The 55622-nt window shown below is 57.7% G+C and carries 41 protein-coding genes, 2 tRNA genes and 1 pseudogene; 32 read left to right on the top strand and 12 right to left on the bottom strand.

What is annotated here, in order from left to right:
* Positions 1-23: 23 nt before the first annotated feature.
* On the bottom strand, positions 24-1448 hold the full coding sequence (locus B2X55_RS09005; RefSeq protein ID WP_286821836.1) for an aldehyde dehydrogenase family protein: 1425 nt from the start codon (positions 1446-1448) through the stop codon (positions 24-26).
* A 31-nt stretch (positions 1449-1479) separates the two neighbouring features.
* Positions 1480-2283 (bottom strand): DeoR/GlpR family DNA-binding transcription regulator, encoded by an 804-nt coding sequence (locus B2X55_RS09000; RefSeq protein WP_286821835.1) that lies wholly within the window; start codon positions 2281-2283, stop codon positions 1480-1482.
* Positions 2284-2679: 396 nt separating this feature from the next.
* Here B2X55_RS09000 and B2X55_RS08995 point away from each other — a divergent pair, with 396 nt between their 5' ends.
* The 10 genes from B2X55_RS08995 to B2X55_RS08950 all read left to right on the top strand — a co-directional run bounded on the left by B2X55_RS08995 (position 2680) and on the right by B2X55_RS08950 (position 14437).
* Complete coding sequence (locus B2X55_RS08995; protein WP_036375828.1) at positions 2680-3849, top strand: iron-containing alcohol dehydrogenase; 1170 nt, start codon at positions 2680-2682, stop codon at positions 3847-3849.
* A gap of 39 nt (positions 3850-3888) precedes the next feature.
* A complete protein-coding gene (locus B2X55_RS08990) occupies positions 3889-4731 on the top strand; it encodes a class II fructose-bisphosphate aldolase (protein WP_036375830.1) in 843 nt (280 codons plus the stop codon).
* A gap of 13 nt (positions 4732-4744) precedes the next feature.
* Entirely contained in the window at positions 4745-5779 is a 1035-nt protein-coding gene (iolC, locus tag B2X55_RS08985) for a 5-dehydro-2-deoxygluconokinase (protein WP_036375833.1), read from the top strand.
* Positions 5776-6573 carry a 5-deoxy-glucuronate isomerase gene (locus B2X55_RS08980; protein WP_036375835.1) on the top strand — a complete coding sequence of 266 codons (798 nt, stop codon included), beginning with the start codon at positions 5776-5778 and terminating at the stop codon, positions 6571-6573. Before iolC ends, B2X55_RS08980 begins: the two co-directional genes overlap by 4 nt.
* Before the next feature lie 48 nt (positions 6574-6621).
* On the top strand, positions 6622-8571 hold the full coding sequence (iolD, locus tag B2X55_RS08975; RefSeq protein WP_036375837.1) for a 3D-(3,5/4)-trihydroxycyclohexane-1,2-dione acylhydrolase (decyclizing): 1950 nt from the start codon (positions 6622-6624) through the stop codon (positions 8569-8571).
* A 94-nt stretch (positions 8572-8665) separates the two neighbouring features.
* Positions 8666-9553 carry a myo-inosose-2 dehydratase gene (iolE, locus tag B2X55_RS08970; RefSeq protein WP_005841104.1) on the top strand — a complete coding sequence of 296 codons (888 nt, stop codon included), beginning with the start codon at positions 8666-8668 and terminating at the stop codon, positions 9551-9553.
* 128 nt (positions 9554-9681) lie between these two features.
* Positions 9682-11097 carry a GntP family permease gene (locus tag B2X55_RS08965; RefSeq protein WP_286821832.1) on the top strand — a complete coding sequence of 472 codons (1416 nt, stop codon included), beginning with the start codon at positions 9682-9684 and terminating at the stop codon, positions 11095-11097.
* 44 nt (positions 11098-11141) lie between these two features.
* On the top strand, positions 11142-12032 hold the full coding sequence (locus B2X55_RS08960) for a DMT family transporter (RefSeq protein ID WP_226868311.1): 891 nt from the start codon (positions 11142-11144) through the stop codon (positions 12030-12032).
* Positions 12033-12345: 313 nt separating this feature from the next.
* Complete coding sequence (locus B2X55_RS08955; protein ID WP_286821831.1) at positions 12346-13737, top strand: MFS transporter; 1392 nt, start codon at positions 12346-12348, stop codon at positions 13735-13737.
* An 88-nt stretch (positions 13738-13825) separates the two neighbouring features.
* Positions 13826-14437 (top strand): AAA family ATPase, encoded by a 612-nt coding sequence (locus tag B2X55_RS08950; protein ID WP_270527964.1) that lies wholly within the window; start codon positions 13826-13828, stop codon positions 14435-14437.
* Positions 14438-14493: 56 nt separating this feature from the next.
* Here the strand turns inward: B2X55_RS08950 and arsB are convergent, their stop codons facing one another.
* Positions 14494-15540: an ACR3 family arsenite efflux transporter gene (gene arsB / locus B2X55_RS08945; protein ID WP_286821830.1), complete on the bottom strand. Its 1047-nt coding sequence runs from the start codon at positions 15538-15540 to the stop codon at positions 14494-14496.
* 64 nt (positions 15541-15604) lie between these two features.
* On the bottom strand, positions 15605-15919 hold the full coding sequence (locus B2X55_RS08940) for an ArsR/SmtB family transcription factor (protein ID WP_055161128.1): 315 nt from the start codon (positions 15917-15919) through the stop codon (positions 15605-15607).
* A 191-nt stretch (positions 15920-16110) separates the two neighbouring features.
* Here B2X55_RS08940 and B2X55_RS08935 point away from each other — a divergent pair, with 191 nt between their 5' ends.
* Complete coding sequence (locus B2X55_RS08935) at positions 16111-16959, top strand: DMT family transporter (RefSeq protein WP_286821827.1); 849 nt, start codon at positions 16111-16113, stop codon at positions 16957-16959.
* A 28-nt stretch (positions 16960-16987) separates the two neighbouring features.
* On the opposite strand, the gene B2X55_RS08930 is transcribed toward B2X55_RS08935, so the two are convergent.
* The gene (locus B2X55_RS08930; RefSeq protein WP_286821826.1) at positions 16988-17848 is read right to left on the bottom strand and encodes a helix-turn-helix transcriptional regulator; all 861 of its coding nucleotides are present in this window, start codon (positions 17846-17848) and stop codon (positions 16988-16990) included.
* 311 nt (positions 17849-18159) lie between these two features.
* Between B2X55_RS08930 and B2X55_RS08925 the strand changes: the two genes are divergently transcribed.
* From B2X55_RS08925 to B2X55_RS08915, 3 genes are all read left to right on the top strand, one after another.
* Positions 18160-18999, top strand: a complete 840-nt coding sequence (locus tag B2X55_RS08925) for a sugar phosphate isomerase/epimerase family protein (protein ID WP_286821825.1) — start codon at positions 18160-18162, stop codon at positions 18997-18999.
* 260 nt (positions 19000-19259) lie between these two features.
* Complete coding sequence (locus tag B2X55_RS08920) at positions 19260-20279, top strand: Gfo/Idh/MocA family protein (protein WP_286821824.1); 1020 nt, start codon at positions 19260-19262, stop codon at positions 20277-20279.
* A gap of 163 nt (positions 20280-20442) precedes the next feature.
* Positions 20443-21834 carry an MFS transporter gene (locus B2X55_RS08915; protein WP_286821823.1) on the top strand — a complete coding sequence of 464 codons (1392 nt, stop codon included), beginning with the start codon at positions 20443-20445 and terminating at the stop codon, positions 21832-21834.
* A 156-nt stretch (positions 21835-21990) separates the two neighbouring features.
* On the opposite strand, the gene B2X55_RS08910 is transcribed toward B2X55_RS08915, so the two are convergent.
* The 3 genes from B2X55_RS08910 to B2X55_RS08900 all read right to left on the bottom strand — a co-directional run bounded on the left by B2X55_RS08910 (position 21991) and on the right by B2X55_RS08900 (position 25646).
* Positions 21991-22830, bottom strand: a complete 840-nt coding sequence (locus B2X55_RS08910) for a helix-turn-helix transcriptional regulator (protein ID WP_036378838.1) — start codon at positions 22828-22830, stop codon at positions 21991-21993.
* Between the two features lie 281 nt (positions 22831-23111).
* Positions 23112-24137 (bottom strand): inositol 2-dehydrogenase, encoded by a 1026-nt coding sequence (gene iolG, locus B2X55_RS08905; RefSeq protein WP_226868500.1) that lies wholly within the window; start codon positions 24135-24137, stop codon positions 23112-23114.
* Between the two features lie 330 nt (positions 24138-24467).
* Complete coding sequence (locus tag B2X55_RS08900) at positions 24468-25646, bottom strand: iron-containing alcohol dehydrogenase (RefSeq protein WP_286821822.1); 1179 nt, start codon at positions 25644-25646, stop codon at positions 24468-24470.
* Between the two features lie 286 nt (positions 25647-25932).
* Between B2X55_RS08900 and B2X55_RS08895 the strand changes: the two genes are divergently transcribed.
* A complete protein-coding gene (locus tag B2X55_RS08895) occupies positions 25933-26865 on the top strand; it encodes a LysR family transcriptional regulator (RefSeq protein ID WP_055162573.1) in 933 nt (310 codons plus the stop codon).
* Positions 26866-26925: 60 nt separating this feature from the next.
* Here B2X55_RS08895 and B2X55_RS08890 read toward each other — a convergent pair whose 3' ends face one another.
* From B2X55_RS08890 to B2X55_RS08880, 3 genes are all read right to left on the bottom strand, one after another.
* Entirely contained in the window at positions 26926-27387 is a 462-nt protein-coding gene (locus B2X55_RS08890; RefSeq protein ID WP_270527955.1) for an RpiB/LacA/LacB family sugar-phosphate isomerase, read from the bottom strand.
* Between the two features lie 127 nt (positions 27388-27514).
* Positions 27515-27590: transfer RNA gene (locus B2X55_RS08885), tRNA-Thr, on the bottom strand.
* A gap of 6 nt (positions 27591-27596) precedes the next feature.
* A tRNA-Thr gene (locus tag B2X55_RS08880) sits at positions 27597-27672 on the bottom strand.
* A 204-nt stretch (positions 27673-27876) separates the two neighbouring features.
* On the opposite strand from B2X55_RS08880, the gene B2X55_RS08875 reads away from it, so the two are divergent.
* The 7 genes from B2X55_RS08875 (at position 27877) to pfkA (ending at position 37279) form a co-directional block, all read left to right on the top strand.
* Positions 27877-28908 carry a hypothetical protein gene (locus B2X55_RS08875; RefSeq protein WP_286821821.1) on the top strand — a complete coding sequence of 344 codons (1032 nt, stop codon included), beginning with the start codon at positions 27877-27879 and terminating at the stop codon, positions 28906-28908.
* Between the two features lie 93 nt (positions 28909-29001).
* Positions 29002-29367 carry a metal-sensing transcriptional repressor gene (locus B2X55_RS08870; RefSeq protein ID WP_278742975.1) on the top strand — a complete coding sequence of 122 codons (366 nt, stop codon included), beginning with the start codon at positions 29002-29004 and terminating at the stop codon, positions 29365-29367.
* Positions 29368-29409: 42 nt separating this feature from the next.
* Positions 29410-32019 (top strand): heavy metal translocating P-type ATPase, encoded by a 2610-nt coding sequence (locus tag B2X55_RS08865; RefSeq protein ID WP_286821819.1) that lies wholly within the window; start codon positions 29410-29412, stop codon positions 32017-32019.
* Positions 32020-32119: 100 nt separating this feature from the next.
* Complete coding sequence (locus tag B2X55_RS08860; RefSeq protein ID WP_286821818.1) at positions 32120-34909, top strand: sigma-54-dependent transcriptional regulator; 2790 nt, start codon at positions 32120-32122, stop codon at positions 34907-34909.
* A gap of 262 nt (positions 34910-35171) precedes the next feature.
* Positions 35172-35615: a PTS sugar transporter subunit IIA gene (locus B2X55_RS08855; RefSeq protein WP_036378373.1), complete on the top strand. Its 444-nt coding sequence runs from the start codon at positions 35172-35174 to the stop codon at positions 35613-35615.
* Positions 35612-36088: a mannose/fructose/sorbose PTS transporter subunit IIB gene (locus B2X55_RS08850; RefSeq protein ID WP_055162588.1), complete on the top strand. Its 477-nt coding sequence runs from the start codon at positions 35612-35614 to the stop codon at positions 36086-36088. Before B2X55_RS08855 ends, B2X55_RS08850 begins: the two co-directional genes overlap by 4 nt.
* Before the next feature lie 225 nt (positions 36089-36313).
* Positions 36314-37279 carry a 6-phosphofructokinase gene (gene pfkA, locus B2X55_RS08845; protein WP_036378375.1) on the top strand — a complete coding sequence of 322 codons (966 nt, stop codon included), beginning with the start codon at positions 36314-36316 and terminating at the stop codon, positions 37277-37279.
* A 587-nt stretch (positions 37280-37866) separates the two neighbouring features.
* Here the strand turns inward: pfkA and B2X55_RS08840 are convergent.
* Positions 37867-39123: a diaminopimelate decarboxylase family protein gene (locus B2X55_RS08840; protein ID WP_278823787.1), complete on the bottom strand. Its 1257-nt coding sequence runs from the start codon at positions 39121-39123 to the stop codon at positions 37867-37869.
* A gap of 335 nt (positions 39124-39458) precedes the next feature.
* Between B2X55_RS08840 and B2X55_RS10900 the strand changes: the two are divergent.
* From B2X55_RS10900 to B2X55_RS08790, 10 genes and pseudogenes are all read left to right on the top strand, one after another.
* Positions 39459-39546: pseudogene (locus B2X55_RS10900) on the top strand (DUF1232 domain-containing protein); the annotation flags it as partial.
* Between the two features lie 210 nt (positions 39547-39756).
* Positions 39757-42240 (top strand): DNA topoisomerase 3, encoded by a 2484-nt coding sequence (locus tag B2X55_RS08830; protein ID WP_286821816.1) that lies wholly within the window; start codon positions 39757-39759, stop codon positions 42238-42240.
* A gap of 44 nt (positions 42241-42284) precedes the next feature.
* Complete coding sequence (locus B2X55_RS08825; RefSeq protein ID WP_286821815.1) at positions 42285-43481, top strand: DEAD/DEAH box helicase; 1197 nt, start codon at positions 42285-42287, stop codon at positions 43479-43481.
* 98 nt (positions 43482-43579) lie between these two features.
* A complete protein-coding gene (locus tag B2X55_RS08820; RefSeq protein WP_286821813.1) occupies positions 43580-44917 on the top strand; it encodes a hemolysin family protein in 1338 nt (445 codons plus the stop codon).
* Positions 44918-45009: 92 nt separating this feature from the next.
* On the top strand, positions 45010-46929 hold the full coding sequence (locus tag B2X55_RS08815; protein ID WP_286821812.1) for an ABC-F family ATP-binding cassette domain-containing protein: 1920 nt from the start codon (positions 45010-45012) through the stop codon (positions 46927-46929).
* A 50-nt stretch (positions 46930-46979) separates the two neighbouring features.
* On the top strand, positions 46980-48275 hold the full coding sequence (locus B2X55_RS08810) for a hexokinase family protein (RefSeq protein WP_286821811.1): 1296 nt from the start codon (positions 46980-46982) through the stop codon (positions 48273-48275).
* Positions 48276-48409: 134 nt separating this feature from the next.
* Complete coding sequence (gene rpoN / locus B2X55_RS08805) at positions 48410-49792, top strand: RNA polymerase factor sigma-54 (RefSeq protein ID WP_286821810.1); 1383 nt, start codon at positions 48410-48412, stop codon at positions 49790-49792.
* A gap of 427 nt (positions 49793-50219) precedes the next feature.
* Positions 50220-51491: an NAD(P)/FAD-dependent oxidoreductase gene (locus tag B2X55_RS08800; protein WP_286821808.1), complete on the top strand. Its 1272-nt coding sequence runs from the start codon at positions 50220-50222 to the stop codon at positions 51489-51491.
* A 288-nt stretch (positions 51492-51779) separates the two neighbouring features.
* The gene (locus tag B2X55_RS08795) at positions 51780-53513 is read left to right on the top strand and encodes a ShlB/FhaC/HecB family hemolysin secretion/activation protein (RefSeq protein ID WP_286821807.1); all 1734 of its coding nucleotides are present in this window, start codon (positions 51780-51782) and stop codon (positions 53511-53513) included.
* Positions 53514-53754: 241 nt separating this feature from the next.
* Positions 53755-55622: hypothetical protein (locus B2X55_RS08790; RefSeq protein ID WP_286821805.1), on the top strand; the 1868-nt coding region annotated here is incomplete at its 3' end.

Below are 55622 nucleotides of genomic sequence, written 5' to 3'. Positions count from 1 at the left end.
GCCGGCTTTTTGGTTTATGCAGCTTAATCGAAATTCATGATGATGGTCTTTTCTTCTGTGAGCTCGCGGATGGCGTATTCCGGACCTTCTTTGCCCATGCCGCTGTCTTTTACGCCGCCGTAGGGCATGTTATCCATGCGGAAGCTGGACCCGTCGTTGATGACGACGCCACCTGCTTCGATATGCTCGGCTGCGTAGTGGGCGATGGCGAGCGAGCTTGTGAAGACGCCAGCCTGCAGGCCGTAGCGGGAGTTGTTGACGCCGGCGATGGCTTCTTCAATCGTGTCATAGGGGATGATCGAGAAGATTGGTGCGAATGCTTCATTCTTGACGACATCCATGTCGGGTGTTACATCGGTAAGGATGGTCGGCTCGTAGAAAGCACCGCGGCGGTGGCCGCCGGTCAGTACCTTGGCGCCGGCTGCTGCGGCATCCTTGACCCAGCCCTCGATGCGGACGGCTTCTTTCTCCGCAATCATCGGGCCGAGGCAGGTCGATTCGTCGCTGAGCTTGCCACCCTTGAAGTTCTTGGCAAAGGCGACGGCGTAGTCGCAGAATTCCTGGTAGATGCTGCGCGAGACGTAGACGCGCTGACAGGAGATGCAGACCTGGCCGGCATTGAGGAAGGCGTACTTGGCGCAGAGCTCGGCGACCTTCTTGACGTCCTTGACATCCTCGTGCACGACGTTGGCGGAGTTCGAGCCGAGCTCGAGAGCCACGCGGCGGAAGCCGGCGGCCTCCTGCAGGGATTTGCCGACGGGGACGCTGCCGGTGAAGGAGAACATGCGGATGCGTGCATCCTTTGTCAGGTATTTGCCGACGAGCGCACCGGGGCCGGTCAGCAGGTTGAGGCAGCCTGCCGGCAGCCCTGCTTCACGGAAGACGTCACAGAGGAGCGCGGCGGTCAGAGGCGTGGCCGATGCAGGCTTGTAGATGACGGTGTTGCCGGCCGCGAGCGCCGGTCCGATCTTGTGGGCAGCGAGATTTACCGGGAAGTTAAACGGCGTGATGGCGCAGACGACGCCGAGCGGCTGGCGGATGGTGAATGCGAGCTTGTGCTGGCAGCCCGGCGCGCCGGCGAGCGGGATCGTCTCGCCCTTGAGGCGCTTGGCTTCTTCTGCGGAGAGGATCAGCGTCTGGTAGGCGCGGCCAATCTCGCCGCGGGCATCGCGCAGGGGCTTGCCCGCTTCAGCCGACAGTGCTGCGGCGAATTCCTCGGTGCGCTCGCGCATGAGGTTGGCGGCCTTGAGGATGATCTCGTAGCGCTCGTAGGCAGAGAGCTTGACCTCGCGGAAGGCCTTCTCGGCTGCGTCGACGGCCGCACGGCATTCTGCCTCGCCAGCGACGGCAATTTCGGCAATGGTTTCGTTCGTCTCTTTATTGTAGACAGGGACGGTCTTCTCGGTCATGACTTCCTGACCGCCGATGTACAAGGGCTGTTCTTTCATGGGAATACCTCCTAAACGCTTTTGCTGTGGATCAACGCATCGTTGCGATCTTCTCGAATTCCTCTTCGCGTATCGTGTCCGGCGTGATGAGCTGGATGTGGTTGGCCGTGCAGTACGAGATGTACTTTTCAGGCGGCATCTTGTTGGTCACGATGTACTGCATCTCCTTGAGCGTACAGTAGCTCATCAGAGAAGAGACGTCGAATTTTGAATCATCGACGAGCAGAAAGTGCTCGCAGTCCTTCTCGACGAGGCAGCGCTTGATCTCGCATTCGAGCGGCGAGGCGTTCGTCGCGCCGTGCTCGAGCGAGATGCCCGTGCTCGCGAGGAAGACCTTCGATATATTATAGCGGCGCAAGACCTGGATGACCTGCGGTCCGACGAACGCCTTGGACGGGGTGAAGAGCGAACCGCCCGTCGCGAGGACATTGAGGTTGCTGTAGTTGGATGCAGCATTGATGACGTGGACACTCGCCGTGACGATGGTCAGGCGGTGCTTCTCCGTCAGGTACGGGATCATGTGCATCGTGGTCGTGCCGGAGTCGATGTAGATGACATCGCCGTCGTGGACGAAGTCTGCTGCCATGCGGGCAATCTGCTTTTTGGCATCGGCATTGCGGCTCTCGCGCGAGGCGAAAGGTTCCGGGCTGCCGGACGGCTCGGCCAGCACGATGCCGCCGTAGACCTTCTTGATGAGGCCCTGCTGTTCGAGCTCTGCGATATCGCGGCGTATGGTGTTCTTAGAGACCTGGAACGTATCACAGAGATCGTTGATAGATATGTTGTGCACACTCTTCAACAATTCATGGATGCGGTTGATTCGATCGATTTTCATGAGAGATCACCTGCTTCTGCGCCTGAGGCACATGGGGTGTCGAATCATTACACAACATACGCCAACAGACATTCAAGAAATAACCAATTTATGAGTAGGTTCGTTTACTTTCATTATAAGCGAATTGTCGGTAAGAAACAAGAGAAAACAGAAAAAAGTACCATTTTTCATGGACTGGACGGTGCGGGAACGGCAAGTCTTAAGCAACACTTATCATATAGAGCAATCATGATTACTCATGATTATCAGAAAAAATAAAATTCCGCAAAATCTTGCCAAAAAGCTCAAAACAGTATTGACAACGTGATGTAAAAGTATTAAATTATAGCCATAAGGTAATCAAAAGGTTATCAACAACAGCGTTGATACTATCATCAGAATAGGAGAGTGGACAACATGGGTTATACGTTTATGGTTCCGGCAAAGATCATCTCGGGCACGAATGTCATTGAAGAACTCGGCCAGCACATCCAGGGCAAGGGCACGAAGGCCCTGATCGTCACGGATCAGTTCATGGTGAAGTTCGGCAATGCGGCGAAAGTCGAGAATGCACTCGCCAAGGCGAATATCCCGTACGTCACCTTCGCTGGTGCCAATTCGGAGCCGACGGACAAGATCGTCGATGCCGGCCTGAAGGTATACCGTGAAGAAGGCTGCGACTTCCTCGTTGCTCTCGGCGGCGGCAGCCCCATGGATACGGCAAAGGCAATCATGTTCATGTCGACGCAGCCGGAAGGCAAGAAGATCAACGAGTTCATGCATGTCAACATCGACATGCCGGTCCCGTATCTCGTCGCTATCCCGACGACGGCTGGCACGGGCTCTGAGGTCACGAAGAACACGATCATCGCTGATACGGAGAACAACGTCAAGATGCTGCTCGGCGGCCCGTCCATCATCCCGGCTCTCGCTGTTGTCGATCCGACCTTCACGATGACGGCTCCGCCATCTGTCACGGCTGCAACGGGTATCGATGCGCTCTGCCATTCCATTGAGGCTTACACGAGCCGCAAGGCACAGCCGCTGACCGATACGTTCGCACTCTCGGCCATCAAGAAGATCCACAAGAACCTGCCAATCTGCTACAAGGATGGCAAGAACGTCGAAGCCCGCCTGCAGATGAGCATCGCGGCAACGGAAGCCGGCATCGCCTTCAACAATGCCTCCGTCACGATCGTCCATGGCATGAGCCGCCCGATCGGCGCTCTGTTCCACATCGCACACGGCGTCTCGAATGCCATCCTGCTGCCGGCCTGCATGAAGTTCGCCATCGAGGAGAACACGGCACGCTTTGCCACGATTGCACGCGTCATGGGTGTTGCGGATGACGCTACGCCGGACCACGATGCAGCTGAGGCATTCGTCGCAGAGGTCACGCGCTTCTGCAAGGAAGTCGGCATCCCGTCGGCAGAGTCCCTGCTCGAGCAGCGCGGCTTCAAGAAGGAAGACTTCCTCGCACAGCTCGACAAGATGGCTTCCGATGCGCTCGAGAGCGGCAGCCCGCAGAACACGATGCGCATCCCGACGAAGGAACAGCTCATCGAGATCTACAAGGAACTCTTCTGATTTCGCAAGAACCCGCATGATAGAATAGGAGGGGTGGTCATGCCACTCGTACATTTGACAGACCTCATAAGCAAGCCAGACAACACATACGCAATTGGCGCGTTCAATGTCTCGGATATGGAGATGGCCATGGGTGCCATCAAGGCGGCAGAAGAGCTCCATGCTCCGCTGATCCTGCAGATTGCAGAAGGCCGCCTGCGCTACTCGCCGCTCGACCTGCTTGGCCCCGTGATGATCGCGGCCGCCAAGAAGTGCTCGATGCCGACGGCCGTTCATCTCGACCACGGCAGCACGATGGAGACGATCAAGCTTGCGCTCGACCTCGGCTTCACGTCCGTCATGTTCGACGGTTCGAAATATCCGCTTGATGAGAACATCGCCCGCACGCAGGAAGTCGTCAAGCTTGCGAGGAGCTACGGCGCTGACGTCGAAGGTGAGATCGGCCGCGTCGGCGGCGCGGAGGGCGACTACAAGAGCGTGGATGTCCTCGTCACGAGCGTCGAGGAAGCCAAGCGCTTTGCCGAGGAATCCGGCATCGATGCGATGGCCGTCGCAATCGGAACGGCACATGGCAACTACAAGGAGAAGCCGCAGCTCCGCATCGACCGCCTCAAGGAAATCCATGCGGCCGTCAAGACGCCGCTCGTCCTGCACGGCGGCACGGGCCTGACGGAAGAGGATTTCCGGACTTGCCTTGCCAACGGCATCCAGAAGATCAACATCGCCACGGCGTCGTACGACGCTTCGGCAGCGAAGATAAAGGAAGTCGCTGCAGCGAACCCGCAGGCAAAGTACTTCGACTTCAGCGATGCCATCGTACAGGGCACCTACGAAAACGTCAAGAAACACATGCACATCTTCGGTCTCGAACAGAAGGCATGAGGAGGATAAAGAAATGGCACTCATTAGCTTTGATGAAAATAAAAAACGCGATGTCGTCCTGATCGGCCGCGTCACGCTGGACTTCAATCCGAATGAACTGAACCGCACGCTGGACAAGGTCAAGACCTTCTCCATGTACCTCGGCGGTTCGCCGGGCAACATGGCTGTCGGCATCAACAAACTGGGCAAGAACGTCGGCTTCATCGGCTGTGTATCTGACGACCAGTTCGGCGACTTTGTCCTCAATTACTTCAATGAGCGCGGCATCGACACGTCTCAGATGACGCGTGCCAAGAACGGCGAGCGCATGGGCCTGACGTTCACGGAGATCAAGAGCCCGACGGAGTCGAGCATCCTGATGTACCGCGACCAGGTTGCAGACCTCGAGATTGCGCCGGAAGATGTCGATGAGCAGTACATCGCCGACAGCAAGATCTTGATCGTCTCCGGCACGGCCCTTTCGAAGAGCCCGTCGCGCGAGGCATGCCTGCTGGCCGTCCAGTACGCCAAGAAACACGGCACGCGCGTCATCTTCGATATCGACTACCGTCCGTACAGCTGGCGCAGCAAGAAGGACATCCAGATTTACTACTCGCTGCTCGCGAGCATGGCGGATGTCATCATCGGTTCCCGCGATGAGGTCAACCTCACGGAAGGCCTCGACGAGGAGGCGACGGAGCCGGCAGATCACGTCATCGCTGAGAAGTACATCGAGCAGGGTGCCAAGATTGTCATCATCAAGCACGGCAAGAAGGGCTCGATCGCTTACACGGCCGACAAGAAGGCCTACAAGGTCGAGTCGTACCACATCAAACTCCTGAAGTCGTTCGGCGGCGGCGATGCGTATGGCAGCGCCTTTGTCTACGGCCTGCTCGCAGGCTGGACGGTGCCGCAGGCTCTGCAGCACGGCACGGCACATGCCGCTATGGTCGTCGCAAGCCACAGCTGCTCAGATGCCATGCAGACGGTCGAGCAGATTGACGCTTTCATGCAGGAACATAAAGACGAGAAAGTCATCACGGAATTGGATTGGGAGGCAGCATTATGAGATTCGGTCGCTTAGGTCAGCTCAAGCACGGCTACAATGCAATGACGACGCGCGAGAGCGATATGCTCATGGATATCGGTTACCAGGAGATGGATGAGAACGAGATCGTCGAGTTCGAAGATCCCCTTCAGGAGACGGCATTCGTCATCACGACGGGCGATGTGGAGATCTGCTGGAATGGCAAGAAAGAGCTCATGCATCGTGAGTCGCTGCTCGACGAGAACCCGTACTGCCTGCACGTGCCGCACGGCGTCAAGGTCGTCGTCAAGGCCCTGAAGAAATCGGAGCTTCTGATCCAGAAGACGCTCAACGACCGCGACTTTGAGCCGGTCTTCTACCGTCCGAAAGATGTCCAGGCTGACGTTTTCGGCGGCGGCGTATGGCAGGGCACGGCAGAGCGCACGGTCCGCACGATCTTCGATTACGACAATGCGCCGTACTCCAACATGGTCAACGGCGAAGTCATCATGACGCCGGGCTGCTGGACGGGCTACACGCCGCACAATCATCCGCAGCCGGAAGTCTACACCTACAAAGTCGACCGTCCGCAGGGCTTTGGCTGTGCGTTCATCGGTGACAACGTCTTCAAGATCGAGGACAACACCTGGTCGGAGATCTCGGGCGGCTACATGCATCCGCAGTGCGCAGCTCCTGGCTACGCCATCTGGTACAGCTGGATGATTCGTCATCTCGACGGCGATCCGTGGAAGAAGACGCGCAATGACCTGCCGGAGCACACCTGGCTGCTCGAGCCGGATGCCGATTCGAAGATCTGGCAGCCGCACAAGAAGTGATAGCGTATCCGCGACGTGGTGAAACGTGGCATAGTGGAGGGGATTCCAATGGCTAAGACAATCAGACTCACGGTAGCACAGGCTCTCGTGAAGTTCCTCAATAATCAGTATGTAGAATTTGACGGCAAGGAAGTGCCGATGTTCGAAGGCATCTTCGGCATCTTCGGCCACGGCAATGTCATCGGCATCGGCCAGGCGCTCGAAGAGGATCCGGGCCATCTGATCATGCGCATGGGCCGCAATGAGCAGGGCATGGCACACGCAGCGATGGGCTTTGCAAAGCAGAAGCGCCGCAAGCAGATGTACGCCTGCACGTCTTCTGTCGGCCCGGGTGCTGCCAACATGGTCACGGCAGCTGCTACGGCTACGGCAAACTGCATCCCAGTCCTGTTCCTGCCGGGCGACACGTACGCTGACCGCCAGCCGGATCCGGTACTCCAGCAGATGGAGCAGACGGTAAGCCTGACGACGACGACGAACGACGCTTTCCGCGCCGTCTGCAAATACTGGGACCGCGTCACGCGTCCTGAGATCCTCATGACGGCCTGCATCAATGCGATGCGCGTCCTGACGGATCCGGCTGAGACGGGTGCTGTCTGCATCGCTCTGCCGCAGGATGTCGAAGGCGAGGCCTGGGATTACCCGGATTACTTCTTCCAGAAGCGCGTTCATCACATCGACCGCGTAAAACCGACGGAGCGCGCCATTGAAGAGGCTGTCAAGGCCATCGCGAAGGCTGAGCGCCCGCTGATGATCTTCGGCGGCGGCGTCAAGTACTCCGAGGCAGAGGCTGTCTTCCAGAAATTCGCTGAGAAGTACGGCATCCCGTTCGGCGAGACGCAGGCCGGCAAGGGCACGATCACGTGGGAGCACGAGCTCAACATGGGCGGTGTTGGTGAGACGGGCGGCCTCGCAGCCAACACGCTCGCCAAAGATGCAGATGTCGTCATCGGCGTCGGCACGCGCTACACGGACTTCACGACGTCCTCCAAGTGGATCTTCCAGAACCCGAACGTCCAGTACGTCAACATCAACGTCTCCCGTTTCCACGCCTACAAGCTCGACGGCATCCAGGTCGTCGGCGATGCCGGTGCGGCACTCGAGATGCTCGACGAGGCCCTCGGCAAGACGGGCTATCATGTATCGGATGCCTATGCTGCGGACATCAAAGCCGCAAAGGCAGCCTACACGAAGGAAGTCGAGCGTGTCTTCCACATCCAGTTCGGCGACAACTTCGTGCCGGAAGTCGACGATGATTTCGATTACAAGGCTGCAGAGAAAGCCTATAAAGAGGCAGTCGGCGAGACGCTGCCGCAGACGCGCGTCCTCGGTCTGCTCGAAGAGCACATGGATCCGAACGGCATCATCGTCGGTGCATCGGGCTCCCTGCCGGGCGACCTGCAGCGCGTATGGCGTCCGAAGACGGTTGGCAGCTACCATGTCGAGTACGGCTTCTCCTGCATGGGCTATGAAGTCAACGCAGCACTCGGCGTCAAGCTCGCTGAGCCGCAGCGCGAAGTCTATGCGCTCGTTGGCGACTACGCTTACATGATGCTCCATTCGGAACTGCCGACGTCCATCGCTGAGGGCAAGAAGATCAACGTCATCCTGTTCGACAACATGCAGGGCGGCTGCATCAACAACCTCGAGATCGGCCATGGCCAGGGCAGCTACGGCACGGAGTTCCGCTTCCGCAACGAGAAGACGGGCCAGCTCGACGGTGCCTATGTACCGGTTGACTTCGCCATGAACGCCGCTTCCTACGGCTGCAAGAGCTACACGGCTCATACCGAGGAAGAGCTCATCGCGGCCATCGAAGATGCTAAGAAGCAGAAAGTCTCGACGCTCATCGACTGCAAGGTCATGCCGAAGACGATGGTTCATGGTTACGGTGACTGGTGGCGTGTCGGCGTCGCGCAGGTCTCCAAGAGCAAGAAGATCCACGACTGCTACGAGAATCTCATGAAGCCGCATTACGATGCAGCTCGCAAGTATTGATCCGTTTTCTTGTCTATCTTGTGTATGAAGGGTACCTGCCGCATCTGCGGCGGGGAGGCCCTGTTGTATAAATTGAATTTTGGGGGTTTATCAAATGGCTAATATCAAACTTGGTATCGCTCCGATTGCTTGGACGAACGACGACATGCCGGATCTCGGCAAAGAGAACACGTTTGAACAGTGTGTCAGCGAGATGGCTCTGGCTGGCTTCACGGGTTGCGAGATCGGCAACAAGTACCCGAAAGATCCGGCCGTCCTCAAGAAGGCTCTTGATCTGCGCGGACTCCAGATCGCCAGCGCATGGTTCAGCTCCTACCTCCTCACGCAGCCGTACGAGCAGGTCGAGAAAGACTTCATCAAGCACTGTGAATTCCTCAAAGCCATGGGCGCGAAGTTCTGCAACGTCGCAGAGCAGGGCACGAGCGTTCAGGGCAAGCTCGACAAGGCTGTCTTCCGCGACAAGCCGCACAACACGGAAGAGCAGTGGAAGACGCTCGCTGAGGGCCTCAACAAGCTCGGTGCTGTCGCCAAGAAGATTGGCCTGACGATGACGTACCATCATCACATGGGCACCTGTGTCCAGACGACGGAAGAGATTGACCGCCTCATGGAGATGACGGATCCAGACCTCGTCTTCCTGCTCTACGATACGGGCCATCTCGTCTGCTCCGGTGAGGACCCGATCTACATCCTCAAGAAGTACCTGCCGCGCATCCGTCACGTACATCTCAAGGACATCCGCATGGACATCCGCAACAAAGTCAAGGAAGAGAACATGAGCTTCCTCGCAGGCGTCCGCGCAGGCATGTTCACGGTCCCGGGCGATGGCGACTTCGACTTCGGTCCGGTCTTCGACATCATCAATGACAGCGACTACGATGGCTGGTTCATCGTCGAAGCTGAGCAGGATCCGGCCAAAGCCAACCCGCTCGAGTACGCGATCAAAGCTCGCAAGTACATCAAGGAAAAAGCACATATCTGATTGCCATAAGGCATCGGATTCCCAGAAAGGCTGCTCTCCTGTCCACTATGGGCAGGGGAGCCTTTTTTTCTGCCGGTTCACCGTTTCTCTTGGAATCATTCAGGATCATCTAGAAAGGAATTATCCCCATGGGCATCAGCATGATTGTCTTCAGCCTGATACTTTTGATGTTCTTCGCGTATCGTGGCTATTCCATCATCTTCATCGCACCGATTTTCGCCGTCGTCGCCGCCATCGGCAGCGGCCACGCCTCCATGCCGGTCTACAGTGAGATCTATATGACGAAAGCCGCGGAGTACATCAAGACGTATTACCCCGTTTTCCTGCTCGGCGCCGTCTTCGCCAAGATCATGGAGCAGGGCGGGCTCGCGGCGGCCGTGGCCGACAAGATCGTCTCGGCGCTGGGCCGCGACAAGGCCATTCTGGCCGTACTGCTCGGATGCGGCGTCCTGACGTACGGCGGTCTCTCTGTCTTCGTCGTCGCCTTTGTCATGTACCCATTTGCTGCCATCCTCTTCAAGCAGGCTGATATCCCGAAGCGTCTGTTGCCGGGGCTGCTCTGGATGGGTATCTTCACCTACAGCATGGTGGCCATCCCGGGCACACCGCAGATCCAGAACATCATCCCGACGTCGTTCTTTGGCACTTCGACCTGGTCGGCTCCGGTGCTCGGCCTCATCGGTGCCGTGCTCTACTTCGGACTGGCCTGGGGCTGGATCAGCTATCGCCACAAGAAACTCAAGGCAAAGGGTGAGGGATACGGTTACCATGTGCTCAATGAGCCGGAGGAGTCGCGGGAGGCTCTGCCGGACTGGCGCCTGTCCTCACTGCCGCTGCTTCTCGTCATCGTGCTGAATCTCCTGATCAGCAATCCGTTCCACTGGGATTGGGCGTACCACTGGGATCCGGAAAGCCTCGACAGTTTCATCCCACTGCACCTCTCCCTGCTCGCGGGCGGCGTCGACAAGGTACAGGCCATCTGGTCCATCAATGCGGCTCTTATCGTGAGCTCCATCGTCGCGGCCATCATCGGCCGCAGACGGCTGAGACTCAAGGGCGGTCTCTCAAAGCCTATCAACACGGGAGCCATCGGCTCGACGACGGCCATCCTCAACGTAGCTTCAGGCTACGCCTACGGCTGTGTCATCGCAGCCTTGCCAGCCTTCACGATCATCAAGGAAGCATTGCTCGGCCTGCACCTCGGCGACGGCCCGCTGATGTCTGCCATCGTGACGACGGGCATCATGACGGGCGTCACGGGCTCTTCCTCGGGCGGCATGACGATTGCCCTCGGCATGCTCGGACAGGAGTGGCTAGCCTGGGCGCAGCAGATCGGCATGAGTGCAGATGTCCTGCACCGCATCATCTGCATGGCCTCTGAGTGCATCGACACCGTGCCGCAGTCGGGCGCACTCGTCACACTGCTCGCCGTCTGCGGCCTGACGCATCGCGAGTCGTATTACGACGTTGTGATCCTGACGCTCCTGAAGACGCTTGTCGTCTTCGCCTGCCTGGGCGTCTACCTGATGACAGGTATTGAATGACGAGCAGCAGAGATCGAGACGCTAGAAAAAGGAGGATGTCTCATATGGACGAAGCGACAAAACGAAAGACGTATTTCCTGTTGGCGGCGACGACGATCATCTGGGGCATCCAGCCGCTCTGCATCAAGTGGCTCGTGACGACCTGGTCGCCTGTGACGATCACGGCCATGCGCTACTACCTGATTGGCACGACGCTCCTGGCACTCTCCGTCTACCGCGGCGAGCGCCTGCTGCCGCCGCGCAGCTGCCTCCTCGGTCTCTTCTTCATGGGGGTCACGGGCATTGGGCTCAATAATGTCATGCAGTTCACGGGCCTCGCTATCTCGACGGTGACGAACTGCACGCTGATCGCGGCGGCCAGCCCCGCCATCACGGCATTCATGGCGGTCATCTTCGTGCGCGAGCGGCTGAGCCTGCTGGCCTGGGGAGGCATCGTCCTGTCCTTCCTCGGCGCGCTGCTCGTCATCAGCCACGGCTCGCTCAACGTGATCCAGACGATGTCGTTCAATGCAGGCGATATCCTCTTCCTGCTTGCGCAGGTGGCCTGGACGACGTATTCTCTGATTGCCCTGAAGATCATGCGCCGTATGTCTGCGCTCCAGACGACGGGCTGGGCCGGGCTTTTCGGCGCCTTCATCGTGACGGGCTACGGCTTGGTGACGGGGCAGTTCGCGCCCGTCATGCTGACGCCCACGCTCTGGATTGCGTTCTTCTACACGGTCATCTTCGGCGGCGTCATGGCGATGCTCTTCTGGAACATCGGCGTGCACAATGCCGGTGCCAGCGTCACCTCCATCTTCCAGAACATCACGCCAGTCGTCGGCATGATCGGCGGTGTCCTCTGCTTCGGCGAGGTCATCGGCATCATGGAACTGCTCGGCGCAGCGGCCATCTTTGGCGGCGTCTACCTGACGACACATGGCGGCCTTCGGTGAGTCGGCCCTCAGAGAGATTACTAGAAAAGCGGTCAGATGCATGGCGTTTGACCGCTTTTCTTATTGTTTTAGAGGCAAAAAACAATATTTTATAGCAAGATAATTCGCCTTCATAAAGATAGCCCCAAGAAAGCATTGAAAATGCTAAGAAATATAACAAAAGAAAATCATAACATACTCAAGAAAGACAAGAAAGTATAGATGAAATAGTTCGAAAAATATTAATATAGTATATAGATAGAGATGAAGAGCGACTTCATCCACGAGATATCAAATGTATCATCATTCAATATTCAATTGGGAGGGGTTTTCAATGAGTAATCCAGGAGCAGCTCCGGCTGAATCCGGTGCGCATCTGCCTTGGCTGACGCGTATAGCGTACGGTCTCGGTGATACGGCACAGAACGTCGTCTGGGGTGCAATGGGCATCCTGACATTCTTCTACACCGACTACGCGGGCATCGACCCGGCCATGGTCGGTCTGGTCATGTTGATTTCCCGTTGCTTCGATGGTTTCTCCGATGTCATCATGGGCTTCATCGTAGAGCGCACGAATTCCAAATGGGGCAAATCAAGACCGTGGATTCTCTGGATGAGCGTGCCATTCGCTATTTCCATCGTCCTCATCTATACGGTACCACATGGTTCCTCGGCTATGCAGTTTGCATACCTGTTCGTGACCTACAACCTCTGCACGACGGTCTGCTACACGGCACTCAACCTGCCGTACGGCTCGCTGTCCGCGATGATGACGCGCTCCTCGAAAGAGCGTGACATGCTTTCCATCACGCGTATGTGCCTGTCTCCTTGGGGCCGTATCCTTTCCGTCTCGGCTACGCTGCCGCTCGTCAAGATCTTTGGCGACAATCAGATGGCCTGGGTCGAAGTCATGAGCGTATGGGCTGTCGTTGCCCTGCTGCTGCTGCTCTTCTGCTTCTCGAAATGTAAAGAGACGGTCGTCATCGAGGCGCGCAAGAAGGTCGCTAAGGTACCAGTCGGCAAAGCACTCAAGTGCCTGGCCGTCAACAAATACTTCTGGGCTGGCATGATCATCTGGATGATGCAGAACGTCATCTTCACGATCACCGGTACCATCCTGCCGTATTACTGCAAGTACATCTTCATGGATGATTCGCTGTACAGCGGACTGTACCTCTTGGAGACGCTCATCACGATCTTTGTCATGGCCGTCTTCAGCCCGAAACTCCTCAAGCGTTTCGGCAAGCGCAACATGAGCCTTTACGGTGTCATCATCTGCTTCGTCGGTCATGCGATCTTCCTGCTGAACCCGACGGACTTCAACTGGGTCGTCTTCAGCTGCGTCATCCGTGGCATCGGTTTTGCTCCGGTCCAGTCCGTCATCTTCGGCTTCCTCGGCGATGCTGTTGAGTATGGCCAGTGGAAGACCCACATCCGCCAGGAAGGCCTGATCTTCTCCGGCGGTTCCGTCGGCACGAAGGTTGGCTCCGGCCTCACGAGTGCAGCCTTGACGGGCCTGCTCTCCTACGTTGGCTATGTTGCATCTTCTTCGGGTGCAGTCGCTCAGTCTCAGGACGTCATCAACATGATCGTCTCCATCTACGAGTGGGGCCCGATCTTCGTCTGGGCTGTCCTGCTTCTCGTCCTGTTCTTCTACAAGCTCGATAAGGTCTATCCGCAGATCATGCGTGACCTCATCGCTCGTGAAGCAAAAGGCGAGCTCTGATATCTGCTATATGTACAGCCGGCTTGTTCTATGGATGAGCCGGCTTTATGTTTAGAATTTCTTTGTATTTTGGAAGGAGAGGGAATTTATGGAAAAGAACACGCTTGTCACGATCACGCGTCAGTACGGCAGCGGCGGCCGTGAGGTCGCAGACCTCGTGGCGAAGAAGATGGGGGTGCGCCGCTATGACCGCAAAGTCGTGGCCATGGCTGCCGAGAAGCTCGGCGATGAGGCGAACTTCCACGATCTCATTGAGCGCTCGTACAATGCGCCGGACAACTGCCTTGGCAACCTCGGCGACTACGCCTATGAGCGCGTGCCGCAGCACAACCGCATGTACATCGAGCAGGCCAAGGTCATCCTCGAGGTCGCGAAAGAGGACGGCAGCGCTGTATTCCTCGGCCGCTGCGCGGACTACATCCTCAAGGATCAACCCAATACATATTCCTTCTTCATCTACGCGGATGATGATTACCGCCTGGCCCGCGCCAAGACGCACTATGCCGGCCATACGATCAAGGAGCTCGATGCCGAGGATAAGCACCGCGAGCAGTACTATGCTTATTACACGGGTCGCACCTGGGGCGATCCGCAGAACTACGACCTCATGATCAACACGAGCAAGATTTCGCTCGAGGCCGCAGCTGACCTGATCATTTCGTACATCGAACTGCGTCAGAAAAAAGCGGCTGAGGCCTGAGACATCGTTTCACAAAAAATAAACCATCCATACGGATGGTTTATTTTTTGCTGTGTTCAGTTGCGGAAATGCTGCCTGCTCGCATTGGCAATGCGCACGAGCGTCAGCATAACGGGGACTTCCGTCAGCACGCCGACGGTCGTCGCGAGAGCTGCGGGGCTCGTCACGCCGAATAGGGCGATGGCCACGGCAACGGCGAGCTCGAAGAAATTCGAGGCGCCGATGAACCCGGCCGGGGCGGCGATGGCAAAGGGCAGGCGCAGCAGATAGCAAACGCCGTAGGTAAGGAAGAAAATCAGGAAGGTCTGCAGGATGAGCGGCACGGCAATCAGCACGATGTGCAGGGGATTCTCGAGGATGACCTGTGCCTGGGAACTGAAGATGATGACGAGCGTCAAGAGCAGGCCCCAGGTCGTCACGCCGTCGAATTTGTGGACGAAGATCTGGTCAAAGTAGGCCTGCCCCTTGCGGCGGATGACGGAGAGGCGCGTGAGGATGCCGCCAATCAGCGGGATGACGACAAAGAGGACGATGCTCAGGAACAGCACATCATACGGAACGGTGACATGAGAGACGCCGAGCAGGAACTTGACGATTGGCACAAAGGCCACGAGGATGATCAAGTCATTTGTGGCGACCTGGATGACGGTGTAGGCAGGGTTGCCGCGCGTCAGCGTGCTCCAGACAAAGACCATGGCTGTGCAGGGAGCAGCGCCCAGAAGCACCGCTCCGGCCAGGTAAGACGTGGCAAGGTTTTCTGGCAGCATGGCGCGGAAGATGACGAAGAAGAAGAGATAAGCGAGGGCGTACATCGTGAACGGCTTGATGAGCCAGTTGGCGATCCAGGTCACGAAGAGTCCTTTGGGCGCCCTGCTGACGGCCTTGACGCTCTTGAAGTCGACCTTCATCATCATCGGGTAGATCATGAGCCAGATCAGGATGGCGATCGGGATCGAGATGCCGTCAACCTGGAGTGTCGAGAGAAAGGCGGGCACAGACGGCAGGAAATGGCCGATGGCGACGCCGACGATCATGCAGAGCAGGACCCAGACGGTCAGGTAGCGCTGGAAGAAATTGATGCCGCCCGCTTGTTCATGTTGCATAGAAAACACCTCTTGGATAGATAGATAGAAATTTGTAAATCTATAAAAGAAAAAAATACTGCCGTCACTCGCGGCAGCGGCAGTCAGTGGCCAGGTCATCTGTCGGCGTTGTGTGGCCGAGTGCCTGGAGGCAGGCGCCGATTCTGTCGAGCGTCTCGGCCTGGCGTGTGTAGTAGATCCACTTTCCCGCCTTGCGGCTCGTGACGAGTCCTGCGTCGCAGAGGATTTTCATGTGGTGTGAGAGTGTTGGCTGTGAAAGTGCCAGATTTCCGAGCAGCACGCAGGCGCATTGCTCCCCGCTGCCCAGAAGCTCGAGGATATGCAGCCGGTTGGCATCTGCCAGGGCCTTGAGAATCTTGACGGTTTCCATGGAATCCATCGAAAGCACCTCCTGTAGTCATATCGATGTACATCAATGTAATAAGCTCAGTATAGAGCAGGGACAGGGGGTTGTCAAGGCGTCTGACAGGATGCGCTATGATTCTGTGAATCTTATTTTTCTTTTGACTCGATGTGGTAGTATAAAAGATATATGTGAATGGCGTTGCGCATTTGTAGGAGGCGATTTTCTTGATCAAGGCATTATGCTTGATTTATCTGATCTGGGGCATGAATTGGGTCGTCATGAAGACGGCGAATTCGTTCTTCCCGCCCATTACCTTTGTGGCGTACCGATTTTTGTTCGGTGCGGCCGTCCTGTTGTCGGTCTGGCTCTGGCTGCGCTTGCCGCTGCCGAAGAAGAAGTACTGGCCGTGGATTTTTCTCACAGGCATTCTGCAGATGGGACTCAACAACATCGCGGCGCAGACGAGCATGGTGACGCTCGGCGCAGGCATGGTCTCCGTGCTCAATTACAGCATGCCGGTCTTTGCCGCCGTCATGGCGCACTTCCTGCTTGGAGAGAAATTGACATGGCGCAACGGGCTCGGCATTGTTCTGGCCCTTGCCGGCATGGCCGTCCTCATGGATGTGCATGCGGGCGGCGATGTCACGGCCATCTTCATCGGCCTTCTGAGCGCCGTCTTCTGGGGCCTCGCGAGCATCTTCGTCAAGTTCAAGCTGTCGGATGTCAACGCGATTTCCCTGACGACGTGGCAGATGGTCTGTGCATCCTTGACGCTGCTCGTCTACACGACAGCCGTGCCGCAGGGACCGGTCATCTGGAATAAAGAATCCATCCTCTGCCTGCTCTACAACGGCGTGCTCGCTTCCGCTCTGGCATTCTTTCTCTGGAGCTGGATCCTGCAGCACATCGAGGTCAGCAAGGCATCCGTCGCGGTGCTGGCTGTGCCGATCGTCGGCGTCATCGGCGGCATTATCTGCCTCGGCGAACCCATGACGCTGCATATCCTTTTGGGCATGCTCATGATCATGGCCGGCATCTACACCGTTGTCACGCACGAGAGACAGCAAGCATGAAACAGCCCGCTCATATGAGCGGGCTGTTTCACGTTTCTGGCAGAGGGTTCTGGACCCAGTCGCGTCGATACTGGCCAGGCGTCATGCCGACGAGGCGCTTGAAGACGCTCTGGAAGTAATTGGAGTTGTTGTAGCCACAGGAGAGGGCGATGTCCGTGATGCTGCGCCTTGTGGTGATCAGGAGGTTCTGGGCTTCGCCGATGCGCCGGCGGATGATGTATTGCATCGGCGAGTAGCCAATGTGCTCGCGGAAGGCATGTGCGAGATAGTAGGAATTGAAGTTCATGTCCGAGGCGATGGACTTCAGGGTGATCTCCTCGCGGTAATGGGCATCGATATAAGCTTTGACGGTAAGGCCGAGCGAATCTTCCTGTGGGAGTGGCTCCTGCCCGTGGCGTGTCAGTTCTTCGTCGAGTTTGCAGAGTATGACGCAGGTCAACTGGTCGAGTATAGGCACGTCATCGCCTGCTGTGGCCAGATGCGTCAGCGAGCGGAAGAGCGCCTGGACATCCTCGAACTGTGCGCCGAGAGAGAGCTGCGGCGCGTAAAGGTGACCGACCATCTCATTTTTTTGTCGCCCCGGCAGCTGGAAGGCAGAGACTGCAAGGCATGAGGTGGTCAGGTCTCCGTCGATCGTGGTTTCATCGTGCAGGATGCCGGGATCGAAGAATAACACATCGCCCTTCGTCGCGAGATAATGTCCTGTATCGATATTGAAGCTGCCGTGACCGCCTGTCACGAGGATAATCTCGGCGCGGTCTTCGTGTGCGTGCATCGTGCGCGGTAGCTTGCCGTGAGATGCATCGATCTCACAGACGCTCAGGAGCTGGGCCTGCCTTGCGATTGGTTCGCTTTTCCTGGATTTTCGCGGAATGAAATACTGGAGCAAGAGATCACCTCATCGATTAATAAGAATGCAAGGAACGCAAGATAATAGAGTACTTTTGATGGGATTCCCCCTCGGTGCGTCGAGAAGTCCCCGTAGTTTGTCATCTGTGTAGGCGTCACGCTCTTCTGAAAACGACAACAATACGGAGGAAGAATAAGCTGAATCTGGATATAATGATAGACAAAGATACCAATCAACCTCGATGCACCCGAGACTGCACCTCTATTATACCATAAGAAGTGCAAAGAAGCGCAAGATGCTTATCTAGGATGCGGACAGATGAAGATGAACAAGAGAAGGGGAGTATTGACATGAAACTCAGCATGAATGAAGCAACGGCACTCAAATGCAAGGGCACGACGCTCGAACAGGACTTGGCACTCTGCGAGAAGTACGGCTATGACATGATCGAGATCCGTACGATGGACTGTCTCAAGAACTATCTCGCGGTGCACTCCATCGATGAATTGGCCGAGTACTTCGCCACGCATCCTGTCAAGCCGTGGGCGTTCAACACACTCGAGTACTTCAACAACCTGCCGGACGATGACTACAAGGAGACGCTGCGCAAGCTCCGCGAGATGTGCGAGTGGGGCAAGAAGATCGGCTGCAAGACGGTCATCACGGTACCGACGGTCGGCCTCAAGAAGGTCACGCGCCAGGCCATCCGCAAGTCGACACTGGAGTGCCTCAAGGAGATGGGTGAGATCTGCGGCGAAGCGGACATGCGCCTCTCTGTCGAATTCCTCGGCCATCCAGAGGCATCCATCAATGATTTTGGCGAAGCGTATGACATTATCCAGGAACTTGACATGGAGAACGTCGGCTTGACGCTCGACTGCTTCCACTTCCACGGCATGCATTCGAGCCTTGCGGACCTCGCACAGGCAGATGGCAAGAAGATCTTCATCGTCCACCTCAACGACACGGAGGATTTCCAGTACGGCGCCCTGCGCGATGACGACCGCGTCTGGCCGGGTGATGGCTGCATCGACCTCGACGGCATCCTGCAGACGCTCAAGAAGATCGGCTGGGCACAGGACGTCCTGTCGCTTGAGCTCTTCCGCCCAGAGTACTACGCTATGCCAGCAGATGATGTTTATCGCATTGGCAAACAGAAGAGTGAAACGGTGATTGCACGCAATTTTTAAGAAAAGAGGTCTTCTTGAGAATCCCCGCAGCGCCTGTCGTTATCGGACAGAGCGTCATTGTATATAGAGATAAGATGTCGTTAACTGAAGGAAAATTCAATAAGCTTAAGAGAGATTAGAGCAAAAAATGAACATTTTTTAGCAGTTGATGATAATAACATTAGAATTTAACCATGATATCATAAAGAGAGATTAAAGAGAAACGCGCGCGAATCATAAGAAATAATTATTATGTGACGTTTTTATGAGGAGAGATTATCATGGAAAAGGTTAAAGTCGGTATCGCTGGTCTTGGCCGTCTCGGCAAAGTTCATGCCAATAATATTGCCTACAAGATCCCGAATGCGGAGCTTACGGCGGCCTGCTCCATCATGCCAGCAGAGCTGGAGTACGCGCAGAAAGAACTCGGTGTGAAGGACGTCTACACGGATTTTGACGAGATGCTCGCGAAAGCCGATATCGATGCCGTGGCCATCGTCACGACGAGCGGCCTGCACTGCAGCCAGATTGCCAAGGCCCTCGATGCCGGCAAGCACGTCTTCTCGGAGAAGCCGCTCGGCGTCAATGTCGAAGAGTGCAAGCAGGCAGAGGTCGCCGTGGAGCGCCATCCGGAGCTCTCGTTCTTCCTCGGCTTCATGCGCCGCTTCGATCCTTCGTACGCGTATGCAATGGAGAAGATCAAGTCTGGCCTCATCGGTGAGCCGTACATGGTCAAGGCGACGGGCATCGATCCGGAGGCTCTGGTACAGGGAGCCATCCGCTTTGCACCGACGTCTGGTGGCATCTTCATCGACATGGCCATCCATGACATCGACCTCATGCGCTGGTTCCTCGGCGAGGATCCTGTCGAGGTCTACGCATCGGGGGCGACGTTCAAGCATCCGGAATTCAAGGCTGCCGGTGATGATGAGACGGGCGTGGCCATGTACAAGTGCAAGAGCGGTAAGATCGGCTTTGTCCATGTCGGGCGTACAGCACCGTACGGCTACCATGTCGAGACGGAGATTGTCGGCACGGAAGGCACGCTGCGCATCAGCCCTGTCCCGGAGAAGAACCTCTGCATGATCTACGACAAGGACGGCGCAGTCAAGGAGTGCGTCAGCGGTTTCCCGGAGCGCTTTGCTGAGGCATATCTTCTCGAGATGCAGGAATTCATCGACTGCGTTCAGACGGGCCGCAAGCCAGAAGTCAAAGTTTGCGATGGCACGAAATCAACACAGATTGCCTTTGCCACGACGCAGTCGTATAAGGAAGGCAAGCCCGTTGCCATTGCATATTGATTGATTTTGGTCATTCAGATTGAATAAAGAAGGTTCCCAGCCGCGGCGCTTGGTGCTGCAGCTGGCGAATCTGCTTATCTACATGCGACAAAAAGTCGAAATATTAATATCTTGTGGAAAAATCCGCATATGATTTACGATTACAGATTCAGGAGGGGTATTAATGGGTAATCCGGCAAATGCTGCCGCGGAAAATAGCGGCAAATTGTCCTGGCTCACACGTATCGCCTATGGCCTTGGCGATACGGCACAGAACATCGTCTGGGGTGCGATGAGCATCCTGACGTTCTTCTACACCGATTACGCGGGCATTGACCCGGCCATGGTCGGTCTCGTTTTCCTGCTTTCCCGCTGCTTCGACGGTTTTTCGGATATCATCATGGGATTCATTGTCGAGCGCACGAATTCCAAATGGGGCAAGTCGAGACCTTGGATTCTCTGGACGAGTGTGCCGTTTGCGTTATCGATTGTCCTCATATATACCGTACCGCAAGGTTCCTCAGCACTCCAGTTTGCGTATCTGTTCGTCACCTACAACTTCTGCACAACCATCTGCTATACGGCACTCAACCTGCCGTACGGCTCGCTTTCGGCCATGATGACGCGCATTTCGAAAGAGCGTGATATGCTTTCCATCACGCGTATGACGCTCTCGCCGCTCGGCAAGATCCTCGCGGTCTCGGCTACGCTGCCGCTCGTCAAGATGTTTGGCGACAATCAGATGGCCTGGGTCGAGGTCATGAGCATGTGGGCTGTACTCGGACTCCTGCTCCTGCTGTTCTGTTTCTCCCGGTGCAAAGAGACGGTTGTCATTGAAGCGCGCAAGAAAGTCGCAAAGATCCCCGTCGGCAAATCCCTCAAATGCCTGGCGCTCAACAAGTACTTCTGGATGGCGATGACCATTTGGATGATGCAGAACGTCATCTTCTATATCACGGGCACGGTCTTGCCGTACTACTGCAAGTACATCTTTATGGATAGCTCGCTCTACTCGATCTTGTATCTCTTAGAGACTGGCCTGACGATCGGCTTCACGATTGTCTTCTGCCCGGCACTGCTGCGCAAGTTCGGCAAGCGCAATATGAGCCTCATCGGCATCAGCGTTTGCTTTGTCGGCCATCTGATCTATCTCCTCAATCCGCTTGACTTCAACTGGGTCGTCTTCAGCTGCGTCATCCGCGGCATCGGCTTTGCCCCGCTGAACTCCGTCATCTTCGGCTTCCTCGGCGATGTCGTCGAGTACGGACAGTGGAAGTTCCACATCCGCCAGGAAGGCCTGATCTTCTCCGGTGGTTCTGTTGGCACGAAGGTCGGTTCCGGCCTCACGAGTGCAGTCCTCACGGGCCTGCTCTCCTACGCCGGCTATGTCTCCTCGACGACGGCTGCAGCTGTCCAGCCGGACAGCGCCATCCAGATGATTGTTGACCTCTACGAATTCGGTCCGATCTTTGTCTGGGTTGTCCTGCTGCTGATCCTCTGGGCCTACAAGCTCGATAAGCAGTATCCGCAGATCATGCGCGACCTCGTCGCACGTGAAGCGAAGGGCGAACTCTGATTAAGATAAATCCCGGATGCATGTGTGAATGGCACGCGCGTCCAACCCATCCCAATGTTGCCCCGCAGGCATCCCAGCCTGCGGGGACTTTTTTGCCCTGGAGGGATGAAGGTGCAAAAGGCCCGGCAGAGTGCGATGACTCTGTCGGGCCTTTGGTCAGACTGTCCATTTGCGGCGGTATTCGCCCGGTGTCATGCCGAGCGCGCCCTTGAAGACGTTCTGGAAGTAATTGGAGTTGTTGTAGCCGACCTGAGCGGCAATCTGGGTGATTGTCATGTCTGTGTTGATCAAGAGGTTTTGAGCCTCGCCGATGCGGCGCAGGATGACGTACTTCATCGGTGAGAGGCCAATCTCTGCCTTGAAGAGGTGAGAGAGGTAATAGGCATTCGTATGTGTGGCAGCGGCGATGTCACCGAGGCGGATGTTCTCTTTGTAGTTCTTGTCGATGAAGGCGCGGGCTTTTGCCGCGAGCGTCGGCGTCTGCTGGCGCTGTTTTACACCTTCTTCGCGCAGGAGCGCTGTGAGCTTGGCGGCAAGTGCCATGGTGAGATAGTTGGCAATCTCAGCGTGTGCTTTTGCCTCCTGCTCGATGGCTGCGAAGAGGTTCAGGATCTCGGAGAAGTGCTGCTTCGTTGGCTGAATGGGGCAGTATCCGTCCGGCAGCAGATGATCGACGGGCAGTCCCTCGATGCGGAGCCCGTTGATCGCGATGCAGTAGGTTGCCAGGTTGCTGCCACTGCCACCGAATTCGTCGTGGACGGTATGGCTGTTGTAAAAGATCAGGTCGCCCTTCTGCGCCGTGTAGCGCTGTCCGTCAATCATGTAGATGCCCGCACCCTGCGTGATGAGCACGACTTCACAGAGATAATCATGCTCGTGCATGCTTCGCGGCATATGCGAGGCATCTGCTCCGACGTGACAGACGTATTCGAGACGCGGCGTGGAGTTCTTGCAGAAGGTAGAACGATAGCGGTGATTGGGAAAATACTGAAGCAACAAACTCCCCTCCTGACAGAGTGCATATATCAAATAGATCGTAACATAATCATTCTGCATCATGTATCTGGTTCTATTTTAGCAGAGTGCACATATATGTGCAAATATTTTATCATGAATTTATCAAGAATAAATCAATATATAACATATACTTATAACAAAAAGGACCCCGGGGAAGGGGCCCTTTGATTTGGTATGGAACCATGCGGCAGGGGGTGCCGCACGGAGAGGAACGAAGGAATAAATGATTGGGTTCAGGATCGGTAGAAGATGATGTTGAATCAGAGACCGTACTGGGCGCGGATCTCTGCAATCTTGACCGGGCGATGCTCTTCGACCGACTTCTTGGCAGCGAGGCCAATGAGGACCGGCTGCAGGCCGTCGTTTGCATTGACCGGGGTCGGCGTGTCATTGACGATCGCTTCGACGAACTGATTAACTTCGTTTGCATAAGCCATCATGTAGCGCTCGAGGAAGAAGAACATCGGCTTCTCGGCGATGACGCCGTCCTTGCAGCTGTAGACTGCATTGGAATCCGAATCGTTGGAGATGGCGACGCAGCCCTTTGTGCCGAAGACTTCAGCGCGCTGGTCATAGCCATAGCAAGCGGCACGGCAGTTGTCGATGACAGCCGTAGCGCCATTGTCGAGCTTCAGCGTGATGATGGCCGTATCGATGTCGCCAGCCTTGCCGATTTCCGGATCGACGGTGACAGAGCCCTCTGCATATACTTCCTCGACTTCTGCGCCGGAGAGATAGCGGACCATATCGAAATCATGAATCGTCATGTCGAGGAAGATACCGCCGGAAATCTTTACGTAATCGATGGAAGGCGGTTCCGGATCACGGGACGTGATCTTGATGATCTGCTGCTTGCCGACTTTTCCGGCGACGACAGCATCGCGGATAGCCTTGAAGTTGTGGTCAAAGCGGCGGTTGAAGCCGACCTGGTATTTCTTACCCGTCTCTTTGACGACGTCGAGAACTTCCTTGATCTTATTGACATCATGGTCAATCGGTTTCTCACAGAAGACGTGCTTGCCGGCACGCAGTGCTTCGATGGAGAGCGGGGAATGCTGGTCCGTGGAAGCGCAGATCAGGACGGCTTCAATCTCAGGATCGTTGAGGATCTCATGGTAATCTTTCGTCGTCTTCTCGATGCCGAGGGACTTTGCCCAAGCTTCCGTCTTCTCGTTCATGAACGGATCAGCAATCGTCTTGACCGTTGCGTTCTTGACGAACTTCGAGATGCTCTCGCCATGTACATGACCGATACGGCCTGCACCGATAATACCAACTTTAATCATTGTGATAACCGCCTTTCTCTGACTGCTATTGAACAATTTTTTGTTATCTATATTGTTCTTCTTGATTAACTTTATGTTTATTATAGCATGAAGTGCACCGTGTATTCTTCGTTTTTTTGGTGTAATTTTTTGAAAAGTACAGGGATGATTCAAGCGGGACGGAGGTGTGTGGAAACAGGACTATAAAATCTTGCTGTCATGATGGCGGGAATACGAATTGATGTGGTATTGATGGGAATTGATGGGGCTTGATAGAAATTGGAAGAAGCAGACATATCAAAAGAGGCTGCCGATACGGCAGCCTCTTTTATGCGGGGGATTATGGGGGAATCAGAGCGTGGAGTCAACCCAGTCGCCTTCGTAGGCGCGGCGGTAGAGCTCGACGACCTCGTCCTTCGTGTATTTGCGCGGGCTCGTCAGGGCGCAGGCGTCCTTGAGGGCGTTGCCTGCCATGAGCTCGAAGTCCTCTGGCTTTACGCCGAGTTCCTTGAGCGTCTGCGGGATACCGACTTCGCGGCTCAGGCGGCGGATGGCATTGATGCCCTTGTCGGCTGCTTCGTTGGTGCTGAGGCCGTCGATGACCTCACCCATCGCGCGGGCGATGTCGCGGAAGCGGTTGAGGTTGCTGATGAGGTTGAACTCGCAGACGTACGGCAGCAGGATGGCGTTGCAGACGCCGTGCGGCAGGTTGTAGAAGCCGCCGAGCTGATGCGCCATGGCGTGGACGTAGCCGAGGGAGGCATTGTTGAACGCGATGCCGGCGAGGTACTGGCCGTAGGCCATCTTGTCGCGGGCGTAGAGGTAATCGCCGTTGGCGACAGCCTTCGGCAGGTATTTCTGGATCATGTTGATGGCCTGCAGCGCGGCGGCATCCGTCAGCGGATTGGCTGCAGAGGAGACGTATGCCTCGATGGCGTGCGTCAGAGCGTCCATGCCCGTGGCGGCCGTGAGGCGCGGGGGCATGCCCTTCATGAGGACGGGGTCGTTGATGGCGATCTGCGGCGTGACGCGCCAGTCGAGGATGGCCATCTTGACCTTGCGGCGCGTGTCCGTGATGATACAGAAACGCGTGATCTCGGAGGCCGTGCCAGCCGTTGTGTTGATGGCCATCAGCGGCACCATCTTGTTCTTGGAGATGTCGATGCCCTCGTAGTCGTAGATCTCGCCGCCGTTGGCCGCAATGAGGCCGATGGCCTTCGCGCAGTCGTGCGAAGAACCGCCGCCGAGAGAGATGATGGAGTCGCAGCCCTGCTCCTTGAAGGCCGCCACGCCAGCCACGACGTTCTTGTCTGTCGGGTTCGGTTCAGCGCCGCCGAAGATGTACGTCGGCAGGCCTTCATCCTCGAGAATCTTCTTGACCTGGTCAGCCATGCCGGACTTCGCGAGGAAAGCGTCCGTGACGATCATCGGATGCGTGCCGTCTAGGCTCTTCATGAGCTTGCCAGCTTCATTGACAGCACCTTCACCAAAGACATTGCGGGTCGGCAGGAAATAATACGTTAACGACATGGGAAGACCTCCTTACAGAATTCTTGTTCTTATCCATTTCTTTCTTGATTTGATGTCTTTATTATAGTATGAAATTGAATATAAGTATAATACTAGATGTTTTATTTAAGACATAATCTAAAATATATGATAAAATAGAGATATATCATGAATACTGTGCATGTATTTCTTACATATCAAAGGATACTGCCATTTTAGCGATTTTGTTCTAAAAATCACATATATCATGATTTGCAAAATTACTTATTGATTTCATAGGATAATTCTTATATTAGGAGGAATTCGCTTGGAGATCCGTCATTTTCATTATATCCGGACCATTTATGAGATGGGCTCTATCTCGCGTGCGGCAGAGAAACTCTATATCTCGCAGCCATCGCTCTCGCAGCTCTTGAAGAGTGTCGAAAAAAAGGTTGGTGCGCCGCTCTTCGATCGTAGCTTGAAGCCGCTGCGCCCGACGACCATCGGGCAGAAGTACTTGGAGACGGCACAGCAGATCATGGAGCTTGACACAGAGTTCCGCCGCTATGTCGAGGATGAGCTCGGCTGCGCGCAGGGGAACCTCGTCGTCGGCAGTTCGCCGTTCCGCAGTACGTACTTCCTCGCGGCATTCCTGCCGAAATTCCAGGCGGAATATCCGGGAATCCGCCTGCAGCTGGCGGAGCACACCTCGAAGCGCTTGGAGGAATCGGTGCTCTCTGGTGATGTCGACCTCATCATCGCGACACAGCCGGTCGATGAGGATGCCTTCTCGTTTGCAGAGCTCTATTCGGAGGAGATGGTTCTCGTCCTGCCGGCCAATCATGAGCTGTCCAAGAAGTACCATCTGCCGCAGGACTGCCATGGCACGCTGCCGCTCCTGCCCATCGGTCTCCTGAAAGACACGCCGTTCATTCAGATGCACAGCGAGCAGAAGCTCCATCAACAGCTTCTCTCACTGTGCGCGGAAGCCGGCTTTGTCCCGCAGATCTACTTGCAGACACGCAGCATGGAGACGGCCCTGACACTGGCGTCTGCGGGCCTCGGCGCGACGCTGCTGCCGATGACGCTCCTGCGCGCCTTCCAGCCGGAGACGCGACCGTGTTATGCGGCGCTGCCGACGCGCCCACGCCGCCATGCACTCGTCGCCTGGCGCAAAAAGGCGTATTTGTCGCATGCGGCGCGCGCCTTTATTGACTTGCTCGTCAATTACTGCCGCGACAAAGGCGATCGCGTATAGATAAAATGCCCAGGCATGATGCCTGGGCTTTTCTATGTGAGGATAGCCGATTCCGGCCGTTTATTTTACAGCGACGCAGTGCTTGGCGTCGATTTCCTGGACTTTCTTGACGCGGCGGCGGTATTTCTCGGCCGTCAGAGGATCGGTGTGCATCCAGGTCTTGACGATTTCCATGGCGATGGCCGGGCCGATGATCTTGCCGCCGAGGCAGAGGACGTTGCTGTCGTTATGCTGGCGGGCGAGGGCGGCACAGAACGGATCCTGGCAGACGACGGCGAAGATGCCGCGCAGCTTGTTGGCGATCATCGCGCTGCCGTAGCCGACGCCGTCGACAAAGATGCCGCGGTCGCATTCACCCTTTGCGACGGAGAGTGCAGCCGGGTAGACGAAGTCCGACAGGTCACAGGACTCTTCGTCGTACGTGCCGAAATCCTTGACTTCATGGCCTTCGCTCTCAAGATACGCCTTGATCTCGTTCTTGAGTTTCGTGCCGGCATGGTCATTTGCCATTGCAATCTTCATGATGATTCCTCCTGTTCATCGGTTCAAAGCTCTTCTTTCTTCCATTATTATAGCAGATGATGGCAGATGGAGGCAGGGCCGGACAACAAAAAAGGCTTTCGATTTCTCGAAAGCCTGATGTTCCAGATGGAGCTGATTATAGGACTTGAACCTACGACCTGCTCATTACGAATGAGCTGCTCTACCAACTGAGCTAAATCAGCAAAATATGGAGCTGATTATAGGACTTGAACCTACGACCTGCTCATTACGAATGAGCTGCTCTACCAACTGAGCTAAATCAGCATCTGTCGCTTGTCGCAACTGACAAGATATAGTATATCGATATCGCGCCTGTCTGTCAATCTTTTTTTTGCGATTCCGCAAAATTTTTTTTGAGGAGGTGGAATCTGCCTGAAATTCATGCGTTTTTAATTGGCAGGCGGATTCTACATCCGTATAATAGTAGTTAGCAAAGTACACTATTTTACGATAGGATGGTGTTGGAGTATGAAGAGATTGTGGCGGGCCTGCCTTGTGCTCGTGGCGGCCGTCTGTATCTGGTCGGGCGGTATGAGTCCTGCTGAAGCGGCGCCTCAGGTCATCGAGGCGACGGGCGTCTACATCATGGGCGACAACGATTCGCCGAAGATCGCGCGCGATGCGGCGCGGCAGGAGGCCATGCGCGCCGCTGTCGAGAAGGCCGGCGTTTACGTCGAGAGTTATTCGCGCACCAAGAACATGCAGCTGACAGAGGATGACGTCAAGATGATCTCTGGCGCCGTGCTCAAGGTCATTAAGGAGGATTCCGTGCCGGAACTTTCGGGCAAGACATGGAAGTACACCGTCAACCTGACGGCAGAGGTCGACACGGACAACATCGACTTCAAGGCCATGCTGGCCAAGAAGGACGAGATCGAGAAATTGCAGCAGGAGCGCGACGCCCTCAAGAAGCAGAACGAGGAGCTCCTGCAGCAGTACCAGAAGGCCAACGGCCAGGAGAAGAAGAAACTCGGCACGCGACTCGAGACGAGCTATGACTATGGCAAGATCTTTGACCGCAGCATGGGCCATATCCAGCGCAGCGAGTACACGAAGGCCGTCGACGAGCTGACGACGCTCATCGAGGACCGGACGGTGACGGGCAATCCGCGCGCCTATGCCTACTACCTGCGCGGGCGCGCCTACTACGGCCTCAACCGCCCGCACGACGCCCTTGAGGATTTCAGCGCGGCTAACGCGACGCAGCACGACAACACGACGTACCCAATCTGGCGCTGTCATCAGTACGAAGGCCTCATCTACTACGACGAGGGACGCTACGACGACGCCGTGCGCGAGCTCGAGATTGCCTGGAACTATTCCGATAAGCAAGACCAGGCGCTCGCCAACGACCTGCGCACCGCGCGTCTCGCTGCCGAGCGCGCCAAGAACCCGCCGCCACAGCAGCCGGCCGAGCAAGGTTCCGGCAGTTCAAGCGGCCGCATCGACTGGACGAAGATCCTCACTGACATCATCATCCACTCGATGGACAAGGGTTGATAGGCTTGATTTCCCGTCATCAGACGGGAAATTTTTTTGCTTGACAGATACCCCCTCGTGGTATAAGATAATATACCGTTAGGGGGTATATTCGTGGAATCATGTGAAGATAAGAAATGTCAGGCGGCCGCTATGGCTGAGGCGAGTGCAGAGCAGCACACCTGCAGCGGTTGCGTCAAGCACAAGCACCGCGACAAGGACAGCAAGGAATACAAGTGCCTCGTCTCGCGCCTGCGGCGCATCGAGGGACAGGTCCGCGGCGTCTGCAAGATGGTCGAGGATGACCGCTACTGCGTCGACATCCTCACGCAGGTCAGCGCCATCCAGTCGGCGCTCAATGCGTTCAACAAGGAACTGCTCGCACAGCACATCAAGTCGTGCGTAGTCGACGACATCCGCGCCGGTCACGATGAGGTAGTCGATGAGCTCGTTGCGACGCTCCAGAAGGTCATGAAATGACCCGTCGTTTCCCAATAGCCACCAAGGAGGCTGAAATCCAAGATGAAGAAACAACAATTCACGATCACGGGCATGACATGCTCGGCCTGCTCGGCCCGTGTGGAGAAGGCCGTCACGAAGGTTGACGGCACGAAAGATGTCAGCGTCAATCTGCTGACGAACAGCATGCAGCTCGAATACGATGAGCAAAAGACGAGTGTGCCGGCCATCATCAAGGCCGTCGTCGATGCTGGTTATGGCGCCTCGGTCAAAGGCAAGCAGGCAGCGGCCAAGGCCGCTCCGCAGGAGGACCCTGTCAAGAAGAGCATCGCTGAGATGAAGCACCGCCTCGTCTGGTCGATCGCCTTCCTGTTGCCGACGATGTACATCTCGATGCACGGCCTCTTTGAGAAGCTCTTCGGGCTGCCTGTGCCGCAGATTGTCGGCGCGGTCTTTGACGGTCCGCAGAATGCCATTGTATTTGCGTTCTCGCAGTTCTTGCTCGTGCTGCCGATCATGTACCTCAATCGCCGCTACTACATTGCGGGCTTCCGCAATCTCTTCCGCGGCGCGCCGAACATGGACAGCCTCGTCGGCATGGGTTCGATGGCGGCAGCGCTCTTCGGCGCCTTCGCCATCTTCCGCATGGGCTGGGGCTTCGGCCACGGCGACATGGCGCTCGTTCAGGAGTACAGCACGAATCTCTACTTTGAGTCGGCTGGCATGATCGTCACCTTGATTACCGTCGGCAAGTACCTCGAGGCGCGCGCGAAAGGGCAGACGAGCAAGGCGCTCGAGAAGCTCATGGACCTCGCACCGAAACAGGCATGCGTCGTGCGCGGCGGCGTGGAGCAGACCATTCCGGCTGAGGAACTTGTGGCGGGCGACGAGATCGTCGTGCGCCCGGGTGAGCGCATCCCGGCAGATGGTGTCGTGCTTTCTGGCACGACAAGCGTCGATGAGTCGGCCATCACGGGTGAGCCGATTCCCGTCGAGAAACAGGCGGGCGACAAGGTCACTTCGGCCACAATCAACAAGCAGGGATCCATCCATTTCAGCGCGGAGCGCGTCGGCGAGGACACGACGATCAGCCAGATCATCCGCCTCGTCGACGAGGCGAGTGCCTCGAAGGCACCGATTGCGCGCATGGCTGACAAGATTGCTGGCGTCTTTGTGCCAGCGGTCATCGCGATTGCCGTCATTGCGGGCGGCATCTGGCTGGCCATGGGCGCGAGCGTCGAGTTCGCCTTCTCGATTGCCATCTGCATCCTCGTCATCTCGTGCCCGTGCGCGCTCGGCCTCGCGACGCCGGTCGCCATCATGGTCGGCACGGGCAAGGGCGCGGAGAACGGCATCCTCATCAAGTCGGGCGAGGCGCTCGAGATCGCGCAGTCCGTCGACACGGTCGTCATGGACAAGACCGGCACGATCACGGAGGGCCGCCCCGAGGTCACCGTCATTGTGACGGCTGATGGCGTTGCCGAACAGCAGCTGCTCTCGCTCGCGGCCGGCCTTGAGCAGGGCAGCGAGCACCCGCTGGCCGAAGCCGTGATGACGGCAGCCAAGGCAAAGGGCATCGCACCCCAGGCGATGACGGACTTCCGGGCACTCTTTGGCCGCGGCGTTGAAGCAAAAGCCGACGGACATGCGTATGCAGCCGGCAATGCCAAGCTCATGGAGGAGAAAGGCGTTGACCTCAAGGCATATGAAGCCCAGCTCGCCGCCTTCGCTGATGACGGCTGTACGCCGCTGATCTTTGCCGAAGACGACCGCGTGATCGGCATCCTCGCCGCTGCTGACGTGGAGAAGGCGACGAGCCGCGAGGCCATCGCGCGCTTCCACGAGATGGGCATCGAGGTCGTCATGCTGACGGGCGACAATGCGCGCACGGCAGAGGCCATCCGCCGCCGCATGGGCATCGAGAAGGTCATTGCCGGTGTCCTGCCGGAGAACAAGGCGGCGCACATCAAGAAGCTCCAGTCGGAGGGCCACAGGGTCGCGATGATCGGCGACGGCATCAATGATGCGCCGGCGCTTGCGCAGGCCGACCTTGGCATCGCCATCGGCGCTGGCACGGACGTTGCCATCGAGAGCGCCGATGCCGTGCTCATGAAGAGCGACCTTCTCGATGCCGTCAGTGCGATACGCCTTTCCAAGGCCGTGCTGAAAAACATCAAGGAGAACCTCTTCTGGGCGCTCATCTACAACGTCATCTGCATCCCGCTCGCCGCAGGCATCCTCTACCCGGCCTTCGGTATCAAGCTCTCGCCGGTCATCGGCGCTGCAGCTATGAGCATGTCGAGCGTCTGCGTCGTCATGAATGCCCTGCGCCTGCGCTTCTTCAAGCCAGACCACGGGGCAGAAATATCAGCAGAGCAGACGGCAGCAGCCGTTTCATCTGATAGAAAGGATCACGAGGCCGCCGACTCGGCAGCCGCACAACCTGTACAGGAGAAAGAAGCGATAAGAATGGAAAAGACACTGAAGATCGAGGGCATGATGTGTGCCCATTGCCAGAAACACGTTCACGATGCACTCGCCAAGATGGACGGCGTCACGGATGTCACCGTCGACCTCGAGGGCGGCAAGGCCGATGTCAAGGCAACGCACGACATCCCAGAGGCCGACTTCCGCAAAGTCATCGAGGATGCTGGCTATGAGCTCGTAGGCTGAGTCTCATTCACAGGCTTGAAAAGGGGCAGCGCAAGGCGCTGCTCCTTTTTGCTGTATGCTATAATAGGATGTGTATGTTGAGGTATGGAGGGGAATGCGGATGAAACGAGGGGAACGCATCTATTCGTATATCGAGGAGAAGTCGGAGGCCTGGCCAGAGGAAATGCTCAAAGGGCGCGTTGGCTTTGGGGCGCAGGAGATTGCGGAGGCGCTCGGCATCCTGCGCAACAATGTCTCGAAGGAACTCAACGCGCTGCAGCGCCAGGGCAGGATCGTGAAGTTCTCGGGGCGGCCGGTGCTCTACTTTGACAGGGCTTGCCTGGAGTCGGCACTCGGCGTGACGCTCGGCGAGTGCCAGTTCGACGATGTCGAGGCCATCTGCCAGTCGAAGAAGCCGCAGGAGCCCGAGAATCCCTTCGCGCGGCTCATCGGCGCGGACAGGAGCCTGAGGCGCCAAGTCGAGCAGGCAAAGGCGGCTATTCTCTACCCGCCCGACGGCCTGCACACCTTGATCGTCGGCCAGACGGGCGTCGGCAAGACGCTCTTCGCGCACATGATGTTCGAGTACGGCAAGGTCATGCACCGCTTCGCGGAGGAGGCGCCGTTTGTGACGTTCAACTGTGCCGACTACTACAACAACCCGCAACTTCTGATCTCGCATATCTTCGGCTACGTGAAGGGCGCGTTCACGGGTGCGGAGCAGTCGAAGGCGGGCCTCGTCGAGGAGGCAGACGGCGGCGTGCTGTTCCTCGATGAGATCCACCGCCTGCCGCCTGAGGGGCAGGAGATGATCTTCTACTTCATGGATACGGGCACGTTCAACCGGCTCGGCGAGACGCAGCGCAGCCGCAGGGCCAAAGTCCTGATCATCGGGGCGACGACGGAGGACCCCGACTCCGCGCTGACGAAGACCTTCGTGCGCCGCATCCCGAACATCATGAAGATACCGCCGCTCGCGGAGCGCAGCACGGACGAGAAGCTCGACATCATCAAGCTGATGTTCCAGGATGAGGCGCAGCGCGTCAAGAAGCCGATCCGCGTGGGCGTCGAGACAATAAAGGCTCTCGTCGGTAGCATCGGCAGCGGCAATGCCGGCCAGCTCAAGTCGAACATCAAGCTGCTCTGCGCGCAGGCCTTCCTCAACGGCATTGACAGCCCGGAGGGCATCGAGGTCGACTTCAAGATGCTGCCGCAGCAGATCCGGAGCGGCCTCTTGACGCTCTCGGCCAACCGCCAGGCCTTGACGGAGGTCACGAAAGCTCTCGGCAGCGACTCGTGCATCATCGTGCCGCCGGGGCCGGATTTCCCGCTGACGGACGGCGTGAGCGGCGCGGAGTTCAATCTCTATCAGGTCGTCGAGGCGAAAGTCGAGCTCCTCAAGGGAGAGGGCATCAGCAGCGACCTCATCAAGCAGATCCTCGCGGCGGATGTCAATGTCTACGTGCGCAATCTCTACAACAAGAAAGCTTCGGTCAACATGACGACGCGCGAGCGCCTGCTGAAGATCGTCGACGCCTCGCTCGTCGACTTCGCGGAGCAGGTGGCGCTCTACGTGCAGAAGCGCATGAATGCGAGCTATCACGACCGCTTCCTCTACGCCTTCAGCCTGCACCTCTCGGCCTTTCTCAAGCGGGTCAAGTCGAAGGATGCGGCGCACAAAGAGCTCGAGGGCACTGTGCCGCAGGACTCGCTCTGCCTCGAGGTGGCGACCGAGATCGGCAGCCTCATCGAGAAGCATTACCGCATCGAGGTGCCGCGCGTCGAGATCGAGTACATCGCCCTGCTGTTGGAATCGTCGCAGGAGGATGACCGCGACGATCGCGTCGTCCTCGTCGTCGCGACGCATGGCCAGAGCACGGCGACCTCGATGGTCGAAGTCGCGCAGCGCTTGTTCGGCACGACGGATGTCAGCGTGCTGGCCGTCGACATGCCGCTCGAGGTCCGTCCGCAGGCCGTGCTCGACAAGATGGCGGCCATGTTGCAGTCCGTGCCTTGCCTCAAGGGCGTCCTGATACTCGCGGACATGGGCTCGCTCTGTAATCTCGGCCCAAGCCTGGAGAAGCGCCTCGATGTGCCCGTGCGCACGATCGACATGGTCTCGACGCCGCTGATCCTCGAGGCCATGCGCAAGGCGGAGCTCGCGGGCATGGACCTCGACGGTCTCTACGACTCGCTCGCGAGCTTCCACGGCTACGAGGCGCGCGACGTCACGCAGGATACGGAGCTCGAGAAGGTGACGGACGACGGCCGCGTCGTCGTGACCATCTGCTCGACGGGGCAGGGCACGGCGCTCAAGCTCAAGTCGCTCGTCGAGGAGATCCTGCGCGGCGCGGGCCAGCCTTTGCCCGTCATTCCCGTCGGCATCGTCAAGCTCGAGGAGCATCTGCGCGAGATCGCAGAGGGCCATCGCATCGTGGCGGCCGTCGGCGTCAAGAAGCCCGCAATGCGCATCCCGTTCATCTCCTTGGAGGCCATCATCGACGGCGAGGGCGAGGCTGCGCTCTTGGAACTCGTCACGGGCAGCCGCAGCACCTCACCTCACCGTCAGGGCAGCCGCGTCGTCCAGAGTCTCTGCTCAGAATCCCTCTGCAAGTTCCTGACGTATCTCAACCCCGAGAAGGTCATGCCGCTCCTCATGGAGTTCGACGAGCGGCTCGAGGCAGGGCGCAGGGAGCCGCTGGCCAATCCCCTGCGCATCCGGCTACTCGTCCACTGCGGCTGTGCGCTCGAGCGCTGCGTCATGCGCAAGCCTCTCCACTACGGCGGCAATCCGTCAGAGCTCCGCACCGAGAAGGTCGAGGCACTGAAGGAGGCCGCAGAGGTCTTTTCGGAGAAGCTGCACCTGACACTAGCTGCAGACGAGTATTATTTCATGGCCGAGATGATCTGATACACTGACGGCCATGATTCCTGATACAGATGATAGTGTATTTCTTTTAGGGTGGCGAGAGGCGATACTGTATCAGGATGATGGGTGATAGCGCGATAGAGTATTATCTAGCAAGTGTGATAGTATTATTTCATCATTGTTGAACGCAAAGAGATGCGAGAATGATGACCTGTGTATCCATATTGGTTTGATACACAAAGTTGGCACGCATCTTGCATTGTATTAGGGTATAGGTAAGGTAGTATCAGAAGGGGGTTATCCAATGTTTGCGATTATCGTTGGTACACATGGTCTTTTTGCAGAGGAACTCGTGCGCTCGTGCGAGATGATCTGCGGTGAGCAGAAGAATGTCCGCGCTGTCACGCTCGTGCCGGGCGAGGGGCCGGATGATGTCGTCAAGAAGTACGAGGAAGCCATCAAGGAGCTTGACTGCTCGGGCGGCGTGCTCTTCCTCAACGACCTCTTCGGCGGCAGCCCGTACAATGCAGCCTGCCGTCTCGTCATCGCCAATGAGGCGTACGGCATCGTGACGGGTGTCAACCTGCCGATGCTCATCGAGATGTGCAGCGCGCAGATGATGGACGAAGGCCTGAGCATTCAGGAACTCATGGATAAAGCGGCAGAAGCTGGCAAGAGCGGCATGCAGTTCTTCCACGCGAGCCAGATTGCTGTCGACGATGACGACGAGGATGATGATCTCTTATGAAGATTGTATTGGCACGGATCGATGACCGCCTGATTCACGGCCAAGTCGCCACCGTTTGGTCGAAGGCGACAGATTGCCAGCGCATCATCGTCTGTGACGACGAAGTCGCCAAGGACAAGATCCGCGCAGTGCTCTTGAAGCAGCTTGCACCAGCGGGTGTCAAGAGCCATGTCGTCGACCTCGCGAAGGCGGTGCGCATCTACCGCAATCCGAAGTATGAGAATGACCGTTGCCTGCTGCTCTTCACGAATCCCACGAGCGTCTTGTACCTCGTCGAGCACGGCGTGCCGATCAAGAGTGTCAACATCGGCGGCATGAGCTTCTACGAGGGCAAGCATCAGGTCACGAGCGCCGTCTCGGTCGATGACAAGGACGTCGCCGCCTTCAAGAAGCTCCACGAGCTGGGCATCGAGCTGGAGATCCGCAAAGTCGATACGGACGAGAAGCGAGATCTCATGGCCGTCCTCAAATGATGCGTGTATCGTGTCCTGAAACAAAATCCACGATCTGCAACGCCTTTTCCGCGAGGAGAAGGCGTTGTTTTGCATGAAACCCTTTACATTTTTGGACGAATTCCGTAAAATAAAGAAAGATAATATATAAGAAGTACATTATCAGGTCATTTGGTTATCCTGCGGCATGGGCCAACGGGATGATTGGGATAAGTATGGAACTGATGGAATAGGAGAGATGTTCCCATGATCAAAAAAGCGATTGCTGTAATGACATCTGGCGGCGACAGCCCGGGCATGAATGCTGCGGCGCGTGCCGTTGTCCGTACGGCACTCTACGAGGGTGTAAAAGTCTATGGCATCAACAACGGCTATCAGGGCATGCTCGATGACGACATCGAGGAGCTCACGAGCCGCAGCGTCAGCGATCTCATCCAGCGCGGCGGCACGTTCCTCGGAACGGCCCGCTGCCCGGAATTCAAGACGCCGGAAGGCCGCCGCAAGGGCTTTGAGAACCTCGTGAAGCGTGGGATCGAAGGCCTCGTCATCATCGGCGGTGACGGCAGCCTGACGGGCGGCTCGCTGCTCTCGAAAGAGACGGGCCTGCCGATTGTCGGCCTGCCGGGCACGATCGACAACGACGTCTGGGGCATGGACTACACGATCGGCTGCGATACGGCTGCGAACACGATCGTCGATGCAATCAACAAGCTGCGCGACACGGCTTCGGCACATCGCCGCATCATGCTCGTCGAGGTCATGGGCCGCAACTCCGGCTGGCTGGCCATGATGTCCGGCATCGCGGGCGGCGCTGAGTTCGTCCTCGTACCGGAGGTCAAGTTCAACATCGACTCGATGTGCGAAGAGATCAAGGCAATGTACGACGCAGGCAAGCGTTACAGCATCATCGTCGTGGCGGAAGGCGCCGGCTCGGCCATCGAGATCGGCAAGGCCGTAGAGGAGAAGACGGGTATCGACACGCGCGTCTCGGTCCTCGGCCACATCCAGCGCGGCGGCTCGCCGACGGTGGAAGACCGCATGAAGGCATCGATGCTCGGCGAGAAGGCTGCTCTGGCCATCATCTCGGGCGCATCGGATATCGTCTTCGGCTTCAACGAAGGCAAGGTCGTAGGTGTCAACCTCTTCGAGGCCGTCAACAACACGAAGACCCTGAACCCAGAACTCGTGCGCCTCGCACGCGTGCTGGCCTGATAGAGTCTGGCAATCAAGACAGAATAAAAAGAGCTGCTACCCAAGCGAGTTGGGTAGCAGCTTTTTTTGCTGATTGGCATATGCTCACATCTTGTCATTGAAGGCAAGGAGGCATGTGTCGGAGCATGCAAGACGGGGATGACCGGGCAACGCTGCGCGATGACCGGCTGCTGAATCTATTTTTTCCCTTTTAATGCAGCCTGAGGAAAGAGCTAAACGCGCTGCGCTTGAACGACGCTCTTTCCTCAGGAAATGTGTGTCGGGAAAAAATAGATTCTTGACGCAGACGGTCAAACGCTTCGCTTTTGCCCGGCCATCCCCTCTTTGCTCTGCGTGACGAGCAGCCCTGCCACTCAGTTTGCATAGCCCTGAGCGGGGAGGCATGTGTTTCGCCTGCAGAAGCGAAGCGATTGCCCGCAGGGATGGGCCCCAAGACAGGCGTGGCAAAGCATGCGATGTCGGAACGCCGTGGCAGGCGGCGAATCGGCATCGATGCGCAATCTGGTCATGGGGTCCATTCAGCAGAGCGCCGAAGCCGAAATACATGCCTCTCCGCCTTCTACTCCGGATGTGCGTACAATCACAAATTACATTACGCTGCCCGGGTATTTGAGGGTGGCAAAGTAATCGTCGAGTGTCTCGGCGCGGCGGATGAGCTCGACGCTGCCGTCTTCGTGGAGCAGCAGCTCGGCGCACCAGAGCTTGCCGTTGTAGTTGAAGCCCATCGCGCTGCCGTGTGCACCCGTATCGTGGATGATCACGCGGTCGCCGATGTCAATCTTCGGCAGCTTGCGGTCGATGGCGAACTTATCGTTGTTCTCGCAGAGCGAGCCCGTGACATCGTAGACGTGGTCGCACGGCTCGTTCTCCTTGCCCGCAATCGTGATGTGGTGGTAGGCGCCGTACATGGCCGGGCGCATGAGGTTGGCCATGCAGGAGTCGAGGCCGATGTAGTCCTTGTAGGTCTTCTTCTCGTGAATCGCCGTCGAGACGAGCCAGCCAGCAGGACCCGTGATGGCGCGGCCGCTCTCGGTCATCATGGCGACGTCGCCGAGGCCCTCCGGTACCATCATCTCATTGTAGAGCTTGTGGATGCCCTCGCCGACTGCTTCGAGGTCGACAGGCTCCTCTTCCGGGCGGTAGGGGATGCCGATGCCGCCGCCGATGTTGACGAACTCGACGTGGATGCCGAGGCGGCGCTTGAGCTCGACTGCCAGCTCGAACATGAGCTTAGCCGTGAAGACGAAGGCCTCCGTGCGGCGCTCGTTCGAAGCGACCATCGTGTGCAGGCCGAAGCGCTTAACGCCCTTCTCCTGTGCCATCTTGTAGGCCTCGAAGAGCTGGTCGCGCGTCAGGCCGTATTTCGCTTCCGTCGGCTTGCCGATGATGTCGTTGCCTTCGATGAGGTCGCCCGGGTTGTAGCGGAAGCAGATGATCTTCGGCAGGCCCGCATTTTTTTCGAGGTAGTCAAGATGGCTGATATCATCGAGGTTGATGATGGCACCGAGCTCGATGGCCTTCTGGAACTCGTCAGCCGGCGTGTCGTTAGAGGTCAGCAGGATCTCCTCGCCCTTGTAGCCCGACGCTTCCGAGAGCACGAGCTCGGCGAGGCTGCTGTTGTCCGTGCCAGCACCTTCTTCGTGCAGGACCTGCAGGATGCGCGGGTTCGGCAGCGCCTTGACGGCGAACTGCTCGCGGAAGCGTGGAGCCCAGGCAAATGCCTTCTGGAGCTTGCGGATGTTCTCGCGGATGGCGCGCTCGTCGTAGATGTGGAACGGAGTCGGGTACTTCTTGATGATTTCCTCAAGCTGCTCCTTGGAGAGCGGGAAGGTCTTCTTGCTCATATGTTGTCCTCCTGTAAAAACAAACCTACCAAAGAGAATTATTATCTGTCAAAATGTTAATTTATTATACCAAATAGGAATAATGCTGTCAATTCCTATGTTATAATTGTATAAGACATTCCGGCAATTTCTCGAAATTCAGCACCTTTCCAGACAGCATGGCTCGTTGTGTGGTAAAATGAGACTGTATTTACTTTGAACTAGGAGTTTGCAAAATGGGACGATTACTCGGCGTATTGCGCCTTTTCCGGCATGACATCCTCGTCATGCTGCTCTCGCTCAAGAGCCGCCAGACACCGCGGAAGGTCAAGGGTATGATGCTCCTGGCCATCTTCTACCTCTTGAGCCCGATTGACCTGATTCCCGATGCCATCCCTGTCTTCGGCATGCTCGACGATGCTGTGCTCGTGCCGGCTGCCATCGCCATGCTCATGCGCATGCTGCCGTACCCCGTGCGGTCGGACTGCGAGCGCCAGGCCGACTACATCCTGCGCCATGCGAAGCTCGCCGGCATACTCGTGACCGTGTTCCTGCTGGCCTGGGTCGGTGTCATCGTCTGGGGCATCTACAAGCTCATCTCGTGATTGTGTCGTTTTATTTTCTATATTGAATTGAAAGGAGGCCGCAAGACTCTTGCGTCTTTATATTGCCGAGAAACCGAGTGTGGGCCGTGAGCTCGCCAAGTGCCTGACGGGGCCCATCGCGCGCCATGATGGCTACCTCGTGACGAAGGACGGCGTCGTGACCTGGCTCTTCGGCCACATCTTGCGCCAGGCGGAGCCTGAGGAGTACGATCCGAAATACAAGCGCTGGCGCGCCGACGACCTGCCCATCATCCCCGAGCACTGGAAGCTTTTTGTCGCCAAGGACTGTGAGAAGCAGTTCGCCATCGTCAAGTCGCTCATTGAGAAGGCTGACGAGATCGTGCACGGCGGTGACCCGGACCGCGAGGGCCAGCTGCTCGTCGACGAGGTGCTCGACTACCTCGGGAACAAGAAGCCCGTGCGCCGCATCCTATTGAACGCGCTCGATGAGAAGAGCATCAAGAAGGCCAATGCGAGCCTGCGCGACAACCGCGATTTCTTCAATCTCAAGCAGTCGGCACTTGCCAGAGCCCGCGCCGACTGGCTCATCGGCATGAATCTCTCGCGCGCCTACACATTGGCCGCGCGCCGCGCCGGCCATGAGCGCCTCGTGCTGCCAATCGGTCGCGTCAAGACGCCGACGCTCTCGCTCGTCGTGCGCCGCGAGCGCGAGATCGAGAACTTCAAGCCCGTGACCTACTACCTCATCCGCGGCACCTTCCAGCATGCAAACGGCAGCTTCGAGGCGCAGTGGAAGCCACAGGACACGATGGCGGGGCTTGACAGCGAGAACCGCCTCGTCGACAAGAAGATCGCGGACGAGAAGCTCGCCTTTTTCGAGGCGATGCCGCATGACGCCGTGATCTCATCGTATCAGAAGGTGAAGAAGCAGGAGCCGCAGCCATTGCCGTTCTCGCTCTCGACGCTGCAGGTGCTTGCGGGCAAGCGCTTCGGCTACGCGCCGCAGCTCGTCCTCGACACGGCACAGAAGCTCTACGAGAAGAAGCTCACGACGTATCCGCGCTCAGACTGCGAGTACCTGCCGACGAACCAGCTCGGCGATGCGAGCACCATCCTCGCGCACCTCTCGAAGGCCGGCGACGCGCAGATTGCCGTGTGGGTGAAGGCGGCCAATCCCAAGCAGAAGAGCCGCGCCTGGAACGACAAGAAGATCTCGGCGCACCATGCGATCATCCCGACGACGGTGCAGGCCGATGTCACGAAGATGACGCAGGAGGAGCGCAACCTCTACCACCTCATCGCGCGCAGCTACCTCGCGCAGTTCTACCCCGTCCACACCTACGACCAGACGAAGGTCGAGGTCAGCTATAAAGAGGAGACGTTCACGGCCAGCGGCCGCACGGAGCGCGACCTCGGCTGGAAGGTCATGTACCAGTCGCAGAAAAAGAAGCAGGAGACCGACGAGGGAGATGACAGGGAAGACAGGGATGAAAAGGAAGAGAGCGCCAAGACACTGCCCCTCATGAAGAAAAACGATTCGGTGGACTGGCAGCGCGGCCGCATGCTAGAGAAGATGACGAAGCCGCCGACGCGCTTCACGGCTTCGACGCTTTTGGCCGGCATGAAGGAAATCCACAAGTATGTCAAGAATCCCGAAGCGAAGAAGCAGCTCAAGGATGTCTACGGCATCGGCACAGAGGCGACGCGCGCGACAATCATCGACGACCTCATCCGCCGCAAGTTCATGAAGGCCGAGGGCAAGAAGAAGTATCTCGTGCCGACGCCCGCGGCCTATCTGCTCGTCGACGCGCTGCCCGACGAGCTCACGTACCCCGACTCGACGGCCATCTGGGAGGACAAGCTCCACTCGATGTCGGAAGGCGGGGAGAGCCTTGCCGACTTCCTGCAGGGGCAGATTGCCTTCACGCGCAAGCTCTGCGCGAAGGCAGGTGACGTCCACATGGAGGTCAAGGGCGAGAATGTCTGCCCGCGCTGCCATCAGGGCGTCCTGACGAAGCGCAAGGGCAAGAATGGCGTATTCTGGGGCTGTTCGAACTACCCGAAGTGCCGCATGACCTGCAACGATAAGGAGGGCAAGCCCGACCTTGAGGACGCGAAAGCGCGCCTCGCACGCAGGCCGCGAAGAGCAGCGCCAGCGGCCGTCTCGGCCACTGCGATGGCCTGGCAGTCGCGTCAGGCTGATGCGACTGCAGCGAGCCGCTCGTACAGCTCGCACAGCGCATCTGAGCCATACGACGATATCGCCGCGCTCAATGCGCTCTTCTCGCCCGACGACTACGCCGCGCGCATGGAGGCCGACGAGAAGAGCTATGCAGCGCAGCAGCAAAAGACCTCCTCCTGGCAGTCCTGGGCCGACAAGCCCAAGTACTCGGCCAGCCCGATGGAGCATATGGAGAAGGATGCGGCCTCGTCGAGCTTCCTCTGCCCGCGCTGCCGCGAGGGTCATCTGCGCAGCATCCACGGCAAGAACGGCGTCTTCTGGGGCTGCTCGAACTATCCGCGGTGCACGGCGACCTTCGACGATGACCACGGCAAGCCGCTCTTGAAATGACGAAATGACAGAAGTGATACCTGTTTAAGATATAAGGAGAAGATATGGAAACCTTTCGCGACTTAGGCGTCAGCGAGGCACTCGCAGGAGTCCTCGCCGACAAGAATATCAAGGAGCCGACGCCCATCCAGCAGCAGGCCATCCCGAAGATCCTCGCTGGCACGGACATCCTCGGCGTGGCGCCGACGGGCACGGGCAAGACGCTCGCCTACCTGCTGCCCATCCTCATGCAGCTCGACAAGGACCGCCGCGAGACACAGGCCGTCGTGCTGGCCCCGACGTATGAGCTGGCGATGCAGATTGCTGGCGAGGCGCGTGAGCTCAGCCAGAAGGCAGGCCTCGGCATCCGCGTGCAGGGCCTCATCGGCGGCGCGAACATCGCGCGCCAGATCGACAAGCTCAAGGAGAAGCCGCAGCTCGTCGTCGGCTCGGGCGGCCGCATCTGTGAGCTCGCGCGCAAGGGCAAGCTCAAGCTCGCGGGCGTGCGCTTCCTCGTGCTCGACGAGTTCGACCGCCTGCTCGACGACCAGAACGACATGACGACGGCCGACGTCGTCAAGCTCCTGCCGCAGGACCGCCAGGCCTTGATGTTCTCGGCGACCGACCCAAAGAAGGCGCGCGACCGCGCTTTGTTCCTCGGCCATCCGGAGTGCATCGAGATCGAGGCATCGGTCGAGGAGATGGCCGCCTGCCATCATTACTTCGTCACCGTACCGTTCCGCGAGAAGATCGAGCGCGTGCGCAAGCTCACGCGTTCCCTGCCGATCGAGCGCGGCCTCGTCTTCATCAACAGGACGTTCGCGGCCGAGCAGACGCTCGCGAAATTGCGCTACGAGGGCATCCGCGCGGAGTCGCTGCTCGGCAAGGATGCCAAGCAGTCGCGCCAGTCGGCCATCGCCGCCATCAAGGGCGGCCGTGCCCAGCTGCTCCTCTCGACAGACCTCGCGGCGCGCGGCCTTGACATCCCGGCCGTCGATTACGTCATCAACCTCGACTTTCCGGAGAGCGCGCAGGTCTACCAGCACCGCGCTGGCCGCACGGCGCGCGCCGGCCGCAAGGGTGCCGTCATCACCTTGATCGACTTCAAGGAAGCCGTCAAGCTCTCCGAGCTCGGCAAGAAGCTCGGCATCGAGTTTGAGCGGCTGCCGCATGCCAAGGCGGCTGCTCCTGCAAGAAAGGGGAAGCAGACCCGTCAACATGGCCCGCGCGCGGCAAGACCGGCCAGGAAACACAATAAGTAAAGCATCAAGAAAGCATCAAGAAAAGAAGCGTGACTGTCACGCGGTGTTTTTGCGTTTTATGTTTTTCGATTTTTTAGGACTTAGGAGGTTCCTCTGATTTGGACATTGTGCCCATATTATTCCAGTTATTGCTCGTAATCTTTCTCATCGCGATGAACGGCTTCTTTGTCGCGGCAGAGTTTGCCTGCGTCAAGATACGCCCCTCGCGTCTCGAGACGCTCATCCAGGAGGGCAGCCGTCAGGCGAAGTACGCCAAGAAGCTGACCGACCACCTTGACGCATCTCTTTCCGTGACACAGCTCGGCATCACGCTCGCCTCGCTCGGCCTCGGCTGGGTCGGCGAGCCGGCCGTCGCGACGCTGATCCTGCCGATCACGCACGCCGTCGGCCTCGACGATGTCGTCGGCCACACGATTTCGCTGGCACTCGCCTTTTCCATCATCACGGGGATGCACATCGTGCTCGGCGAATTGACGCCAAAGACGATGGCCATCCAGAATGTCGAGAAGATCATGCTGAATGTGGCGCTGCCCATGCTGATCTTCCAGCGCGTCATGTACCCGTTCGTCTGGCTGCTCAATCACGTGGCCAACTGGGTCGCGCACCGCATGGGCTTCCAGACGGCCTCGGAGGGCGACGATGCCCACACCGAGGAGGAGATACGCCTGCTCATGGAGGAGAGCCACCGCCAGGGCCTCATCGACGACACGGAGGTCGACTTCGTCGACAACGTCTTCGATTTCACCGACCTCAACGTCCGCGAGATCATGACGCCGCGCACGGATATGGTCTGCCTCTACCTCGAGAACACGATGGAGGAGAACATCCAGACCATCCTCGAGGAACAGCTCACGCGCTACCCGATCTGCCGCGAGGACAAGGATCACATCGTCGGCTTCCTGCACGTCAAGGATCTCATGCGCGTCATGGCAGAGGGGCGCAAGCCCAACCTGCGCCGCTTGGCGCGCAAGGCGCTGATCGTGCCGGAGAGTATGGATGTCAGCGTGCTTCTCAAGACGATGCAGAAGCAGCGCTCCCAGATGGCCATCGTCGTCGATGAGTACGGCGGCACGGCCGGCATGGTGACGATCGAGGATATCGTCGAGGAGATTGTCGGCGACATCCAGGACGAGTTCGACGAGGAGCGTCCGACGGCCGAGCGCCGCGGCAAGCGCATCTTCTCGGTCGACGCCAAGATGCTGCTCGAAGAACTCGAGGATATCCTCGAGATCGACATCGAGGACGAGGACGTCGACACCGTCGGCGGCTGGCTCTACGACCAGATCGGTCAGACGCCGCGCGTCGGCCAGATGGCGGCGTCCGGCGGCAATCTCTTTTACGTCGAGGAAGTTGACGGCGTGCGCATTACGCGCGTGCTGATCCACTGCGCCGAGGACCTCGTGAAGGAGCACGATGAGATTGTCGACATGCCGTAAAATCTAAGAATCTCATTCCGTTTCCTGTACTAGGATTTTCGGGAAAAAGACAGTATAATAAGACGTATCAGGTGGAAACAGGAAGATAACAGATGATCATAACACTCGAGAATTTCACGAAGAGCTACGGCGAGAAGCAGCTTTTTGCCGGGGTCAATCTCAGCATGGACGCGGGGGACAAGGTCGGCATCGTCGGTGTCAACGGCACGGGCAAGTCGACGTTCCTCAAGGCCATCGCAGGTCTCGTGCCCGTCGATGACGGCACGATGGTCACGATGCGCGGCCTGCGCATCGAGTACCTCGCGCAGGACAAGGTCTTTGACCCGGAGCACACGGTGCTCATGGAGGTCTTTCGCGGCATGACGCCCCTGATGGACGCCCTGCGCGGCTATGAGCTGGCCCTGGCCGATGCGGCCAAGGACCCTGAGAGCCCCGCGATACAGAAGCGCATCATGCAGTATGCGGAGAAGATTGACGAGCTCGACGGCTGGCAGGTCGAGAGCACGGCCAAGACCGTGTTGCAGAAGCTCGGCATCGGCGACTACACGGCCAAGGCCGGCACGCTCTCGGGCGGCCAGCAGAAGCGGCTGGCTCTCGCGACGGCGCTCATCCAGCCGTGTGACCTGCTTCTTTTAGACGAGCCGACAAACCATCTCGACAGCGAGACGATCGCCTGGCTCGAGGAGTATCTCAGGGGCCAGAAGGGCGCGCTCCTGATGGTCACGCATGACCGCTACTTCCTCGACAACACGGCGACGAAGATCCTCGAGCTCGACAAGGGCAGTGCCTACACCTACACGGGCAACTACTCCTCCTTCCTCGAGCAGAAGGAAGCGCGCATCGAGCGCGAGGAGGCCAGCGAGCAGAAGCGCCAGAACTTCCTGCGCAACGAGCTCAAGTGGCTGCGCCGCGGCGCACAGGCCCGCTCGACGAAGCAGCGCGCCCGCATCGAGCGCTACGAGGAGGTCAAGAACAAGAAAGTCGACCTCGACCGCAGCACGGTCGAGATCGGGCTCGCGGGCAGCCGCCTCGGGCGTACCGTCATCGAGCTCGACCATGTGAGTTACGAGGTGGGCGGCCGGACGATCATCCGCGACTTTTCCTACACCGTCCTGCGCAATGACCGCGTGGCCATCCTCGGCCGCAACGGCACAGGCAAGTCGACGCTCCTCAATATCTTTGCGGGGCGCCTGCAGCCGACGAGCGGTACGGTGACGATTGGCCAGACGGTCAAGATCGGCTACTTCACGCAGCGCGCCGTCAGCATGGACGAGCGCCTGCGCGCCATCGAGTACATCCAGGAGGCCGCGCGCGCCATCACGCTCGCGGACGGCTCGCGCATCTCGGCCAAGGAGCTCATGGAGCGCTTCCTGTTCCCGGGCGAGCTCCAGTGGACGCCGATTGCGCGGCTGTCGGGAGGCGAGAAGCGCCGCCTCTTCCTGTTGCGCATCCTGATGGAGGAGCCGAACGTCCTGCTCTTAGATGAGCCGACGAACGACCTCGACCTTGAGACCATGTCCGTGCTCGAGTCGTTCATCGACGACTTCCGCGGCGCGATCCTCTTCGTCTCGCATGACCGCTTCTTCGTCGACCGCCTGGCCGACAAAGTCTTCGTCTACCAGCCCGACGGCAGCCTGCGCCTCTACGCGGGCGGCTACTCCTACTACAAGGAGAAGGAGCGCGAGGAAGAGGCCGAAAAGGCTCAGCTTGCACCATCTGCCGGCGAGGCGAAGAAGGAGCGCGAGCCGAAAAGGGCGCAGGAGCGCCCCGCACGCGAAGCGAAGCGCCGCCTGAGCTTTGGCGAGCAGAAGGAATACGCAGAGATTGAGGGCGTCATCGCGAGCAAAGAGGGCGAGCTCAAAGTCGTCCGGCTCGAGATGCAGCAGAATGCGTCCGACTACACGCGCCTTGCGGAACTCGGCCGCGAAGAGACGCGCCTCGCAGCGGAGCTCGATCACCTCATGGAGCGTTGGGCTTATCTCGAAGAGATCGCCGAACAGCAGGACTCCTGAATCAACACGCGAATCATTTATCTCTATTTCAAATAAAGGGGAAGGTAATCATGGCATTTGACAAGAACCAGTTTGCTGAGATCATCGAAGAATTCAAGGTCGACGGAGACCGCCTCCATGAGGTCGCGGCCGACTTCCGCTATGACCTGCGCAAGGGCCTTGACAATCCGGATGAGTCGTCGCTGCGCATGCTCAAGTCGTACGTCGGTCTGCCGACGGGCGAGGAGACGGGCGAGTACCTCGCACTCGACTTCGGCGGCACGAATGTCCGCGTCCTGCGCATCCGCCTCGACGGTCACGGCAAGTTCGAAGTCCTGAAGAAAGTCGCCAAGCCGCTGCGCGTCGAGGGCGTCTACGACTTCGTCGGCGAGGGCTCGACGGCCGAGCAGCAGTTCGATTTCATCGCAGAACTCGTCGATGAGGCCATCGAGGGCGACCACACGACGAAGTATCTGCTTGGCCACACCTTCTCCTTCCCGTCGGAGCAGACGGACCTCTACAACGCGAAGCTCATCATCTGGACGAAGGAATTCGCTACGGCAGGCGTCGAGGGCAAGGTCGTCAATGACCTGCTCAAGGAAGCGCTGCACCGCCAGGGCATCGACAATGTCGAGCCGACGGCTGTCATCAACGACACGGTCGCCGTCCTGCTCGCCGCTGCCTACAAGCAGGCCGACACCTACATCGGCTCCATCTATGCGACGGGACACAACACCTGCTACTTCGAGCCGTTCAAGGGCAAGGCAGAGCGCCCGATGATCCTGAACCTCGAGTCCGGCGGCTTCATGAAGCTCGCGCCAAACCGCTTTGACGCAGAATTTGATGCTCAGTCCGAGAAGCCGGGCGAGCAGCGCCTCGAGAAGATGGTTTCCGGCCGCTACATGGGCGAGCTCTTCGGCATGGCCATCGCTGAGCTGCTCGGTGAGAAGGGCAAGAAGTACGGCTTCACGAGCATCGACATGAGCAACATCATCCTCGACGAGACGGCAGGTCTTTCGGAAGTCGGCCGCATCGTCAGCGCGAAGACGGGCCATGATCTCGAGGAGGTCGACCGCCAGCGCCTGCAGGAGCTCGCAGCGGCACTCGTCGTCCGCTCCGCGCGTCTCGTCACGGCCACCTATGTCGGCATCATCTGGCAGCTGGCTGGCGATGAAGCCATCAAGAAACAGCACATCGCCATCGACGGCTCCGTCTACGAGAAGATGCCGCTGGCGAAAGAGAACATCATGCGCGCCCTCTCCGAGCTGCTCGGTGAGTCGGCATCGCTCGTCGACACCGTACTCGAGAACGGCGGTTCGGGCCTCGGCGCCGCCATCGCCGCTGCCATGTCGCAGCAGCAGGCATAAGGCAATCCGCCAAACCTGACTATCCGACGGTCTGACTGTCACACATGCAATCCACTGCACCCGTGCCATTGGTGCAGTGGATTTTTTATGCGGGTATGCTATAATGAGAGTCAATAAAAAGACACGAGAAGGGGGTGACGAGCATCGAGCAGTCACTTGGCATGAATCTCTCGCAGCATCTGGCGATGACGATGCAGCTGCAGCAGGCCATCGAGATCCTGCAGCTCTCCGCACAGGAACTCTGCGCGACCATTGAAAAAGAATACCTGGAGAACCCCGTGCTCGAGATGGACTATCCGTCGGGGCGTCGGGAGCTCTACGAGCAGGGCGGCCCTGCGCATGCAGGTGTTCGCGCGCTCGCCGACTACCTCGACGGTGGCGGCAAGCAGCCGGCCTACTTCACCGATGAAGACGAGCGCCAGTTCGATGCACCGGCACCGCTTCATGTGACACTGGAGGAAGAGCTGCTCGAGCAGGTCAACTTCACCTTTAAGGGTGAGCACGGGGCAGAGAAAGAGCGCGCTGTCGCGACCTTCCTCGTCGGCTCGCTCGACAGCCGCGGTTACTTGACACTGCCCGTGGCTGAGGTTGCCCGTGCGATGGCTTGCAGCGAGGCGGAGGTCCTGCGCATCCTCGCAGTCATTCAGGGCTTCGAGCCGGCCGGCGTCGGCGCGCGCGATCTCGCCGAATGCCTGCGCCTGCAGGCCCAGCGCCAGGGCATCTACGACGGGCTCGTCGCCGCCATCATCGACCGCCATCTCGATGCAGTCGCCGCGCACCGCCTCAAGGAGATAGCCGCCGCCGAGCACGTGCGCCCCGCCGAGGTCCAGATGGCCGTCGACATCGTGCGCCGCCTCAATCCGAAGCCCGGCGCCGCGTATGGCGCGGCGGACTCCGCCTACATCACGCCGGATGTCATCATCCGGAAGGGCGAGAAGGGCTATGAGGTCGAAGTCGAAGAGGCCGGCGTGCCACAGCTCCACATCTCCGCGCTCTACCGACAGTCCGATACCTTCGACAAGGCGACGCAGAAGTACATCGCGGGCCGCCTGCGCGCGGCTGCCTGGCTCATCAACAGCATCGAGCAACGCCGCACGACGATTCGCCGCGTCGTCGAGGAGATCGTGCGGCGCCAGACAGCCTACTTCGAGAAGGGGCCCGCCTTCCTCGAACCGATGACGATGAAGGAGGTGGCCGATACCATCGGCGTGCACGAGTCGACCGTCAGCCGCGCCGTCGCCAATAAGTACGCCGAGCTACCGACGGGCGTCATCGCGCTGCGCAGCTTCTTTACAGCGCGCAGCGCGCGGACTGATACAGGGGAGGATGTCGCCGCTGCCAAGGCCAAGTCGGCCATCGAAAGATTCATCAAGGGCGAGGATCCCAAGAAGCCTCTGTCGGACCAGAAGCTCTGCACCCTGCTCAAGGCAGAGGGCATCGCGCTCTCGCGCCGCACCGTCATGAAATACCGCGAACAGCTCGGCTACGACTCATCCGTCAAGCGCAAGCGCTATTGAGCCTGGGGATTGTTGCGGATAGAGGCTGGTTCTGTGCATCTCGTCTCAGAACCAGTCCTTTTTTACATTCCTCCTATGCATGGAATGACATAGCCGCGATTCATAGAAGCAAAACAAATGGAAACCTGACAGAAAAATGGGAATGAACAATAACTTTGTGAAAAAAAGCGCGAAATGACTTGCAATACTCGTGAAACGTGCTATGATAGTAACCAAAAGAAAACAACGGCGTGCAGAAGTGCCGACAGGTAAGTTAAAAAATGCACATTCTCTGCCGGAGAGCTCGCCGAAATCATCGTGGTACGTGAAGGACGCTTACACGATGTGATTTTTTTCATCGGAAAGTTAATTTTTTCACTTTCACTACAATTATGCAATTATTTCCATCATTCCTTATTTCGTGTGTATTGTCAGGGGAGGACTCATCATGGCAGATCAGCAGAATCAGAAGAGACCACGTATTGTCATTGTCGGTGCAGGCTTCGGCGGCGTCAAACTCGCCAAGCTCTTTGCGAAAGAAGACGTCGACGTCATGCTCGTTGACCGCCACAACTTCCAGCTCTTCCAGCCGCTCCTGTATCAGGTGTCGACGGCTGTCCTTTCGACGGATGAAATCGCGTATCCGGTCCGCACCTTCTTCCGCAAGTGCAAGAACGTGGAGTTCTTCATGGCTAAGGCCGAGGGCGTCGACCAGGCGCGCAAGGTCCTGCTGACGAATCACGGTGAGCTCGCTTACGACTACCTCATCCTCGCAGCCGGTGCGACGACGAACTTCTTCGGCATGAAGGAAGTCGAAGAGCACTCCTACGGCATGAAGACGCTGCAGGAGGCACTCCACATCCGCAATCACGTGCTGCACATGTTCGAGCGCGCCAACAAGGAGACGGACCCGGCAGTTCGCCGCCGCATGCTGACGTTCGTCGTCGTCGGCGGCGGCCCGACGGGCATCGAGGAATCCGGTGCCCTGACGGAGCTTTTCGGCATCCAGCAGAAGGAGTTCCACAACCTCGACTTCAGCGAAGTCAGCGTCAAGCTCATCGAGGCTACGGCCAATGTCCTGCCGATGGTCGCCCCGAACCTGCGCGAGCACGCCGTCAAGGTCCTGCGCAAGAAAGGCGTCGACGTCATGCTGAACACGCAGGTTGTCGGCTACGACGGCAATGACCTCAAGCTCAAGGACGGCACGACGATCCCGACGCAGACCGTCATCTGGGCCGCAGGCGTCAAGGCTGTGCCGTTCATCAAGGACTGCGGCGGCGAAGTCGACCGCGGCGGCCGCATCATCGTCAACGAGAAACTGCAGGTCGAAGGCAGCGACTGCGTCTTCGCCATCGGCGACTGCGCGCACTATCAGCACGGCACGGAGCGCCCGCTGCCAACCGTCGCACCGGTCGCCATGCAGCAGGCACAGACGGCGCATGACAACATCATGAAGCTCATCCGCGGCCAGCAGGACCTCGCGACGTTCCACTACAAAGACCTCGGCGCTATGGCCACGATCGGCCGCGGCGAAGCTGTCGTCGACAAGACGAAGCTGAACCCGCAGATGACGGGTTTCATCGCTTGGTGCGCATGGATGTTCGTCCACCTCTTGCGCCTCGCCGGTGCACATGCCAACTTCACGGTTGCGATCAAGTGGACCTGGAACCTCTTCTCCGGCACGCGCCTCGGCCGTATCATCACGAATATCAAAGATTGACAGATCTTCTGGGCAGGCAGTCTCCGTTTGGAGTCTGCCTGTTCTTTTGCGTTGGACAAATGGGCAAGAAGTGTCTATTTGTGTATTCCTGGCGGTATTTAGAAAGAATTTTTCTTATTGAGCAGGAATTGGCGTTCAAGAAAGCGAAATGTAGTACTGAATATAGGCAAACTCTGCTTAACTCTGCTTCTGAGACCTTCTGGAAGGAAATGAGGATAAGATAGACAGCAAGGAAATGCAGCAATGAATGAGAGAGGAACTCGTGAAGAAAAAGAGGAGGGCTTTTTGATGAAACACAGAAGACATGGCAGACATGCTGCCAAGAGTACGGGCAACTGCCTCAGCATGCTGGCTGCAGCCGTGGCCTTTGGCTTACTGAATATGGGCTCGGCATCGGCGGCAGAGCCGATTAGACCGGACGCTGGCACGTTGCAGCAAGACCTACAGACAAAAAAAGAACTCGATAAGCAGGGCGTTTCACTTGGCAATGCTGACATCCAGGTCGAGCAGGAGCAGCGCCCGAGCCTCGATCTGCCGGACACGCTCAAGGTTCAGGTCAATGACTTCAAGATCACGGGCCAGGATATCTACAGCGAGGAATCCCTCAAGAGCCTGCTCGCCGACAAGAAGGGCAAGCTCGTGACGTTCAAGGACCTGCAGGACGGCGCCGACACGCTCTCGCGCTACTTCCGCGACAGGGGCTACATCGCTGCACACGCTTATCTGCCGGTTCAGAAGATCGAGAACGGCGTCGTCGAGTACGCCGTAACAGTCGGACGCTTTGACGGCATCACGATCCAGAACAACACGAAGATCCACGAGGGCGTCATCAAGCGCGAGACGGCCTTCCTCAAGAAGGGCGACTATCTGACGCGCGCCAACCTTGAGCGCGCCGTCTGGCTGCTCTCCGACCTCGCGGGTGCCGACGCCAAGGCCGTCCTGACGACGGGCGAGAATCCGGGCACGGTCCATGTGACGCTCGACCTCAATCCGCACAACGGCAAGCAGGGCCTGTTCTCCATCGACAACTACGGTAACCGCTCGACAGGCTACAACGAGTACGGCGTCGACTACGACTTCCTGAACCTCGCGCATGAGGGCGACCACCTAGCCGTTGGCATCACGACGACGGGCAACGAGCTCTTCAACTGGGGCGCCAACTACACGATCCCGGTCATCCGCGACGGCATGAAGCTCACGGCGGGCTACAATGTCCTGACGTACCAGCTCGGCGATGACTACGAAGGCCTCGACGCACTCGGCCATTCGCGCGTCGCTTCGCTCGGCCTCGACTACGCCATCCAGCGCAGCCAGCGTCACAACCTCTACACGGGCATCCGCTATGAGTACAGCGACATCCAGGATGAATATCGTGCTCACGGTATAACGTGGGCGGATAAGACAGGTAATGCCGGTGTTCTTTCGCTCTATGGCGATGAACAGGACCGCAAGGGCGCGACAGACTGGCGCTTTGAGTACAAGCTCGGTCATATCAGCAATGATTCGCATAGTGGATTTGAAGCGGACCCACGTACCTTGGGCACCTACAATAAGGTCCGCGCCAACATCCTGCGCCGCCAGGATCTCAACGACCGCACTTACCTGCTGCTCTCGGCTCGCGGCCAGTATGCGTTCAACAACCTCGACTCCTCGGAGCACTTCTCCCTCGGCGGCCCGTACGGCGTGCGCGCCTATCCGACGAGCGAGGCTTCGGGTGACACGGGCTATCTGACGCGCGCAGAGCTGCGCTGGCTCCTGCCGCTCGGTGCCAAGGACCAGCAGCTGCACCTCGCCTCGTATCTCGAGCACGGCGGCGTCTGGATCAACAAGGACAGCAGCCTCAACCCGGGTGCCAAGAATCACCGCAATCTCCAGGGCATCGGCCTCGGCCTGATCTGGTCGCGCTATGAGGACTGGTTCCTGCGCGCCGACTACGCCTGGAAGCTCGGCTCCGAAGAGCCGACGAGCGACACGAGCCACACGGGCGGCCGCTTCTGGATCCGCGGCGGCGTCTACTTCTGATGACCGTTCCCTCCAATCAAAATCGAATCGATTTGCACCGATGAATGAATAAAAAGAGCAGACCCCTTGTGGGGCCTGCTTTTTTTGCGATTTGAGAGGAAAACCTTACATTATCCGCATTATCAATTACCAAAATTATGGTGGTGCCTATAAGGATAATAATAAGCGCACCAATAATGCGGGAACATATAAGTTCTACAAGGGCTTGCAGAGTGACACGAACGTCCTTAGGAATTACGATGTGATAGATACTCAGAAGAACTGGGTTACGATCAAGCCTCATGAGCTTACGGCTGCAGATATCCTGAATGCAACGTATACGACAAAGTATGGTTCGGCCAACAACTTTGGTACAGCGAAGCTCAAGAACATCAATCGTGATGGAGAACTTGATCTTGCCATTGTTGATTCTAATGCATTGACGCACAAGAAGCCTCGCATCACGCAGGATGTTGGCGAGAATATCTACAATACGGTAGTTTCGCTCGACAATATTTACGGTGCAGATGGTTTTGATCTGAAGAACTACACCTTGAATGGCAAGGCTCTTGGCAAAAATGATCGTATGACGATTGCTAATAGCGCCAGCGTTACGCCGGCTGACCTGGTCATTACTCGCAAGGGCATCGACACAGTCTATGGTACGGTCAAGACAGACGATGGCACGATGACGACCTACAATCTCATCAACGGCGATACGGACGATATTGTCATCGACAATGGCAACTACGGTACGGCCTACAACGATGAACTGACGAAGACGAACAACGTCGGCAAGTACAACTACAAGGCAACGCTCAACAGTGAGAGCGACGTCCTGCGGAACTACAACGTCCACGATGATGGTACGAACTACGTCAACATTACACCGTACACGATTGACAAGACGAATTACAAGGATCACATCAATTCTTCGTACGAGACGGTCTACGGCCAGACTGCTAAATTCGGCAAGGCAACCTTTACGGGTGTCAATGGTGATACGGCAACGCTGGACATCACGGATTCGGATGCTCTCGTCAAAAACGGTGGCGACCGCAAGACGCAGGATGCAGCAAAGAATGCTTACAACACGGTGGTATCCTTCACTGGTCTCAGCGATCAGATGAAGAAGAACTATGGTCTGACGGACAAGACGTCGGCAACGCTGGACAACACGGCAACGGTTGAAAAGGCAAAACTGACGATTGACGCGAAAGACTTTACGGCTGTGTATGGCGATGCTGCAGCTGTTAAGAATGGTCTGAAGGATGCCGGCACGATTACGGGCCTGGTCAATGGCGATGCCGCGAAATATGCGTCGACGGTTGACGGTACTTCGGAAGCGCTGGTAGACGATACGCATACGAACAACGTAGGCGACTATGACGTCAATGCGGTTATCTCGGCAGATACCAGAACTGCTCTGGATAAGAACTATGAGATTTCGGAGAATGCCGGTACGGCCACAATCACGCCGTATACGATTAATGAAAATAACTACAAAGACCACATCAATTCTTCGTACACGACGGTCTACGGCCAGACTGCTAAATTCGGCAAGGCAGCCTTCACGGGTGTCAATGGTGATACGGCAGAGCTGGAGATCACGGATTCGGATGCTCTCGTTAAAAACGGCGGCGACCGCAAGACGCAGGATGCAGCGAAAAATGCTTACAACACGGTGGTATCCTTCACCGGTCTCAGCGACCAGATGAAGAAGAACTACGGTCTGACGGACAAGACGTCGGCAACGCTGGACAACACGGCAACGGTTGAAAAGGCGAAACTGACGATTGACGCGAAAGACTTTACGGCTACGTATGGCGACGTTGATGCCGTCAAGAATGGTCTGAAGGATGCCGGCACGATTGCGGGCCTGGTCAATGGCGATGCCGCGAAATATGCGTCGACGGTTGACGGTACTTCGGAAGCGCTGGTAGACGATACGCATACGAACAACGTAGGCGACTATGACGTCAATGCGGTTATCTCGGCAGATACCAGAAATGCGCTGAACAAGAACTACGAAATCGCGGAGAATGCCGGTACAGCCACGATCACGCCGTATACGATTGATGAGAATAACTACAAAGACCACATCAATTCTTCGTACACGACGGTCTACGG

The sequence above is a fragment of the Mitsuokella sp. UBA4253 genome (genome assembly GCF_002395285.1).
GTDB classification, from domain to species: domain Bacteria; phylum Bacillota; class Negativicutes; order Selenomonadales; family Selenomonadaceae; genus Mitsuokella; species Mitsuokella jalaludinii.
This window is presented reverse-complemented; position numbering and strand designations above follow the sequence as displayed.

Coding starts and splice junctions, on each gene's coding strand:
- B2X55_RS09005 (WP_286821836.1), bottom strand. CDS start 1,448: ATGAAAGAACAGCCCTTGTACATCGGCGGTCAGGAAGTCATGACCGAG.
- B2X55_RS09000 (WP_286821835.1), bottom strand. CDS start 2,283: ATGAAAATCGATCGAATCAACCGCATCCATGAATTGTTGAAGAGTGTG.
- B2X55_RS08995 (WP_036375828.1), top strand. CDS start 2,680: ATGGGTTATACGTTTATGGTTCCGGCAAAGATCATCTCGGGCACGAAT.
- B2X55_RS08990 (WP_036375830.1), top strand. CDS start 3,889: ATGCCACTCGTACATTTGACAGACCTCATAAGCAAGCCAGACAACACA.
- iolC (WP_036375833.1), top strand. CDS start 4,745: ATGGCACTCATTAGCTTTGATGAAAATAAAAAACGCGATGTCGTCCTG.
- B2X55_RS08980 (WP_036375835.1), top strand. CDS start 5,776: ATGAGATTCGGTCGCTTAGGTCAGCTCAAGCACGGCTACAATGCAATG.
- iolD (WP_036375837.1), top strand. CDS start 6,622: ATGGCTAAGACAATCAGACTCACGGTAGCACAGGCTCTCGTGAAGTTC.
- iolE (WP_005841104.1), top strand. CDS start 8,666: ATGGCTAATATCAAACTTGGTATCGCTCCGATTGCTTGGACGAACGAC.
- B2X55_RS08965 (WP_286821832.1), top strand. CDS start 9,682: ATGGGCATCAGCATGATTGTCTTCAGCCTGATACTTTTGATGTTCTTC.
- B2X55_RS08960 (WP_226868311.1), top strand. CDS start 11,142: ATGGACGAAGCGACAAAACGAAAGACGTATTTCCTGTTGGCGGCGACG.
- B2X55_RS08955 (WP_286821831.1), top strand. CDS start 12,346: ATGAGTAATCCAGGAGCAGCTCCGGCTGAATCCGGTGCGCATCTGCCT.
- B2X55_RS08950 (WP_270527964.1), top strand. CDS start 13,826: ATGGAAAAGAACACGCTTGTCACGATCACGCGTCAGTACGGCAGCGGC.
- arsB (WP_286821830.1), bottom strand. CDS start 15,540: ATGCAACATGAACAAGCGGGCGGCATCAATTTCTTCCAGCGCTACCTG.
- B2X55_RS08940 (WP_055161128.1), bottom strand. CDS start 15,919: ATGGATTCCATGGAAACCGTCAAGATTCTCAAGGCCCTGGCAGATGCC.
- B2X55_RS08925 (WP_286821825.1), top strand. CDS start 18,160: ATGAAACTCAGCATGAATGAAGCAACGGCACTCAAATGCAAGGGCACG.
- B2X55_RS08920 (WP_286821824.1), top strand. CDS start 19,260: ATGGAAAAGGTTAAAGTCGGTATCGCTGGTCTTGGCCGTCTCGGCAAA.
- B2X55_RS08915 (WP_286821823.1), top strand. CDS start 20,443: ATGGGTAATCCGGCAAATGCTGCCGCGGAAAATAGCGGCAAATTGTCC.
- iolG (WP_226868500.1), bottom strand. CDS start 24,137: ATGATTAAAGTTGGTATTATCGGTGCAGGCCGTATCGGTCATGTACAT.
- B2X55_RS08900 (WP_286821822.1), bottom strand. CDS start 25,646: ATGTCGTTAACGTATTATTTCCTGCCGACCCGCAATGTCTTTGGTGAA.
- B2X55_RS08890 (WP_270527955.1), bottom strand. CDS start 27,387: ATGAAGATTGCAATGGCAAATGACCATGCCGGCACGAAACTCAAGAAC.
- B2X55_RS08875 (WP_286821821.1), top strand. CDS start 27,877: ATGAAGAGATTGTGGCGGGCCTGCCTTGTGCTCGTGGCGGCCGTCTGT.
- B2X55_RS08865 (WP_286821819.1), top strand. CDS start 29,410: ATGAAGAAACAACAATTCACGATCACGGGCATGACATGCTCGGCCTGC.
- B2X55_RS08860 (WP_286821818.1), top strand. CDS start 32,120: ATGAAACGAGGGGAACGCATCTATTCGTATATCGAGGAGAAGTCGGAG.
- B2X55_RS08855 (WP_036378373.1), top strand. CDS start 35,172: ATGTTTGCGATTATCGTTGGTACACATGGTCTTTTTGCAGAGGAACTC.
- B2X55_RS08850 (WP_055162588.1), top strand. CDS start 35,612: ATGAAGATTGTATTGGCACGGATCGATGACCGCCTGATTCACGGCCAA.
- pfkA (WP_036378375.1), top strand. CDS start 36,314: ATGATCAAAAAAGCGATTGCTGTAATGACATCTGGCGGCGACAGCCCG.
- B2X55_RS08840 (WP_278823787.1), bottom strand. CDS start 39,123: ATGAGCAAGAAGACCTTCCCGCTCTCCAAGGAGCAGCTTGAGGAAATC.
- B2X55_RS08825 (WP_286821815.1), top strand. CDS start 42,285: ATGGAAACCTTTCGCGACTTAGGCGTCAGCGAGGCACTCGCAGGAGTC.
- B2X55_RS08815 (WP_286821812.1), top strand. CDS start 45,010: ATGATCATAACACTCGAGAATTTCACGAAGAGCTACGGCGAGAAGCAG.
- B2X55_RS08810 (WP_286821811.1), top strand. CDS start 46,980: ATGGCATTTGACAAGAACCAGTTTGCTGAGATCATCGAAGAATTCAAG.
- B2X55_RS08800 (WP_286821808.1), top strand. CDS start 50,220: ATGGCAGATCAGCAGAATCAGAAGAGACCACGTATTGTCATTGTCGGT.
- B2X55_RS08795 (WP_286821807.1), top strand. CDS start 51,780: ATGAAACACAGAAGACATGGCAGACATGCTGCCAAGAGTACGGGCAAC.